The sequence below is a fragment of the Pseudomonas sp. G5(2012) genome (assembly GCF_000408945.1).
In the GTDB taxonomy this organism is placed as follows: domain Bacteria; phylum Pseudomonadota; class Gammaproteobacteria; order Pseudomonadales; family Pseudomonadaceae; genus Aquipseudomonas; species Aquipseudomonas umsongensis.
Map to the genome: position 1 here is coordinate 1 of NZ_APIO01000082.1, position 42330 is coordinate 42330.

Annotated in this window: 37 protein-coding genes; 28 read left to right on the forward strand and 9 right to left on the reverse strand. The window is 60.3% G+C overall.

Translation table 11 applies throughout. From position 1 onward, the window contains the following. Positions 1-28: 28 nt before the first annotated feature. The 6 genes from cysG to PG5_RS22955 form a co-directional block, all read right to left on the reverse strand. Positions 29-1423: a siroheme synthase CysG gene (gene cysG, locus PG5_RS22930; RefSeq protein WP_020799519.1), complete on the reverse strand. Its 1395-nt coding sequence runs from the start codon at positions 1421-1423 to the stop codon at positions 29-31. Then, positions 1424-2704 carry a serine--tRNA ligase gene (gene serS, locus PG5_RS22935; RefSeq protein WP_020799520.1) on the reverse strand — a complete coding sequence of 427 codons (1281 nt, stop codon included), beginning with the start codon at positions 2702-2704 and terminating at the stop codon, positions 1424-1426. It lies immediately after the preceding gene. Between the two features lie 15 nt (positions 2705-2719). After that, a complete protein-coding gene (gene crcB / locus PG5_RS22940; RefSeq protein ID WP_020799521.1) occupies positions 2720-3094 on the reverse strand; it encodes a fluoride efflux transporter CrcB in 375 nt (124 codons plus the stop codon). Further along, the gene (locus PG5_RS22945) at positions 3094-4416 is read right to left on the reverse strand and encodes a replication-associated recombination protein A (protein WP_020799522.1); all 1323 of its coding nucleotides are present in this window, start codon (positions 4414-4416) and stop codon (positions 3094-3096) included. Before PG5_RS22945 ends, crcB begins: the two co-directional genes overlap by 1 nt. A 150-nt stretch (positions 4417-4566) precedes the next feature. Next, positions 4567-5190 carry an outer membrane lipoprotein chaperone LolA gene (gene lolA / locus PG5_RS22950; protein WP_008062032.1) on the reverse strand — a complete coding sequence of 208 codons (624 nt, stop codon included), beginning with the start codon at positions 5188-5190 and terminating at the stop codon, positions 4567-4569. Between the two features lie 68 nt (positions 5191-5258). Further along, positions 5259-7667, reverse strand: coding sequence for a DNA translocase FtsK (locus tag PG5_RS22955; RefSeq protein ID WP_033044215.1), 2409 nt, complete (start codon positions 7665-7667; stop codon positions 5259-5261). A gap of 305 nt (positions 7668-7972) precedes the next feature. Here PG5_RS22955 and trxB point away from each other — a divergent pair, with 305 nt between their 5' ends. From trxB to infA, 4 genes are all read left to right on the forward strand, one after another. Next, on the forward strand, positions 7973-8932 hold the full coding sequence (gene trxB, locus PG5_RS22960) for a thioredoxin-disulfide reductase (protein ID WP_020799525.1): 960 nt from the start codon (positions 7973-7975) through the stop codon (positions 8930-8932). A gap of 62 nt (positions 8933-8994) precedes the next feature. Further along, the gene (gene aat / locus PG5_RS22965) at positions 8995-9675 is read left to right on the forward strand and encodes a leucyl/phenylalanyl-tRNA--protein transferase (RefSeq protein ID WP_020799526.1); all 681 of its coding nucleotides are present in this window, start codon (positions 8995-8997) and stop codon (positions 9673-9675) included. Positions 9676-9729: 54 nt separating this feature from the next. Beyond that, a complete protein-coding gene (locus tag PG5_RS22970; RefSeq protein ID WP_020799527.1) occupies positions 9730-10437 on the forward strand; it encodes an arginyltransferase in 708 nt (235 codons plus the stop codon). Positions 10438-10548: 111 nt separating this feature from the next. Next, positions 10549-10767, forward strand: coding sequence for a translation initiation factor IF-1 (infA, locus tag PG5_RS22975; protein WP_002553999.1), 219 nt, complete (start codon positions 10549-10551; stop codon positions 10765-10767). A gap of 223 nt (positions 10768-10990) precedes the next feature. Here infA and clpA read toward each other — a convergent pair whose 3' ends face one another. Beyond that, entirely contained in the window at positions 10991-13261 is a 2271-nt protein-coding gene (gene clpA, locus PG5_RS22980; RefSeq protein ID WP_020799528.1) for an ATP-dependent Clp protease ATP-binding subunit ClpA, read from the reverse strand. Positions 13262-13291: 30 nt separating this feature from the next. Then, entirely contained in the window at positions 13292-13675 is a 384-nt protein-coding gene (gene clpS, locus PG5_RS22985) for an ATP-dependent Clp protease adapter ClpS (RefSeq protein ID WP_020799529.1), read from the reverse strand. Positions 13676-13899: 224 nt separating this feature from the next. On the opposite strand from clpS, the gene cspD reads away from it, so the two are divergent. Beyond that, complete coding sequence (gene cspD, locus PG5_RS22990) at positions 13900-14166, forward strand: cold shock domain-containing protein CspD (RefSeq protein WP_020799530.1); 267 nt, start codon at positions 13900-13902, stop codon at positions 14164-14166. An 80-nt stretch (positions 14167-14246) separates the two neighbouring features. On the opposite strand, the gene icd is transcribed toward cspD, so the two are convergent. Beyond that, positions 14247-15503 carry an NADP-dependent isocitrate dehydrogenase gene (gene icd, locus PG5_RS22995; protein ID WP_007951441.1) on the reverse strand — a complete coding sequence of 419 codons (1257 nt, stop codon included), beginning with the start codon at positions 15501-15503 and terminating at the stop codon, positions 14247-14249. Between icd and PG5_RS34475 the strand changes: the two genes are divergently transcribed. From PG5_RS34475 to nuoN, 23 genes are all read left to right on the forward strand, one after another. Continuing rightward, positions 15502-15669, forward strand: a complete 168-nt coding sequence (locus PG5_RS34475) for a hypothetical protein (RefSeq protein ID WP_020799531.1) — start codon at positions 15502-15504, stop codon at positions 15667-15669. The genes icd and PG5_RS34475 overlap by 2 nt on opposite strands. A gap of 328 nt (positions 15670-15997) precedes the next feature. Next, a complete protein-coding gene (locus tag PG5_RS23000) occupies positions 15998-18223 on the forward strand; it encodes an NADP-dependent isocitrate dehydrogenase (protein ID WP_020799532.1) in 2226 nt (741 codons plus the stop codon). 208 nt (positions 18224-18431) lie between these two features. After that, a complete protein-coding gene (locus PG5_RS23005; protein WP_020799534.1) occupies positions 18432-18878 on the forward strand; it encodes an NUDIX hydrolase in 447 nt (148 codons plus the stop codon). A 59-nt stretch (positions 18879-18937) separates the two neighbouring features. Next, positions 18938-20083, forward strand: coding sequence for a tRNA 2-thiouridine(34) synthase MnmA (gene mnmA / locus PG5_RS23010; protein ID WP_020799535.1), 1146 nt, complete (start codon positions 18938-18940; stop codon positions 20081-20083). Beyond that, a complete protein-coding gene (hflD, locus tag PG5_RS23015; protein WP_020799536.1) occupies positions 20080-20703 on the forward strand; it encodes a high frequency lysogenization protein HflD in 624 nt (207 codons plus the stop codon). The genes mnmA and hflD overlap by 4 nt, the downstream gene beginning before the upstream one ends. A 124-nt stretch (positions 20704-20827) precedes the next feature. Next, the gene (gene purB, locus PG5_RS23020) at positions 20828-22198 is read left to right on the forward strand and encodes an adenylosuccinate lyase (protein WP_020799537.1); all 1371 of its coding nucleotides are present in this window, start codon (positions 20828-20830) and stop codon (positions 22196-22198) included. A gap of 86 nt (positions 22199-22284) precedes the next feature. Further along, a complete protein-coding gene (locus tag PG5_RS23025) occupies positions 22285-23454 on the forward strand; it encodes a cupin domain-containing protein (protein ID WP_020799538.1) in 1170 nt (389 codons plus the stop codon). Then, positions 23447-23872, forward strand: a complete 426-nt coding sequence (locus tag PG5_RS23030; RefSeq protein ID WP_033042527.1) for a GNAT family N-acetyltransferase — start codon at positions 23447-23449, stop codon at positions 23870-23872. The genes PG5_RS23025 and PG5_RS23030 overlap by 8 nt, the downstream gene beginning before the upstream one ends. 349 nt (positions 23873-24221) lie before the next feature. Next, positions 24222-24998 (forward strand): secretin N-terminal domain-containing protein, encoded by a 777-nt coding sequence (locus PG5_RS23035; protein ID WP_020799540.1) that lies wholly within the window; start codon positions 24222-24224, stop codon positions 24996-24998. 458 nt (positions 24999-25456) lie between these two features. Continuing rightward, entirely contained in the window at positions 25457-26782 is a 1326-nt protein-coding gene (gene aceA, locus PG5_RS23040; RefSeq protein WP_020799541.1) for an isocitrate lyase, read from the forward strand. A gap of 559 nt (positions 26783-27341) precedes the next feature. Continuing rightward, entirely contained in the window at positions 27342-27755 is a 414-nt protein-coding gene (locus PG5_RS23045) for an NADH-quinone oxidoreductase subunit A (protein WP_003223812.1), read from the forward strand. A gap of 10 nt (positions 27756-27765) precedes the next feature. Next, positions 27766-28440: an NADH-quinone oxidoreductase subunit B family protein gene (locus tag PG5_RS23050; RefSeq protein WP_008061991.1), complete on the forward strand. Its 675-nt coding sequence runs from the start codon at positions 27766-27768 to the stop codon at positions 28438-28440. Positions 28441-28513: 73 nt separating this feature from the next. Then, positions 28514-30298: an NADH-quinone oxidoreductase subunit C/D gene (nuoC, locus tag PG5_RS23055; RefSeq protein ID WP_020799542.1), complete on the forward strand. Its 1785-nt coding sequence runs from the start codon at positions 28514-28516 to the stop codon at positions 30296-30298. Positions 30299-30300: 2 nt separating this feature from the next. Beyond that, positions 30301-30798, forward strand: coding sequence for an NADH-quinone oxidoreductase subunit NuoE (gene nuoE / locus PG5_RS23060; protein ID WP_008053447.1), 498 nt, complete (start codon positions 30301-30303; stop codon positions 30796-30798). Further along, positions 30795-32150 (forward strand): NADH-quinone oxidoreductase subunit NuoF, encoded by a 1356-nt coding sequence (nuoF, locus tag PG5_RS23065; RefSeq protein ID WP_020799543.1) that lies wholly within the window; start codon positions 30795-30797, stop codon positions 32148-32150. Before nuoE ends, nuoF begins: the two co-directional genes overlap by 4 nt. Positions 32151-32287: 137 nt before the next feature. Then, on the forward strand, positions 32288-35002 hold the full coding sequence (gene nuoG / locus PG5_RS23070; protein WP_020799544.1) for an NADH-quinone oxidoreductase subunit NuoG: 2715 nt from the start codon (positions 32288-32290) through the stop codon (positions 35000-35002). Beyond that, positions 34999-36006 carry an NADH-quinone oxidoreductase subunit NuoH gene (gene nuoH / locus PG5_RS23075; RefSeq protein ID WP_020799545.1) on the forward strand — a complete coding sequence of 336 codons (1008 nt, stop codon included), beginning with the start codon at positions 34999-35001 and terminating at the stop codon, positions 36004-36006. Before nuoG ends, nuoH begins: the two co-directional genes overlap by 4 nt. 12 nt (positions 36007-36018) lie before the next feature. Then, positions 36019-36564 (forward strand): NADH-quinone oxidoreductase subunit NuoI, encoded by a 546-nt coding sequence (gene nuoI, locus PG5_RS23080; RefSeq protein WP_007970449.1) that lies wholly within the window; start codon positions 36019-36021, stop codon positions 36562-36564. 9 nt (positions 36565-36573) lie between these two features. Continuing rightward, positions 36574-37077 carry an NADH-quinone oxidoreductase subunit J gene (nuoJ, locus tag PG5_RS23085; protein WP_020799546.1) on the forward strand — a complete coding sequence of 168 codons (504 nt, stop codon included), beginning with the start codon at positions 36574-36576 and terminating at the stop codon, positions 37075-37077. 2 nt (positions 37078-37079) lie between these two features. After that, positions 37080-37388, forward strand: a complete 309-nt coding sequence (gene nuoK / locus PG5_RS23090; protein ID WP_007946416.1) for an NADH-quinone oxidoreductase subunit NuoK — start codon at positions 37080-37082, stop codon at positions 37386-37388. Then, entirely contained in the window at positions 37385-39238 is a 1854-nt protein-coding gene (nuoL, locus tag PG5_RS23095; protein WP_020799547.1) for an NADH-quinone oxidoreductase subunit L, read from the forward strand. Before nuoK ends, nuoL begins: the two co-directional genes overlap by 4 nt. A 39-nt stretch (positions 39239-39277) precedes the next feature. Continuing rightward, positions 39278-40810, forward strand: a complete 1533-nt coding sequence (gene nuoM / locus PG5_RS23100) for an NADH-quinone oxidoreductase subunit M (RefSeq protein WP_020799548.1) — start codon at positions 39278-39280, stop codon at positions 40808-40810. Between the two features lie 7 nt (positions 40811-40817). Beyond that, positions 40818-42281 (forward strand): NADH-quinone oxidoreductase subunit NuoN, encoded by a 1464-nt coding sequence (gene nuoN, locus PG5_RS23105; protein WP_020799549.1) that lies wholly within the window; start codon positions 40818-40820, stop codon positions 42279-42281. Positions 42282-42330 lie beyond the last annotated feature (49 nt).

The following is a 42330-nucleotide window of genomic DNA, read 5'->3' on the forward strand; positions in this document are numbered from 1 at the left end:
GAGCGTGGGAACGATCGGTTGCAGAGATTCAGACTTGCGCCTGAGCCCCTTCAAACCACGCCAGTTTCTCGCGCAGTTGCACCACTTCTCCCACGATCACCAGCGTCGGCGCATGCACTTCATGCTCCGCCACCAGCCGTGGCAGGTCCGCCAGAGTGCCGGTAAACACCCGCTGATTGACCGTAGTGCCCTGCTGGATCAACGCCGCCGGGGTATCCGCCCCGCGACCGTGCTTGATCAACTGCTCACAGATGCTCGGCAAGCCCACCAGTCCCATGTAGAACACCAGTGTTTGCGCTGGCGCGACCAAGTCGGCCCACGGCAGATCGGTGGAGCCGTCCTTCAGGTGACCGGTAATGAACCGCACCGACTGCGCGTAATCGCGGTGTGTCAGCGGAATCCCGGCATAAGCAGCACAACCGCTGGCCGCCGTGATGCCCGGTACGACCTGGAACGGGATGCCATGGGCCGCCAATTCTTCGATCTCTTCACCGCCACGCCCGAAGATGAACGGATCGCCGCCCTTCAACCGCACCACACGCTTGCCTTGCTTCGCCAGGTCGACCAGTTGCTGGTTGATCTGGTCCTGCGGCACGGCGTGATCGGCGCGGCGCTTGCCGACATACACGCGCTCGGCATCACGACGGCACAACTCGATAATCGCTGGTGCCACCAAGCGGTCGTACAACACCACGTCGGCTTGCTGCATCAGGCGCAAGGCGCGGAACGTCAGCAGGTCCGGATCACCGGGACCGGCGCCCACCAGATACACCTCACCGGTGGCTACCGGCGCCTCTCCAGCAATCTTCGCCTGCAGCAATCGCTCGGCTTCCCCGCCCTGCCCGGCCAGTTGCCGGTCGGCAATCGGACCCTGGAACACGTCTTCCCAGAACGCACGACGTTGCTGCACGTCCGGGAACAGTTTTTTCACCTGGTGACGGAAACGTGCCGCCAGACCAGCCAGTTGACCATAGGTCGAAGGAATCCAGGTTTCGATCTTGGCGCGGATCAATCGCGCCAGCACCGGCGCGTCGCCACCGCTGGACACGGCAATGATCAGCGGCGAACGGTCGACAATGGCCGGGAAGATCACGCTGCACAAGGCCGGCGCGTCCACCACATTGACCGGCACGCAACGCCGATGGGCATCGGCAGACACCTGTGCATTGAGCGTTTCGTCGTCGGTGGCCGCAATGATCAGCGCACAACCGTCCAGGTCCGACTCGAGGTAACCGCGCGTCAGGCACTCGCCAGCGCTGGCGCTGACCAGCTCGCGCAACTGGGTTTCGATTTCAGGTGCGACCACCCGCAGCAGCGCACCGGCATCGGCCAGCAGGCGGGATTTGCGCAAGGCAATTTCCCCCCCGCCGACGACCAACACACGACTGCCGCGAAGGTTATGGAACAGCGGCAGATAGTTCATTTAGCCGATGACCTCAAGGCCACCCATGTACGGCTTGAGCACCTCAGGCACACGGATCGAACCGTCGGCCTGCTGGTAGTTTTCCAGCACCGCCACCAGGGTACGACCGACCGCCAGGCCGGAACCGTTCAGAGTGTGTACCAGTTCCGGCTTGCCGGTTTCCGGGTTACGGAAACGCGCTTGCATACGACGGGCCTGGAAATCGCCGCAGTTGGAGCACGACGAGATTTCACGGTATTTGTCCTGGCTCGGAATCCACACTTCCAGGTCGTAGGTCTTGACCGCGCTGAAGCCCATGTCGCCGGTGCACAGCGCGATGGTGCGGTAAGGCAACTCCAGCAGTTGCAGGACTTTCTCGGCGTTGGCGGTCAGGCCCTCAAGCGCTTCCATCGAAGTCGACGGTTCGACGATCTGGACCATCTCGACCTTGTCGAACTGATGCTGGCGGATCATGCCGCGGGTATCGCGACCCGACGCACCGGCTTCACTGCGGAAGCACGGCGTGTGGGCAACGAACTTGATCGGCAGCAGTTTCGAATCGACGATTTCGCCGGCGACAATGTTGGTCAGCGACACTTCGGCGGTCGGGATCAGGTACAGGTCGGCTTCGCCTTCGCGCGCGATCTTGAACAGATCTTCTTCGAACTTCGGCAGTTGACCAGTGCCCTGCAGCGCCGGAGCCTGGACCAGATAAGGCGTGTAGGCCTCTTCGTAGCCGTGCTCGGTAACGTGCAGGTTGATCATGAACTGCGCCAGGGCGCGGTGCAGGCGCGCGATCGGGCCGCGCAGCAGGGCGAAACGAGCGCCGGACAGCTTGGCAGCGGTCTCGAAGTCGAGCCAGCCGAATTTTTCGCCCAGGGCGACGTGGTCCTGTACCGGGAAATCGAACGCGGTCGGCGTGCCCCAGCGGCGCACTTCGACGTTGCCGTCTTCGTCGTCGCCAATCGGCACCGATTCGTGTGGCAAGTTGGGAATGCCGAGCACGATCGAGTCCAGCTCGGTCTGGATCGAGTCCAGTTCGGATTTACCGGCACTCAACTCGCCCGCCATGCGCTCGACGTCGGCCATCAACGGGGCGATGTCTTCGCCGCGCTGCTTGGCCTGACCGATGGATTTGGAGCGCGCGTTACGTTCAGCCTGCAGTGCTTCGGTGCGGGTCTGGACGGTCTTGCGCTGTTCTTCCAGCGCTTCGATGCGCGCGACATCCAGGGTAAAGCCACGGGATGCCAGGCGGTCCGCTACGTCCTGAAGGTTGCTACGTAACAGTTTGGAATCGAGCATGTCGGTCTCTCGTTATCAAAGTTTGGTCAAGGACAGGCCAGCCCAGGTGGCGAGCAGCCCGCCGAATACGCTGATGGCAGCATAGCCCAGGGCTAGCGGCACCTGCCCGCTTTCCAGCAGGCGCACCGTATCCAGTGAAAAGGATGAAAAAGTCGTCAGCCCCCCGAGGAAGCCGATGATCAACCCGGCACGCACCTCGATGGGCACCTCCGGGCGTAGCAAAAACAGACCGTATAAAACGCCGATCAGCAAACAGCCGACGATATTAACGGCCAGCGTCGCGGTATAGAAGTGCCGCGGCCAATTAGCGTTGATCCAGTTGCCCGTGGCAAAGCGTAACAAGGTGCCGGCTACACCGCCGGCGGAAACCGCAAGGATCAAGGGGAGCACTATTTTCTCCGCTGCCGGGGGCTTAATCGGTCTAGTTTCGCCAGGTGATTGAGCTTTTCGCCAATCTTCAGCTCCAGGCCACGGGGCACTGGCTGGTAAAACGGGATCGGGTCAAGTTCTTCCGGGAAATAGTCTTCTCCGGCGGCGTAGGCATCAGGTTCGTCGTGGGCATAACGGTATTCGTCGCCATAACCGAGCTGCTTCATCAGCTTGGTCGGCGCATTGCGCAGGTGCAGCGGCACTTCCAGCGAGCCATGCTCGGCGGCGGCACGTAGCGCGGTCTTGAAGCCCATGTACACCGCGTTGCTTTTCGGCGCGCACGCCAGATAAGTAATGGCCTGCGCGACCGCCAGCTCGCCTTCGGGGCTACCGAGGCGCTCCTGCACTTCCCACGCCGCCAGGCACAGGCTAAGCGCACGCGGGTCGGCATTGCCGATATCTTCGCTGGCCATGCGCACCACGCGCCGGGCCAGGTACAACGGATCGCAACCGCCATCGATCATGCGCGCGAACCAGTACAACGCGCCGTCGGGGTTGGAACCACGCACGGATTTGTGCAGCGCGGAGATCTGGTCGTAGAACGCTTCGCCACCCTTGTCGAAGCGCCGGCGGGTATCACCGAGCAGGCTTTGCAGCAGATCGATGCCGATCTCGCTGTTGTCTTCGGCCAGGTCCGAGGCGTTTTCCAGCAGATTGAGCAAGCGCCGGCCATCGCCATCGGCGGCCGACAACAGCATCTGGAAGCCCTCATCGCTGAGGGTCAGGTTGCGCTTGCCCAGGCCACGCTCTTCGGTCAGCGCGCGGTGCACCAGTTTGCGCAAGGCGGCTTCGTCGAGGCTCTTGAGCACATAGACTCGTGCGCGCGACAGCAAGGCGTTGTTGAGTTCGAACGAGGGGTTTTCCGTGGTCGCGCCGATAAAAATTAGGGTGCCGTCTTCAACATACGGCAGGAACGCATCCTGCTGGGACTTGTTGAAGCGGTGCACTTCGTCGACGAACAGGATCGTGCGTCGGCCGTACTGCGCGGCCTGCTGCTTGGCGATTTCCACCGCCTGGCGAATCTCCTTCACGCCGGCGAGCACTGCCGACACCGTTTCGAAATGCGCCTCCGATACTTCCGCGAGCAATCGCGCCAGGGTGGTCTTGCCTACGCCTGGCGGTCCCCAGAAAATCATCGAATGCAGGGCACCCTGCTCCAACGCTTCGCGCAAGGGCTTGCCGCGAGCGAGCACGTGTTCCTGACCGACGTACTCGTCCAGGTTGGTCGCGCGCAAGCGGGCGGCCAAGGGTTGGGCGATCGGGGTGCTGCGAAACAGGTCCATCACTATTTCCGAAACCTCAATTGAACACCGTCCCCACTGTAGGAGCGAGCATGCTCGCGATGGTCGTCAACGATAACGCTGGCAACCTGACACCCAACGGTGTCCTTGAGTTCATCGCGAGCATGCTCGCTCCTACAGGGGTTTCGCGTTTTATTCCTGGATTACATCGGCACCCTTGGGAATGTCGAACTTGAACTTCGATGCCGGGATCGGCTCGTTAGCCTTCACCCCGGTGAACAGGATATTGGTGCGCTGGCCGACACTGTCGATCAGTTGCATGTCATTGACCAGGCCATTGCGGAACGACAGGCGCAGGCTGTCGAACAGGGTGTCCTTGGTCTTGGGCTTCAAGGTGAAGTCGATCACGCCACCGGCTTCCTTGGCGCTGATATCGAAGCTCTGGCTGATCTTCGACACGTCACCGGACAGCAGCAGCGCTGGCGTCTGGGTCAGGCGTTGATCGAGATTCTTGATGGTGGCCTGTTCCAGGTCCGGGTCCCACAGGGTGACCTTTTTACCGTCGGAGACCATGGTCTGCTCGGCAGGCGCATTGGTGTGCCAATAGAACAGGCCAGGGCGCTGCAGCGACATCTCGCCGGCAGTTTCCTGCAATTGGGTACCGGTGCCATCCAGGGTCAGTTGGGAGAAGCGCGCGGTCAGGGTCTGGGATTTTTCCAGCAATTGGGTCAGGCGTGCCACGTCCTTGTCATCGGCGTGGGCCGAGAGCGTGCTCAAAGCCAGTACCGGCAGCAACAGCATGCGGATCAGACGCATGGGAGTCCTCATAACATTCGTGGGAGTGCGGGCAGCGCCTTGGGGCGCCACCCCTTTTCAGTATCGGGTCAGTCGCGTACCGGGCCAGGGGCCAGGACTTCACGCGAACCGTTGGTGTTCATGGACGTCACGACCCCGGCCATTTCCATGGCTTCGATCATGCGCGCGGCGCGGTTGTAGCCGATCTTCAGCTTACGCTGTACCGCGGAGATGGACGCGCGACGGCTTTCCAGGACGAACTGCACTGCTTCGTCATACAGCGCGTCGGCCTCGGGATCATCGCCGTCGCCGCCACCGCTGCTGCCTTCAAAGCCGCTGCCGGCCTCTTCGACACCGTTGAGGATGTCGTCGTTGTATTCCGGCGCGCCGCGCAGTTTCCAGGCCTCGACCACGCGGTGAACCTCATCGTCGGAAACGAACGCACCGTGAACCCGGATCGGCAGGCTGGTACCCGGTGGCATGTACAACATGTCACCGTGACCCAGCAATTGCTCGGCGCCGCCCTGGTCGATGATGGTCCGCGAGTCGATCTTGCTCGACACCTGGAACGCCATGCGCGTGGGGATGTTGGCCTTGATCAGGCCGGTGATCACGTCCACCGACGGACGCTGGGTCGCAAGGATCAAGTGGATACCTGCCGCCCGCGCCTTTTGGGCGATACGCGCGATCAGTTCTTCGACCTTCTTGCCGACGATCATCATCATGTCGGCGAATTCGTCGACCACCACGACGATGGTCGGCAGTTTCTGCAACAGCGGCGCTTCGTCGTGGATGCTTTCGCGCTTGTACAACGGGTCGCTCAATGGCTCGCCGGCGTCCTGCGCCTCCTTGACCTTGGCGTTGAAGCCGGACAGGTTACGCACGCCCATCTTCGCCATCAGCTTGTAGCGCCGTTCCATCTCGGCGACGCTCCAGCGCAAGGCGTTGGCGGCGTCCTTCATGTCGGTAACCACCGGGCACAGCAGGTGCGGAATGCCTTCGTAGATCGACAGTTCGAGCATTTTCGGGTCGATCATGATCAGCTTGGCGTCTTCCGGGCCAGACTTGAACAGGATCGACAGGATCATCGCGTTCACCCCCACCGACTTACCGGAACCGGTCGTACCGGCCACCAACAGGTGCGGCATCTTCGCCAGGTCGGTGATCACCGGCTTGCCGCCGATGTCATGGCCCAGGGCCAGGGTGACCGGGGACTTGAAGTTGTCGTACTCGGGGGTCGACAGCACTTCAGAGAAGCGCACGATCTGCCGGTCTTCGTTGGGAATCTCGATACCGACCGTGGTCTTGCCCGGAATCACTTCCACCACACGCACGCTGGTCACGGCCAGGGAACGCGCCAGGTCTTTCGCCAGGTTGGAGATACGGCTGACCTTGACCCCGGCCGCTGGCTGGATCTCGTAACGGGTAATCACCGGACCCGGGTGGATCGAATCCACGTTGACTTCGACGCCGAATTCCTTGAGCTTGATTTCCAGCAGGTGGCCGACGGCCGCCAGGGACTCGGGCGAGTAATTGAGTTGTTTCTTTTCCGCCGGGTCGAGAATCGAGATCGGCGGCAAGGTGCCCTCCACGGCGCTGTCGACGAACAACGGCGCCTGCTTTTCTTTTTCGACGCGCTTGCTCGGCGCTGGCGGCTTGGGTGGCGCGGGGGCAATCACCGGTGGCACCTGCTTCTCGCGCTCGGACATGTGCTTGCTCAGGGCCTGCTCGCGCTCGATCAGGCGTTCCTTGACCTTGGCCTGTTCGCGCTTGTCGGTGACGGTTGGCGCGACCACGTCGTGCACGCGCTCATCGACTTCACGCAGCTGCGCCACCAGTTGCTTGCGCTCGGTACGGGCTGCCCACCAGCGATTGGCGGCACCCTGGAACAGCTCGAACAGGTCGAGGGTGATCTTGCCGGTAACGTCCATCACCTTGAACCATGACAGGTCGGTGAATACCGTGAGACCGAACAGGAACAAGGCGATGAACAGCAGCGTGCTGCCCTGGATGTTCAGCGCGTTCTTCGCCAGGTCGCCAAGGCTCTCGCCCAGCGCTCCCCCAGCGCCAGCCGGCAGACCGGTCGCGGCATGGAAATGAATATGCGCCAGCGCGGCACCGGACAGCACCAGGAACACCAGGCCGATCAGGCGCCAGGAGAACAGCCAGCCGCTCCACTCCCATGGCTCGTGGCGTTGGCGGAAGATCTGATAGGCCTTGATCGCCAGCAATAACGGGAAGATATAGGCAAAGTAACCCAGCACCATGAACAGGATATCGGCGCTGTAGGAACCCGCCGGGCCGCCGAAGTTTTGAACGTCCTCGATCTTGCTGTTGTGGCTCCAGCCCGGATCGTCCTTGCCATAGGTCAGCAAGGCCATCATCAGGAACAGGCACAACGCACCGATGGCGATCAATGCACCTTCCTTGAGGCGGTAGTGCAGGTGCTGACGCCAGAGTGGAACAACTGTTTTGGGTGCTGCGGTGGATTTCTTCAAAACCTGTTTTTCCTGCGCCAACGGCGCGTCCATCTGTTGAATGACTATAAAACTGCCCAATCCAGGCAGGTAAAAAAGTTAACAGGCGTAACCGGGACTACTTTTAACACTGCGCATCGGTTTTCATAAACACGAAATGCGATGCCGATTTTGTTACAAACACTGTTATAGCCAGGCATTGTACGGGTTTGTACGTCCGATGCCATGCTGGCAACTCTTGGGTGTAGCATAGTCAACAGCACATTACGTGCGACTCAATTTGAGCACGCATTCTCTTTTGTGACAAAGGCTTATGAGGTGTTTTTATGAGCGTAGCGAAGCATTCCCGCCTGATCATCCTGGGATCCGGCCCCGCGGGTTACAGCGCAGCCGTGTATGCCGCTCGCGCCAACCTCAAGCCCGTTGTGATTACCGGCATACAGGCAGGTGGCCAGCTCACTACCACCGTGGAAGTCGATAACTGGCCAGGCGATGTCGAAGGCCTGACTGGCCCGGTCTTGATGGAGCGCATGCAAAAACACGCCGAGCGCTTTGCCACCGAGATCGTTTACGACCACATCCATACCGCCAAGTTGCAGCAGCGCCCCTTCGAACTTATCGGTGACAGCGGCACTTATACCTGCGACGCACTGATTATCGCCACGGGAGCCTCGGCCCAGTATCTGGGCTTGCCTTCGGAAGAGACATTTGCCGGCAAAGGGGTTTCAGCCTGCGCCACCTGCGACGGCTTCTTCTATCGCAACCAGGTGGTCGCGGTGGTGGGCGGCGGTAATACCGCCGTTGAAGAAGCGCTTTATCTGTCGAACATTGCCCGGGAAGTCCATCTGATTCACCGTCGCGACAAGTTGCGCTCGGAAAAAATTCTTCAGGACAAACTCTTTGAAAAAGCCGCCAAGGGCAATATTCGCCTGCACTGGAACCAGAATCTGGACGAAGTGCTGGGCGACGCCAGCGGCGTGACCGGTGCGCGCCTGCGCGACAGTCATACCGGCGCAATCACTGAGCTGCCCCTGACCGGCGTGTTCATCGCCATCGGCCACAAGCCCAATACCGACCTGTTCGCCGGCCAGCTGGAAATGCGTGACGGCTATCTGCTGGTCAACGGTGGCAGCGAAGGCAATGCGACGGCAACCGCCATCGAAGGGGTGTTTGCCGCGGGTGACGTCGCCGATCACGTCTATCGCCAGGCCGTCACCTCTGCGGGCGCCGGCTGCATGGCCGCCCTGGACGCAGAAAAATACCTCGACGACATTCCCACTGTTTGACGGCAAACTTCACGGCGGGCTTACGCCCGCCATCGCCCTCCCCTTCTGTAAGCCCTGATGCCATGCTGACCTGGTTACAACGCAACACCCTGACGTTCCCGGCCCTGGAAAAGGCCATGCGCGATCCCAATGGATTGCTGGCGGCCGGTGGCGACCTGTCCGCCGATCGACTGATCCAGGCCTACCGCCATGGCTGCTTCCCCTGGTTTTCCGAAGGCCAGCCGATCCTCTGGTGGTCGCCGGACCCTCGCACCGTGCTGTTTCCCGATGAACTGCACGTGTCCCGCAGCCTGAACAAACTGCTGCGCCAACAACGCTACCAAGTGACCTTCGACCAGGATTTTGCCGCGGTCATACGCGCCTGCGCCGCCCCCCGGGAATATGCGGACGGCACCTGGATCACCGAAGCCATGCAGGACGCCTACATCGAACTGCACAAACGCGGCCATGCGCATTCGGTGGAGGTCTGGGACCAGGATCAACTGGTGGGCGGGCTATATGGACTGGCGATGGGCCAGCTGTTTTTCGGCGAATCCATGTTCAGCCTGGCCGACAACGCGTCGAAATTTGGCTTTGCCACACTGGTACGACATCTGAAAGACTCGGGTTTCGTGCTCATCGATTGCCAGATGCCCACCGATCATTTGCATAGCCTGGGTGCGCGAGCGATTCCGCGCCGGGTGTTTGCCGATTACCTGGCGCGGCACCTGGATCAGCCCAATCGTGCAACCTGGGTTTGCTGAGCGACTTTGGCCCGCGTGGCTTACACTTATCCAAAAGCTTTCCGAGGGTTGATCATGACCGAGTTGGCGCGTTTGAAGTTTTATGCCACTCAACCCCACTCCTGCAGCTATCTGCCCGAGGAGCAGGCCACCACCCTGTTTCTCGACCCTAGCCAGCCCATGGATGTGCACGTGTATGCAGATCTTTCCGAGATGGGTTTTCGGCGCAGTGGCGACCACCTGTATCGCCCCCATTGCCAGAATTGCAATGCGTGCGTACCGGCACGCATTCCGGTAGGGCAATTCACGCCCAATCGTCAGCAAAAACGCATTTTCAAACGCAACGCCGACTTGCAGGTCCGCCCCGCCAAGCCAGGTTTCAGCGAAGAATATTTCGATCTTTATCAGCGCTACATCGAAGAACGCCATGCCGATGGCGACATGTACCCGCCCAGCCGCGATCAGTTCTCGACCTTTCTGGTTCGCGACCTGCCTTTTTCGCGGTTCTACGAATTTCGCCTCCAGGGTCGTCTACTGGCCATCGCCGTCACCGACCTTCTGCCGAACGGTCTGTCGGCGGTCTACACCTTCTATGAGCCCGGCGAAGAGCGCCGCAGCCTGGGGCGCTACGCGATACTGTGGCAAATCGCCGAAGCCCGGCGCCTGGGGCTGGACGCAGTTTACCTGGGCTACTGGATCAAGAACTGCAAAAAAATGAGCTACAAGACCCAGTATCGCCCCATCGAACTGCTGATAAACCAGCGCTGGGTCGTTCTGAACTAGAGCAAGCCCTAAACCCCTTGGCTTAAACACCATTTTTCGGGCACAATGCACGCCGCTTTTGCCTGGCGCAGTTGCACCGGGCCATTCATTGGACACCGAGGGCTTTACTGCATGTCGAAAGAAGACAGCTTCGAAATGGAAGGCACTGTCGTCGACACCCTGCCCAACACCATGTTTCGTGTGGAGTTGGAAAATGGGCACGTCGTAACCGCGCATATCTCCGGCAAGATGCGCAAGAACTACATTCGTATTCTTACCGGTGACAAAGTGCGCGTCGAGCTGACGCCCTATGACTTGAGCAAAGGGCGCATCACTTACCGCGCTCGCTAATCAGGTCAATACAAGACGCCCGGCTTATGCCGGGCGTTTTTGTTTGCCTGGGATGCTGATCGTTCCCACGCTCTGCGTGGGAATTCCTCAACGGACGCTCCGCGTTCGGCTTTTGATTTGGGACGCGGAGCGTCCCGGGCTGCATTCCCACGCAGAGCGTGATCATCATCAGCAGACAGCAAAAAGGCGCCTCTCGGCGCCTTTTTGTTTTTGCTTCTGAACGTCAGGCCATTTCGGCCGTGGTCTCGAAGTCGAAGGTCAGCTCGCCGTCCTTCAGATCGATATGAACCACGCCACCATGGTCGGCCAGTTCGCCAAACAGAATCTCTTCCGCCAGCGGACGCTTGATCTTGTCCTGGATCAAACGCGCCATCGGGCGAGCACCCATTGCCGTGTCGTAGCCGCTTGCCGCCAGCCAGCCTCGTGCAGCGTCGGTCACTTCCAGCTGTACGCGCTTGTCTTCCAGCTGCGCCTGAAGTTCGGTAAGGAACTTGTCCACCACGCTCTTGATAACCTCATGACTGAGGCGACCAAACTGGATGATGGTGTCCAGGCGGTTGCGGAACTCTGGCGTGAAGCTCTTCTTGATCACTTCCATCGCATCGGACGAGTGGTCCTGATGGGTGAAACCGATCGAAGCGCGGGCTGCAGTTTCGGCACCGGCGTTGGTCGTCATGATGACGATCACGTTACGGAAATCCGCCTTGCGCCCGTTGTTATCGGTCAGCGTTCCGTGATCCATGACCTGCAGCAGCAGGTTGAAGACTTCCGGATGCGCCTTCTCGATTTCATCGAGCAACAACACGCAATGGGGTTGCTTGGTGATGGCTTCGGTCAGCAGACCGCCCTGATCGAACCCGACATAGCCTGGAGGTGCACCGATCAGGCGCGATACGGTGTGGCGCTCCATGTACTCGGACATGTCGAAACGAATCAGCTCGACCCCCAGCGCCTTGGCCAACTGCCGTGCCGCTTCGGTTTTACCGACACCGGTAGGCCCTGCGAACAGGAACGAACCGACGGGTTTGTCAGGCGACTTGAGGCCGGCACGGGACAGCTTGATCGCGGTCGCCAGCGAATCGATCGCCGCATCCTGGCCAAACACCGTCAGCTTCAGGTCACGCTCAAGGTTACGCAGCAGCTCTTTATCGGAACTGGTGACGTGTTTTGGTGGAATCCGCGCGATTTTCGCGACGATGTCCTCGACTTGAGGCACTTCGATGCGTTTCACCCGTTTTTCCACCGGCTGCAGGCGCTGGAAGGCACCCGCCTCGTCGATGACGTCGATGGCCTTGTCCGGCATGTGCCGGTCATTGATGTAGCGCGAAGCCAGTTCGGCAGCGGCGCGCAGGGCCTCATCACTGTATTCGATATTGTGATGGGTCTCGAAACGCCCTTTCAGGCCGCGCAGGATACCGATGGTGTCTTCCACCGAAGGCTCCGACACGTCAACCTTCTGGAAGCGCCGAGCCAGTGCACGATCCTTCTCGAAGATGCCGCGGAATTCCTGGAACGTGGTCGAACCGATGCACCGGATATCACCGGACGACAGCAGCGGCTTGAGCAGGTTCGAGGCATCCATGACGCCACCGGACGCAGCACCCGCACCGATGATGGTGTGGATTTCGTCGATGAACAGGATCGCCTGCGGACGTTTTTTCAGCTCATTGAGCAACGCCTTGAAGCGCTTCTCGAAATCGCCGCGGTATTTGGTCCCGGCCAGCAATGCGCCCAGGTCCAGGGAGTAAACTACGCTGTTGGCCAACAGGTCCGGCACCTGGTTGTCGACAATGCGCTTGGCCAGGCCTTCGGCAATCGCGGTCTTACCCACGCCTGCCTCGCCCACCAGCAACGGATTGTTCTTGCGACGACGCGCCAGGATCTGGGCGACGCGCTCGACTTCCAGCTCACGGCCTACCAATGGATCGATTCGACCCTGGCGCGCGAGTTCATTAAGGTTGCTGGCATAAGCATCCAGTGGATTGCCTGAAGATGAAGACTCACCGCCCTCGTCGTCCTGCATATCTTGCTCACCCTCAGAGTGATCGCCATGCCCTGGCACCTTGGAGATACCGTGGGCGATGTAGTTGACGACATCGATACGGGCAACGCTCTGCTGTTTCAGCAGGAACACTGCCTGACTCTCTTGCTCACTGAAGATCGCGACCAGCACGTTGGCGCCAGTCACTTCGCGTTTGCCCGAGCTCTGTACGTGAAACACAGCACGTTGCAGTACACGCTGGAAGCCCAGGGTTGGCTGGGTTTCACGATCCTCGTCATGCACGGGGATCAATGGCGTGGTGGAGTCGATGAACTCCTGCAGGTCATGCTTGAGTTTGTCGAGGTTCGCGCCGCACGCACGCAAAACGGTGGCGGCAGCCTCATTGTCCAATAGGGCCAGCAGGAGATGTTCGACGGTCATGAATTCATGACGCTTCGAACGAGCCTCCTTGAAGGCAAGATTGAGGGTGACTTCGAGCTCGCGGTTTAACATAGCTTCACCTCATACCCAAGTGGTCGGCGATTAACCGTCCTTCTCGATTTCACAGAGTAGCGGATGCTGGCTTTCCCTGGCGTACTGGTTGACCTGCATGGCCTTTGTCTCGGCGATGTCGCGGGTAAACACTCCACATACTGCCCGCCCTTCTGTATGGACGGCCAGCATGACCTTGGTCGCCAGCTCGCGATTCAGGTTAAAAAACACCTCGAGCACTTCGACGACGAAATCCATCGGTGTGTAGTCATCATTAAACAAAACCACCTTGTACATCGGCGGCGCCTGTAACGCAGGCTTGGCCTCCTGAACAGCAATGCCTGCGGAATCGTCGTCGTGTTCCTCCGGGCGATCTTTCTGGAGAGTCGGGCGATCCTGATTGAATGTTAGTCGAATCTGGCTGATTGCATGCATGGAAAGAAAGGTTCGTCAGTTGTGCAAATACAGTGGTGGGGGCGGTCTTGGGCGATTTCAACTCCGACTGCCTGGTCACCTTGACTATCGGCAAAACGGTGTTACAACCAATAGAGCCCACAGTGGGTAAAAAAGGTCCGCGGAGTCAACTTTTTTCCTAAAAAGTGACTGCGGATGTACTGGATGATACTCCAGTGATGGAGTCTGTTGCAGAGGGAGTTGGTATGTCAGGTGTCAAGGTCAGCGGCAAGGTGAAATGGTTCAACAACGCCAAGGGTTACGGCTTCATCAACGAGGACGGCAAGACAGAAGACTTGTTCGCTCACTACTCGGCTATCCAAATGGATGGTTATAAAACCCTGAAGGCCGGCCAGGCTGTCGTATTCGAAATCATCCAGGGCCCCAAAGGTCTGCATGCCGTGAACATCGGCAACCCTGTAGATGCTTCGAAAACCTCAACCCCTGCCACGCAACAGACCGTGACGGTTTAACGCCGCACCGTCATCCAGTCATAAAAAACCGCCCGACTCAATCAATTGAATCGGGCGGTTTTTGTATGCCTGTCGTTTGCTTACATGTGCTTGATCAGCGCTTCACCGAACCCGGAAGACGAAACCAGCGTCGCACCTTCCATCAGGCGCTCGAAGTCATAGGTCACGGTCTTGGCCTTGATCGCACCGTTGGTGCCCTTGATGATCAGGTCCGCCGCCTCGGTCCAGCCCAGGTGACGCAGCATCATTTCGGCCGAAAGGATCACCGAACCCGGGTTGACCTGGTCCTTGCCGGCATATTTCGGCGCGGTACCGTGGGTGGCTTCGAACATGGCCACGGTATCGGACAGGTTCGCGCCTGGCGCGATACCGATACCGCCCACTTCCGCCGCCAGGGCGTCGGAGAGGTAGTCACCGTTGAGGTTCAGCGTGGCAATCACATCGTATTCGGCTGGACGCAGCAGGATCTGCTGGAGCATGGCGTCGGCAATGGCGTCCTTGACCACGACTTCGCGGCCGGTTTTCGGGTTCTTGAATTTCATCCACGGGCCGCCATCGAGCAGCTCGGCGCCGAATTCTTCCTTCGCCACCTCATAGCCCCAGTCCTTGAAGGCGCCTTCGGTGAATTTCATGATGTTGCCCTTGTGCACGATGGTCAGCGACTTGCGGTCGTTGTCCACCACATACTGCAGGGCCTTGCGCACCAGGCGCTTGGTGCCTTCCTTGGACACCGGCTTGATGCCGATGCCGCAGTCCTGGTCGAAACGGATCTTGGTGACGCCCATTTCTTCTTTCAGGAACTTGATGACCTTGGTGGCTTCGGGCGAGCCGGCCTTCCACTCGATACCGGCGTAGATGTCTTCGGAGTTCTCGCGGAAGATCACCATGTCGACGTCGCCAGGTTTTTTCACCGGGCTTGGCACACCTTCGAACCACACCACTGGCCGCAGGCACACATACAGGTCCAGCTGCTGGCGCAGGGCAACGTTGAGGGAGCGGATACCCCCACCGACCGGCGTGGTCAGCGGGCCCTTGATGGAAACGACGTAGTCTTTCACGGCGTCCAGGGTTTCCTGGGGCAGCCAGGTGTCCTGGTCGTAGACCTGTGTAGCCTTTTCGCCAGCATAGACTTCCATCCAGGAAATCTTGCGCTTGCCCCCGTAGGCCTTTTCCACGGCAGCATCGACAACCTTGATCATGACGGGGCTGACGTCAACGCCAATGCCGTCGCCTTCAATGAACGGGATGATCGGATTATCAGGAACATTGAGAGAATGGTCTGCATTGACGGTGATTTTGTCGCCGACGGCTGGAACCTGAATCTTCTTGTAACCCATGCTGAACTCCATTGATTGGATTGAACATCTGGCTTGGTTCGAGCGTAACCCAGTTAAATCGGCGCGCAAACCCTATGTTCCATTCATCTGCCGCAAAGCCGCTCAACGCGCGACCTACAAGCCTGAAAGCAAAGGGAAAAACGCCAATCTCAAGCACGAAGAATGACCATACGCCCTGCTCGTCCCTGCGACCTTTAGACCAATGGACGACAACAGATGTGTATGAACCATCGGCAGATTGCCAGCTACCTATGTATAATGCGGCCGCTGACTAAAGGGTCACATCAGGCTGAACAGCTCTACGACGAGTGTTTGCGCCCGATGAGACGGCCTGCTACCGCAGCCCGCCTGCTTGACGCCCTACTGATGCACCCAACATCACAGCAACGAAATCTCGATATTCGGCTCATGGATGACTTTGAACGAACGCGCTTACCCGGCGCCCCTCGAGTTTCTGCGCACGCTTTAGCAAAGAAGAGAGAGTTAATCCGAATATGCCCACCCGCTCGAAGATCATCTATACCTTCACCGACGAAGCTCCCGCCCTCGCCACCTATTCACTGTTGCCTATCGTAGAGGCGTTCACCGCCTCGGCTGATATCGCCGTTGAAACCCGCGATATCTCTCTTGCAGGGCGCATCCTGGCCAGCTTCCCCGAGCAATTGGGCGACAAAGCCGTAGCCGACCACCTCGCCGAGCTGGGCGCGCTGGCCGTTACGCCTGAAGCCAACATCATCAAGCTGCCGAACATCAGCGCCTCGGTTCCGCAACTGCAAGCCGCGATCAAGGAGCTGCAAGCCCAGGGCTACGCCCTGCCGGACTATCCGGAAACCGTGACCTGCGACGCCGACAAAGAAGCCAAGGCGCGCTACGACAAGGTCAAGGGCAGCGCCGTGAACCCGGTTCTGCGCGAAGGCAACTCCGACCGCCGCGCTCCACTGTCGGTGAAGAACTACGCACGCAAGCACCCGCACAAAATGGGCGCCTGGGCCGCAGACTCCAAGTCCCACGTCGCGCACATGAGCAGCGGTGATTTCTACGGTAGCGAAAAAGCTGCCCTGATCGACGCCCCTGGCGCGGTCAAGATCGAACTGATCGCTCAAGACGGCACCACCACCGTCCTGAAAGAAAAAACCAGCGTCCAGGCTGGCGAGATCCTCGACTGCGCCGTGATGAGCAAAAACGCCCTGCGCGCTTTCATCGCCGCTGAAATCGAAAGCGCCAAGGCACAAGGCGTGCTGCTGTCGGTTCACCTCAAAGCCACCATGATGAAGGTCTCCGACCCGATCATGTTCGGCCAGATCGTTGCCGAGTTCTACAAAGACGCCCTGGCCAAGCACGCTGACGTGCTGGCGCAGATCGGCTTCAACCTGAACAACGGCATCGGCGACCTGTACTCGCGCATCAAGGCCTTGCCTGCCGAGCAGCAAGCCGCCATCGAAGCGGACATCCAGGCGGTCTACGCCGTTCGTCCGTCGTTGGCCATGGTCAACTCCGACAAAGGCATCACCAACCTGCACGTGCCGAGCGACGTCATCGTCGACGCCTCGATGCCAGCCATGATCCGTGACTCCGGCAAGATGTGGGGCACCGACGGCCAGCTGCACGACACCAAGGCGGTGATCCCGGATCGCTGCTACGCCACCATCTACCAGGCAGTGATTGAAGACTGCAAGGCCAATGGCGCGTTCGATCCAACCACCATGGGCAGCGTGCCGAACGTTGGCCTGATGGCGAAAAAAGCCGAAGAGTACGGCTCGCACGACAAGACTTTCCAGATCAAGACCAACGGCGTTGTCCGCGTGACCGACACCAATGGCACCCTGCTGCTGGAACAGTCGGTTGAAGCCGGCGACATCTTCCGCATGTGCCAGACCAAAGACGCGCCGATCCAGGACTGGGTCAAGCTGGCCGTCAACCGTGCCCGCGCAAGCAGCACGCCAGCGATCTTCTGGCTGGACCCGATGCGCGCCCACGACGGCGTGGTGATCGAGAAAGTCCAGGCTTACCTGAAGGATCACGACACTGCCGGCCTGGACATCCAGATCATGGCACCTGTCGACGCGATGAAGTTCACCCTGCAACGCACTCGCGCAGGCAAAGACACCATCTCGGTAACCGGCAACGTATTGCGCGACTACCTGACTGACCTGTTCCCGATCATGGAACTGGGCACCAGCGCCAAGATGCTGTCGATCGTTCCGCTGATGAATGGCGGCGGCCTGTTCGAAACCGGCGCCGGCGGTTCGGCTCCGAAGCACGTGCAACAACTGCTGGAAGAAAACTTCCTGCGCTGGGATTCCCTGGGCGAGTTCCTGGCCCTGGCCGCTTCCCTTGAGCACCTGGGCGTGACCTACAACAACCCCAAGGCGCTGGTTCTGGCCAAGACCCTGGATCAGGCCACTGGCCAGTTCCTGGACAACAACAAGTCGCCATCGCGCAAAGTCGGCAACATCGACAACCGCGGCAGCCACTTCTACCTGGCGCTGTACTGGGCTCAAGCCCTGGCCGCCCAGACCGAAGACACTGCACTGCAAGCGCAGTTTGCGACCCTGGCCAAGACCCTGACCGAGAACGAAGCAACCATCGTTGCCGAGCTCAACGCCGTACAGGGCAAGCCAGTGGACATCGGCGGTTACTACCACGCCGATGCCGAGCTGATCAGCAAGGCCATGCGCCCGAGCGCAACCTTCAACGCAGCGGTTGCAGCGTTGGTTTAAGGTTGTAAGGGAACATCACAAACCCCGGCCATGCGCCGGGGTTTGTGTTTTCAGCCATCACACCAATTTATCTGTCGAAACCGGACCCTGTGGGAGCGAGCCTGCTCGCGAAAGCGGTTTATCATTCAACATCAATGCTGGCTGACCCACAGCCTTCGCGAGCAGGCTCGCTCCCACAGGGACAGCATTTCAACATCAAGGGAAATTCATGGACTGGCAACCCCACATCACCGTCGCCACCATCGTCGAAGACAACGACCGCTTCCTGATGGTCGAAGAACTCAAGCACGGACGCGTGGTGCTCAACCAACCCGCCGGCCACCTGGACCCGAACGAAACCCTGACCGAGGCCGCCGTGCGCGAAACCCTCGAGGAAACCGGCTGGGACGTCGAACCCACCGGTGTACTGGGAATCTATCTCTATACCGCCCCGAGCAACGGCGTGACCTACCAGCGGGTCTGCTTCATCGCCAAACCGCTGAAACATCACCCCGAGTATCAACTGGATGAGGGCATCGTCGGTGCCAAGTGGTTGACCCGCGAGGAATTAATCGGCCGGCGCGACAACTGGCGCAGCGAGCTGATCATGCGTTGCATCGACGATTATCTGGACGGCAAACACTTCGGCCTCGAATTGATCCGCCCTTCTCTTTAGCCTTGCGGGCTGGAGCCTGTTAGAATCGCGTCCTTTTTCAAGACACTCATTGAATCCCTATGCGTGATCCAGCCCCTTCTGACACACAAAAGAAGCGCGTCATTGTCGGCATGTCCGGCGGCGTGGACTCTTCCGTTTCCGCCCTCCTGCTGATCGAGCAGGGCTATGAGGTGGAAGGCCTGTTCATGAAGAACTGGGAAGAAGACGACGGAACCGAATACTGCACCGCCATGGATGACCTGGCGGACGCCCAGGCCGTGTGCGACAAGATTGGCATCAAGCTGCACACCGCCAACTTCGCCGCCGAGTACTGGGACAACGTGTTCGAGCACTTCCTGGCCGAATACAAGGCCGGTCGTACGCCAAACCCGGACATCCTGTGCAACCGCGAGATCAAGTTCAAGGCGTTCCTCGACTACGCCATGATGCTCGGCGCCGATCTGATCGCCACCGGTCACTACGTGCGCCGCCGCGACATCGACGGCCGCACCGAACTGCTCAAGGGCCTGGACCCGAACAAGGACCAGAGCTACTTCCTGCACGCCGTTGGCGGCGAGCAGATCGCCAAGACCCTGTTCCCGGTCGGCGAACTGGAAAAACCCCAGGTTCGCGCGATTGCCGAGAAATACGAGCTGGCGACCGCGAAAAAGAAGGATTCCACCGGGATCTGCTTTATCGGCGAACGCCGCTTCAGCGACTTCCTCAAGCAATACCTGCCGGCACAACCGGGCGAGATCAAGACCACCGAAGGTGAAGTCATCGGCCGCCACCATGGCTTGATGTACCACACCATCGGCCAACGCCAGGGCCTGGGCATCGGCGGGCTGAAAGACGCCAGCGACGAGCCGTGGTACGTGCTGATCAAGGACCTGGAACACAACGAGCTGATCGTTGGCCAGGGTAACGATCACCCGTGGCTGTTTTCCCGCGCCCTGCTCGCTTCGGATATCTATTGGGTCAACCCGATCGACCTGAGCCAGCCGCGCAGGCTGACCGCCAAGGTTCGTTATCGCCAGGGCGACCAGCCCTGCACCCTGGAGAAAACCGCTACCGGCTATCGCGCGACCTTCGATGACCCGCAACGCGCGGTGACTCCAGGCCAATCCGTGGTGTTCTACGACGGCGAGATCTGCCTTGGCGGCGGTGTGATCGAAGTTGCAGAACCCTGGACAAGCAAGAGCACCAGTAAAGGCCAGGCCCAATGAGTCCCACCCAGGAGCAACTGACGGCGCTGGGCGGCGTATTCCTCGCCGCGGTGCTGGTGGACAAGATCGCCAAGACCGGCCAGACCAACGAGGCCGGCCTGACCTGCATGCTCGGCAGCCTGCTGATTCGCGACCCCAAGGACACCCTGGAAGTCTATGGCGGCGACGATATCAACCTGCGTGAAGGCTATCGCGCATTGATCGGCGCCCTCGAACGCGACCCGAGTGCCCTGCAACGCGAACCGCTGCGCTACGCCTTGGCCATGCTGGGCCTGGAGCGTCAACTGGCCAAGCGCGAAGACATGCTGGAGATCATCGGCAAGCGCCTGCCGCAGATCCAGTCCCAGGTCGAGCACTTCGGTCCGGCCCACGAAAACGTGATCGCCGCATGTGGCGCACTGTATCAGGACACCCTGAGCACCCTGCGCCAACGCATCCAGGTGCACGGTGACATGCGCAACCTGCAGCAACCGAGCAACGCCTCGAAAATTCGCGCCCTGCTGCTGGCCGGTATCCGCTCGGCACGCCTGTGGCGACAATTGGGCGGTCATCGCTGGCAGCTGGTGATTAGCCGCAAAAAATTGCTCAAAGAGCTTTACCCATTGATGCGTAACGAATAACCCGCATCGACAGCACCGAACTTAGCAATACGCGTAATACGCCGGTCAGTTGGCGACGGACCGGCGGATTTTTTCATGTATGATACGCGCCCCATTTCGTTGCCCGACTGTCCGAGAACACCCCATGCAGCTCTCTTCGCTCACTGCGGTTTCCCCTGTTGACGGCCGCTACGCCGGCAAAACCCAGGCCCTGCGCCCAATTTTCAGCGAGTACGGCCTGATCCGTGCCCGCGTCCTGGTTGAAGTGCGCTGGCTCCAGCGCCTGGCCGCTCACCCTGCCATCAGCGAAGTGCCGGCGTTCTCCGCCGAAGCCAACGCGGTATTGAACACCCTGGCGGAAAACTTCTCCCTGGAGCACGCCGAGCGTGTCAAAGAGATCGAGCGCACCACCAACCACGACGTAAAAGCCATCGAATACCTGCTCAAGGAGCAGGCCGCCAAGCTGCCGGAATTGGCCGCTGTCAGCGAGTTCATCCACTTCGCCTGCACCAGCGAGGACATCAACAACCTGTCCCACGCCCTGATGCTGCGCGAAGGCCGTGATGACGTGATGCTGCCGCTGATGCGCCAGACCGCCGAAGCCATCCGCGAACTGGCCATCCGCTTCGCCGACGTGCCGATGCTGTCGCGCACCCACGGCCAACCGGCGTCGCCAACCACCCTGGGCAAAGAACTGGCGAACGTGGTTTACCGCCTGGAGCGCCAGATCGCCCAGGTCGCTGCCGTTCCGCTGCTGGGCAAGATCAACGGCGCTGTCGGCAACTACAACGCTCACCTGTCGGCCTACCCTGAGATCGACTGGGAAGCCAATGCCCGCGCCTTCATCGAAGACGAGCTGGGCCTGGGCTTCAACCCGTACACCACGCAGATCGAACCGCACGACTACATCGCCGAGTTGTTCGACGCAATCGCGCGCTTCAACACCATCCTGATCGACTTCGACCGTGATATCTGGGGCTACATCTCCCTGGGTTATTTCAAGCAGCGCACCATCGCTGGCGAAATCGGCTCGTCGACCATGCCGCACAAGGTCAACCCGATCGACTTCGAAAACTCCGAAGGCAACCTGGGTATCGCCAACGCACTGTTCCAGCACCTGGCGAGCAAACTGCCAATCTCCCGCTGGCAGCGCGACCTGACTGACTCCACCGTACTGCGCAACCTCGGTGTCGGCTTCGCCCACAGCGTGATCGCATACGAAGCCAGCCTCAAGGGCATCAGCAAGCTGGAGCTCAACGAGCAGAAGATTGCCGCTGACCTGGACGCTTGCTGGGAAGTATTGGCCGAGCCAATCCAGACCGTCATGCGTCGCTACAACATCGAAAACCCGTACGAAAAGCTGAAAGAATTGACCCGCGGCAAGGGCATCAGCCCTGAGGCGCTGCAAACTTTCATCGACGGCCTGGACATGCCAGCCGCCGCCAAGGCCGAGCTGAAACTGCTCACCCCGGCGAACTACATCGGCAACGCTGTAGCGCAAGCCAAACGCATCTGATCGACCGCTGGACCCTTTTAAGACGCCCGGCCGCGCCGGGCGTTTTTATTCCCGTATGAAAAGTGCTTTTTTTCAATAGGTTACACATGAATCCTGACATTCCTCTTCAACTTCTGGGCGGCATCACGGCACGCGAGTTCCTGCGCGACTACTGGCAGAAAAAACCGCTGTTGATCCGTCAGGCGATTCCTGATTTCGAAAGCCCGATCGATGCCGACGAACTGGCCGGCCTGGCGCTGGAAGAAGAAGTCGAATCGCGCCTGATCATCGAGAACGGCGAGCGCCCATGGGAATTGCGTCGCGGCCCCTTTGCCGAAGACGAGTTCAGCAAGTTGCCGGAGCGCGATTGGACCCTGCTGGTGCAGGCCGTCGACCAGTTCGTGCCGGAAGTCAGCGAACTGCTGGAAAACTTCCGCTTCCTGCCGAGCTGGCGCATCGATGACGTGATGATCAGCTTCGCCGCCCCCGGTGGCAGCGTCGGCCCGCACTTCGACAACTACGACGTGTTCCTGCTGCAAGGCCACGGCAAGCGCAACTGGAAAATCGGCCAGATGTGCAACGCCGAAAGCCCGCTGCTGCAACACGCGGACCTGCGCATCCTCGCCGACTTCGAGGCCACCGATGAATGGGTGCTGGAACCGGGCGACATGCTCTACCTGCCGCCACGCCTGGCCCACTGTGGCGTGGCTGTCGATGACTGCCTGACCTATTCCGTAGGTTTCCGCGCACCGAGCGCCGCTGAAGTGCTGACCCACTTCACCGACTTCCTCAGCCAGTTCCTGTCGGACGAAGAGCGCTACACCGACGCCGACGCCGTGCCGGCGGTCGATCCGCACCAGATCCAGCATGACGCCCTCGACCGCCTGAAAAGCCTGCTGGCCGAACACATGAGCGACGAGCGCCTGCTGCTGACCTGGTTCGGCCAGTTCATGACCGAACCCCGCTACCCGGAACTGGTGGTCGGCCCTGAAGACCTCGAGGAAGAAGACGTTCTCGGCGCGCTGGAGCAAGGCGCCGTACTGATCCGCAACCCTAGCGCGCGCCTGGCGTGGTCGGAAGTCGATGACGACCTGTTGCTGTTTGCCAGCGGCCAGAGCCGCTACCTGCCGGGCAAACTGCGCGAACTGCTGAAGATGATCTGCGCCGCCGACGCGCTGCACGTCGACAACCTGGGTGACTGGTTGACCGACGAAGATGGCCGCGGCCTGCTGTGCGAACTGGTCAAGCAAGGAAGCCTGGGGTTTGCCGATGAATAAGATTCACGTACGTGTCGCAGACTGGCAAAAGGACAACGCCGAGATCCGGCGCATTCGTGAAGCGGTGTTCGTCGCCGAGCAATCCGTACCACCCGAGCTGGAATGGGATGCCGACGATGTCACGGCCGTGCACTTTCTTGCCCTCGAAGGCGACTTTCCGGTCGGCACCGCCCGCCTGCTGCCTGACGGTCACGTCGGCCGGGTGTCGGTACTCAAGGACTGGCGCGGCCTGAAGGTCGGCGATGCGCTGATGCATGCGGTGATCGACGAAGCCGAAGAGCGCGGGCTGAAGCAGCAAATGCTCAGCGCCCAGGTGCAGGCCACGGCGTTCTACGAGCGCCTGGGCTTTCACATGGTCAGCGAGGAGTTCCTGGAAGCAGGGATTCCGCATGTGGACATGGTTCGTCACTCGGGCTGATACCGAGTCGCGGCCTTCGCGAGCAGGCTCGCTCCCACAAGGATCGCGCAAGACCTGTGGGAGCGGGCTTGCCCGCGATGGGGCCTTGAAGCCCACCACAAAACGCCCTGGCATCATACGATGCCGGGGCGTTTTGCTGTCTACGATTCAACTTGCCCCCTCCCAGGCCGACAAACCGGTAATACCAACACGCTGTAGGAGCGAGCATGCTCGCGATGGACTTGAGAACGCCGCGGGGTGTCAGGCTTCACGCTTTATCGTTCACGACCATCGCGAGCATGCTCGCCCCTACACACCCCGGGCCGACAAACTGGCAATATCAAGACCTTTGATTGCGGAGATAACGGATATGTCCCTACGCACCCTGCTCACCACACTGCTGGTGACCTGCAGTTTTTCACTCATGGCCGCCACCGAAATCGTGCCGCTGAACTACCACAGCAGTGCCGACATGTTGCCGGTTGCGCAGGATTTCATCGGCAAGGATGGCCAAGTCAGCGCTTACGGCAATCAACTCATCGTCAAAGCCGATCAGCGCAAGATCGACGAACTTAAAGCTTTATTGAGCCAACTCGATACGGCACCCAAACGCTTGCTGATCACAGTCGATACGAACGAAAACAACTTTCAGGGCGATCAGGGCTACTCGGTGAACGGCGCCAAGCCGGGCCAAACCCGGATCATCAGCCATAGCACCGCCAGTCGCGAGGGTGGCATCCAGCAAATCCAGGCCACCGACGGCATGCCGGCGCTGATCCAGGTCGGCCAGAGCGTGCCATTGACCAGCACCCAGGTCGATTCCTACGGCGACCTGCGCAGCCAGACCGAATACCGCAACGTCACCCAGGGCTTTTACGTCACCGCCAACGTCACCGGCGAGATCGTTCACCTTTCGATCAGTACCAACCGTGACCGCATGAGCCAGGAACGTCCCGATGTAGTGAATGTGCAAAGCACCGACACAACCGTCACCGGCCGCCTGGGGGAATGGATCCTGCTGGCCGGCGTGAATCGCCAGACACAGGCCGACAAACAGGGTATGGCCCGCAGCTACGGGACCCAGGGACGCGATGACATGACCCTGCGGGTGAAAGTCGATACTTTGGACCAAGACACCAAAAACTGACTGGCAGGTCGTATTAGACCAAAGATGTAGTGCCTGAAAAAAAGCACTACAAAACGTTTGACGAGTCAAAAAAGCAAAGGCATGATGGCCTCGCTCCCGCTAATCAGGGGCCCTGGCAAGGGCCTTCGAGGCGATGTTCGCACCTACCCCGCGAACCGCTTCGTGTCTGTACCGCCCACAAGGTGTGTTTGACGAGGTTGCCGACTGGAACGAAGTTGTCCCGAGGGACGGAAGCGTAATTAGGTAATCCGGCACCACACTGATGTTCGTACCAAGGCCCACGACGCCCGAATGCGCCCGCAGTTCGCCTTTACCTGCTCACTTCCCCTCGAGCCATCGTTCATCCCGTCGCCACCCCCGCCGAACCCGACTTGACCACCTAAGCTTCTGGTCAGCGAGCGCAGGAATTTTCCACCGCAGAACAACTTTTCATAAAGACGCGACGAGGTTTATCTCCCATGGCACTGACACGCGAACAGCAAATTGCAGCCCTCGAAAAAGACTGGGCTGAAAACCCGCGCTGGAAAGGCGTGACACGCACTTACTCCGCTGCTGACGTCGTCCGCCTGCGTGGCTCGGTTCAACCTGAGCACACCTTTGCAAAAATGGGCGCCGAGAAGCTGTGGAACCTGGTTACCCAGGGTGCCAAGCCAGCCTTCCGTCCTGAGAAAGATTTCGTCAACTGCATGGGCGCCCTGACCGGCGGCCAGGCTGTACAACAAGTCAAAGCCGGTATCCAGGCGATCTACCTGTCGGGCTGGCAAGTGGCTGCGGACAACAACTCCGCCGAATCGATGTACCCTGACCAGTCGCTGTACCCGGTGGACTCGGTTCCAACCGTGGTCAAGCGCATCAACAACTCGTTCCGTCGTGCCGACCAGATCCAGTGGAAAGCCGGCAAGAACCCGGGCGACGAAGGCTACATCGACTACTTCGCGCCAATCGTGGCTGACGCCGAAGCCGGTTTCGGCGGCGTACTGAACGCCTACGAGCTGATGAAGAGCATGATCGAGGCAGGCGCCGCCGGCGTTCACTTCGAAGACCAGCTGGCTTCCGTGAAGAAATGCGGCCACATGGGCGGCAAGGTACTGGTTCCTACCCAGGAAGCGGTACAGAAGCTGACCGCTGCCCGTCTGGCAGCCGACGTTGCCGGTACTCCGACCATCATCCTGGCCCGTACCGACGCTAACGCCGCCGACCTGCTGACTTCCGACTGCGACCCGTACGACCAGCCGTTCGTAACTGGCGAACGTACCCAGGAAGGCTTCTACAAAGTGCGCGCCGGCCTGGACCAGGCAATCGCTCGCGGCCTGGCCTATGCACCGTACGCCGACCTGATCTGGTGCGAAACCGCCAAGCCAGACCTGGAAGAGGCTCGTCGCTTCGCTGAAGCGATCAAGAAGGAATACCCGGACCAACTGCTGTCGTACAACTGCTCGCCTTCCTTCAACTGGAAGAAAAACCTGGACGACGCGACCATCGCCAAGTTCCAGCGCGAACTGTCCGCCATGGGTTACAAGCACCAGTTCATCACCCTGGCCGGCATTCACAACATGTGGCACAGCATGTTCAACCTGGCGCACGACTACGCCCGCAACGACATGACTGCCTACGTGAAGCTGCAGGAGCAGGAATTCGCCGACGCCGCCAAGGGCTACACCTTCGTGGCTCACCAGCAGGAAGTGGGCACCGGTTACTTCGACGACATGACCACCGTGATCCAGGGTGGCTCGTCGTCGGTCACCGCTCTGACCGGTTCGACTGAAGAAGAACAGTTCCACTGATCTGCTTCGATTGAGACATCAGCCGCTGCGGGCCCTATAGAAAGCTAACCGCAGCGCTGCACACCTGACGCCCCGACTGGTTCGGGGCGTTTTTTTTGCGCGCAGCACCACAAACCCCCGTAACCCTGTAGGAGCTGACGAGTGAAACGAGGCTGCGATCTTTTGATTTTGCCGATAAACAAGATCAAAAGATCGCAGCCTCGTTTCACTCGTCAGCTCCTACAGTTACGTGCATGTAAGGCAACTTCCCAACCATAAACCTGATAAACAGTTTAAAAACCCACTCAAACAATATTGATTATCATTTAGCCAAAACTATGTTCGTTACATTCCCTACAAAACATATTTCCCAAAATGCCGGCTAATGCCCGCAACGCAAGGGCTACGGCGCTTTTGCCGCTCGCTATGTCCTTATTCCTATAAATAATTTCGCTATAGGAATTTTACTTGCTGGGTGTTTAGCCATAAAATCAGCGGGATTGATTGCTGCGACATATCGTCACTGCGTTGTTACCTTTTCAAGCTCAGAGACCTTTGCTCTCTGTTAAGGATTACCAGCATGCCCGAAGCGACAGGACTCATGGCCCACAACTGGGGCTTTGCCATTTTCCTTCTAGGCGTCGTCGGCCTCTGTGCCTTCATGCTGGGCGTCTCCAGCCTCCTTGGGTCAAAAGCCTGGGGCCGCAGCAAAAACGAACCGTTCGAGTCCGGCATGCTACCTACAGGTGGCGCCCGCTTGCGGCTCTCAGCCAAATTCTATCTGGTCGCGATGCTGTTCGTGATCTTCGATATCGAAGCCCTCTTTCTCTTTGCATGGTCTGTGTCCGTCCGCGAAAGCGGCTGGACCGGATTCGTCGAAGCTCTCGTTTTCATAGCAATTCTGTTGGCAGGTCTTGTCTACCTATTCCGAGTGGGCGCCCTTGACTGGGCTCCGGAAGCTCGGCGCAAGCGGCAAGCGAAGCTGAAACAATGAGGCTTTGGCAATGCAATACAATCTCACCAGGATCGACCCCGATGCTCCTAACGAGCAGTATCCGATCGGCCAGCGGGAAACCGTTTCCGATCCGTTAGAAGATCAAGTCCACAAAAACATTTTCATGGGCAAGCTCGAAGACGTGCTTAACGGCACGATCAACTGGGGGCGCAAGAACTCCCTGTGGCCGTATAACTTCGGTCTTTCGTGCTGCTACGTGGAAATGACCACCGCCTTCACGGCGCCCCACGACATCGCGCGCTTCGGCGCCGAGGTTATCCGGGCATCGCCGCGCCAGGCGGATTTCATGGTTATCGCCGGTACCTGCTTCATCAAGATGGCGCCGATCATTCAGCGTCTCTACGAGCAAATGCTCGAACCTAAATGGGTCATCTCCATGGGTTCGTGCGCCAACTCCGGTGGCATGTACGACATCTACTCCGTCGTTCAAGGGGTGGACAAGTTCCTGCCCGTGGACGTCTACGTGCCTGGCTGCCCGCCCCGCCCTGAAGCTTTCCTGCAAGGCTTGATGCTGCTGCAGGAGTCGATTGGACAGGAGCGTCGTCCGCTTTCCTGGGTCGTTGGCGATCAAGGCGTATATCGCGCCGAGATGCCTTCCGAAAAGGACAAGCGCCGCGAACAGCGAATCGCAGTCACCAACCTGCGCAGCCCCGACGAAGTCTGATCCAGCTCTGCTTCTTCAATAGAACGAGACACTGGCTTCATTCTTTACGTTGACCGAAAGCGATTAAATAACCATGACTACAGGCAGTGCTCTGTACATCCCGCCTTACAAGGCAGACGACCAGGATGTGGTCGTCGAACTGAACAACCGTTTTGGCCCGGAGGCGTTCACCGCCCAGCCTACCCGCACCGGCATGCCGGTGCTTTGGGTTGCCCGCGCCAAACTCGTCGAAGTCCTGACGTTCCTGCGCAACCTGCCCAAGCCGTACGTCATGCTCTATGACCTGCATGGCGTGGACGAGCGTCTGCGCACCAAGCGTCAAGGGCTGCCGAACGGCGTCGACTTCTCCGTGTTCTACCACCTGATGTCGATCGAACGTAATAGTGACGTCATGATCAAGGTCGCCTTGTCCGAGAGCGACCTCAGCCTGCCAACCGTCACCAGCATCTGGCCAAATGCCAACTGGTACGAGCGTGAAGTCTGGGACATGTACGGCATCGACTTCAAAGGTCACCCGCACCTGTCGCGCATCATGATGCCGCCGACCTGGGAAGGTCACCCGCTGCGCAAGGACTTCCCGGCCCGTGCCACCGAGTTCGACCCGTACAGCCTGACCCTGGCCAAGCAACAGCTCGAGGAAGAAGCCGCACGCTTCAAGCCTGAAGACTGGGGCATGAAGCGTTCCGGCCCGAACGAGGACTACATGTTCCTCAACCTGGGTCCCAACCACCCTTCGGCGCACGGTGCGTTCCGCATCATCCTGCAGCTGGACGGTGAAGAGATCGTCGACTGCGTCCCGGACATCGGCTACCACCACCGTGGCGCCGAGAAGATGGCCGAGCGTCAGTCCTGGCACAGCTTCATCCCGTACACCGACCGTATCGACTACCTCGGCGGCGTGATGAACAACCTGCCGTACGTGCTCTCGGTCGAGAAGCTGGCCGGCATCAAGGTGCCTGAGAAGGTAGACGTCATCCGCATCATGATGGCCGAGTTCTTCCGGATCACCAGCCACCTGCTGTTCCTGGGTACCTACATCCAGGACGTTGGCGCCATGACCCCGGTGTTCTTCACCTTCACCGACCGCCAGAAGGCGTACACGGTGATCGAAGCCATCACCGGTTTCCGCCTGCACCCGGCCTGGTACCGCATCGGTGGCGTCGCCCACGACCTGCCGCGCGGCTGGGAAAAACTGGTCAAGGATTTCGTCGAGTGGATGCCCAAGCGCCTGGACGAATACCAGAAAGCCGCACTGGACAACAGCATCCTGCGTGGCCGGACCATCGGCGTCGCCGACTACAACACCAAGCAAGCCCTGGAATGGGGCGTCACCGGTGCCGGCCTGCGTGCCACCGGTTGCGACTTCGACCTGCGTAAGGCGCGCCCGTACTCGGGCTACGAGAACTTCGAGTTCGAAGTGCCGCTGGCGGCCAATGGCGATGCCTACGACCGTTGCATCGTGCGCGTGGAAGAAATGCGCCAGAGCATCAAGATCATCGACCAGTGCCTGCGCAACATGCCGGAAGGCCCGTACAAGGCGGATCACCCGCTGACCACGCCGCCACCGAAAGAGCGCACGCTGCAGCACATCGAGACCTTGATCACGCACTTCCTGCAAGTTTCGTGGGGCCCGGTCATGCCGGCCAACGAATCCTTCCAGATGATCGAAGCGACCAAGGGCATCAACAGTTATTACCTGACGAGCGATGGCGGCACCATGAGCTACCGCACCCGGATTCGTACCCCAAGCTTCCCGCACCTGCAGCAGATCCCTTCGGTGATCAAAGGCAGCATGGTCGCGGACTTGATCGCGTACCTGGGTAGTATCGATTTCGTTATGGCCGACGTGGACCGCTAAGCATGAACAGCACGCTTATCCAGACAGACCGTTTCACCTTGAGTGAAACCGAGCGCTCGGCCATCGAGCACGAGTTGCATCACTACGAAGACCCGCGCGCGGCGTCGATCGAAGCCCTGAAGATCGTCCAGAAGGAACGTGGCTGGGTGCCGGACGGCGCCTTGTACGCCATCGGCGAGATCCTCGGCATCCCGGCCAGCGACGTTGAAGGCGTGGCGACGTTCTACAGCCAGATCTTCCGTCAGCCAGTGGGCCGTCACATCATTCGCGTCTGCGACAGCATGGTCTGCTACATCGGCGGCCACGAGTCGGTGGTCAGCGAAATCCAGAGCAAACTCGGCATCGGCCTGGGTCAAACCACCACCGACGGTCGTTTCACCCTGCTGCCGGTCTGCTGCCTCGGCAACTGCGACAAGGCGCCGGCGTTGATGATCGACGACGACACGTTCGGTGATGTGCAGCCAGCTGGCGTTGCCAAATTGCTCGAGGGCTACGTATGACCCTGACTTCCTTCGGTCCGGCCAACCGCATCAAGCGTTCGGCCGAGACTCACCCGCTCACCTGGCGCCTGCGTGACGACGGCGAAGCCGTATGGCTCGACGAATACCAGGCCAAGAACGGTTACGCCGCGGCGCGCAAGGCCTTCGCCGACATGGCCCAGGACGATATCGTCCAGACCGTGAAAGACTCCGGCCTTAAAGGCCGCGGCGGTGCAGGCTTCCCCACTGGCGTGAAGTGGGGCCTGATGCCAAAAGACGAATCCATCAACATCCGCTACCTGCTGTGCAACGCGGATGAAATGGAGCCCAACACCTGGAAAGACCGCATGCTGATGGAGCAACTGCCCCATCTGCTGATCGAAGGCATGCTGATCAGTGCCCGCGCACTGAAAACCTACCGTGGCTACATCTTCCTGCGCGGCGAGTACACCACCGCCGCCAAGCACCTGAACCGTGCCGTGGAAGAAGCCAAGGCAGCCGGTCTTTTGGGCAAGAACATCCTGGGCAGCGGCTTTGATTTCGAGCTGTTCGTCCACACCGGTGCCGGGCGTTACATCTGCGGTGAAGAAACCGCACTGATCAACTCCCTCGAAGGCCGCCGCGCCAACCCGCGCTCCAAGCCGCCCTTCCCTGCCGCCGTTGGCGTATGGGGCAAGCCGACCTGCGTGAACAACGTCGAGACCCTGTGCAACGTGCCGGCGATCATCGCCGACGGCGTGGACTGGTACAAATCGTTGGCTCGCGAAGGCAGCGAAGACATGGGCACCAAGCTCATGGGCTTCTCCGGCAAGGTCAAGAACCCTGGCCTGTGGGAGCTGCCGTTTGGCGTCACCGCTCGCGAGCTGTTCGAAGACTATGCTGGCGGCATGCGCGACGGTTACAAGCTCAAGGCCTGGCAGCCTGGCGGTGCCGGTACCGGCTTCCTGTTGCCGGAACACCTGGACGCACAAATGTACGCCGGCGGCATCGCCAAGGTGGGCACCCGTATGGGTACCGGCCTGGCCATGGCGGTGGACGACAGCGTCAACATGGTGTCCCTGCTGCGCAACATGGAGCAGTTCTTCGCCCGCGAATCCTGCGGCTTCTGCACCCCTTGCCGCGATGGCCTGCCATGGAGCGTCAAGCTGCTGATGGCCATCGAGAACGGTGAAGGGCAAGCCGGCGACATCGAGACCCTGCTGGGTCTGGTCGGCTTCCTTGGCCCAGGCAAGACCTTCTGTGCTCACGCACCGGGCGCCGTGGAGCCGTTGGGCAGTGCCATCAAATACTTCCGCCACGAGTTCGAAGCCGGCATCGCGCCTACCCGCGCCGCCGTCCCGCCTCTGGCAAGGCCGATCGTAGTCGGCGCGTAAATGCTTAAAAAAGGCGAAGGGTCCGTGCCCTTCGCTTTTCGCGCGATGACGCCTTCACCGGCTGTGTTGATTCGCGCGGATAACAAGATTCCATTAGCCACGCCCGCTGACACCGGGCCAACGAAGAACTTTGAACCATGGCCACTATCCACGTAGACGGCAAAGCGCTCGAAGTCGATGGGGCAGACAACCTGTTACAGGCATGTCTGTCTCTGGGCCTCGATATTCCGTATTTCTGCTGGCACCCTGCCCTCGGCAGCGTTGGCGCTTGCCGCCAGTGCGCGGTCAAGCAGTACACCGACGAGAACGACACCCGTGGTCGTATCGTCATGTCCTGCATGACCCCTGCCACCGATGGCACCTGGATCTCCATCGACGATGAAGAGTCCAAGGCATTTCGCGCCAGCGTTGTTGAATGGCTGATGACCAACCACCCTCACGACTGCCCGGTCTGTGAGGAAGGCGGTCACTGCCACCTGCAAGACATGACGGTAATGACCGGCCACAACGAGCGCCGTTACCGCTTCACCAAGCGTACCCACCAGAACCAGCAACTGGGCCCGTTCATTTCCCACGAGATGAACCGCTGCATCGCTTGCTACCGCTGCGTGCGCTTCTATAAAGACTACGCTGGCGGCACCGACCTCGGCGTATTCGGCGCCCACGACAACGTGTACTTCGGTCGCGTTGAAGACGGCGTGCTGGAAAGCGAGTTCTCCGGCAACCTGACCGAGGTCTGCCCGACCGGTGTGTTCACCGACAAGACTCACTCCGAGCGCTACAACCGTAAGTGGGACATGCAGTTCTCGCCGAGTATCTGCCATGGCTGCTCCAGCGGTTGCAACATCTCCCCGGGCGAGCGCTACGGTGAACTGCGTCGTATCGAAAACCGCTACAACGGTTCGGTGAACCAGTACTTTCTGTGCGACCGTGGCCGTTTCGGCTATGGCTACGTCAACCGCGAAGACCGCCCACGTCAGCCCCTGCTGGCCAATGGCGCCAAGCTGAGCCTCGACGAAGCCCTGGATAAAGCCGCCGACCTGCTGCGCGGTCGCAACATCGTCGGTATCGGTTCGCCCCGCGCCAGCCTCGAAAGCAACTACGCGTTGCGCGAACTGGTCGGTGCCGAGCACTTCTACTCCGGTATCGAAGCTGCCGAGCTGGAACGCATCCGTCTGGTCCTGCAGGTGCTCAAAGACAGCCCGCTGCCTGTGCCGAACATGCGCGACATCGAAGACCACGACGCCGTGTTCGTCCTCGGTGAAGACCTGACCCAGACTGCTGCTCGTATGGCCCTGTCCCTGCGTCAATCGGTCAAGGGCAAGGCCGAAGACATGGCTGACGCCATGCGCGTCCAGCCTTGGCTCGACGCTGCGGTGAAGAACATCGGCCAGCACGCGCTGAACCCGCTGTTCATTGCAAGCCTGGCTGAAACCAAGCTCGACGACATCGCCGAAGAGTGCGTTCACGCCGCTCCCGACGACCTGGCCCGCATCGGTTTCGCCGTGGCTCACGCCCTCGACGCCAGCGCTCCGGCCGTCGAAGGCCTGGACGCCGAAGCCCTCGAGCTGGCCAAGCGCATTGCCGACGCCCTGCTCGCGGCCAAGCGCCCACTGATCATCGCCGGCACTTCCCTGGGCTCCAAAGCCCTGATCGAAGCTGCCGCGAACATCGCCAAGGCCCTGAAGCTGCGCGAGAAGAACGGTTCCATCAGCCTGATCGTGCCTGAGGCCAACAGCCTCGGCCTGGCCATGCTCGGTGGCGAATCGGTCGATGCAGCCCTGCAAGCGGTGATCGACGGTAAAGCCGACGCCATCGTCGTGCTGGAAAACGATCTGTACACCCGCACTGACAAGGCCAAGGTCGACGCAGCCCTGAACGCCACCAAAGTGCTGATCGTGGCCGACCACCAGAAGACCGCTACCAGCGATCGCGCACACCTGGTCCTGCCAGCCGCCAGCTTCGCTGAAGGCGACGGTACCCTGGTTAGCCAGGAAGGTCGCGCCCAGCGCTTCTTCCAGGTGTTCGATCCGAAGTACATGGACGCGAGCATCCTGGTTCACGAAGGCTGGCGCTGGCTGCATGCCCTGCGTGCGACCCTGCTGAACCAGCCGATCGACTGGACCCAACTGGACCACGTCACCGCTGCCGTGGCTGCAAGCACGCCGCAATTGAACCGCATCGTCGATGCCGCTCCGTCCGCCGCGTTCCGCATCAAGGGCATGAAACTGGCCCGTGAACCGTTGCGTTACTCCGGTCGTACCGCCATGCGCGCCGACATCAGCGTGCACGAACCGCGTACCCCGCAGGACAAGGACACCGCGTTCGCCTTCTCGATGGAAGGTTACTCGGGCTCGGCCGAACCGCGCCAGCAAGTGCCATTCGCCTGGTCTCCGGGCTGGAACTCGCCGCAAGCCTGGAACAAGTTCCAGGACGAAGTCGGTGGTCACATCCGCGCTGGCGACCCGGGCACCCGCCTGATCGAAAGCACAGGTGATTCGCTGAACTGGTTCGCCAGTGTTCCGCGCGCGTTCAACCCGGCCCCGGGCACCTGGCAGGTCGTGCCGTTCTTCCACCTGTTCGGCAGCGAAGAGAACTCTTCGAAAGCCGCGCCGGTCCAGGAACGTATTCCGGCCGCCTACGTCGCCTTGGCCAAATCCGAAGCCGACCGCCTGGGTGTCAACGACGGCGCCATGCTGAGCTTGAACGTTGCCGGCCAGACCCTGCGTCTGCCGCTGCGCATCAACGAAGAGCTGGGCGCAGGCCTGGTGGCCTTGCCTGCGGGCATCGCCGGCATTCCGCCAGCGATCTTTGGTAAATCCGTTGACGGTCTGCAGGAGGCAGCTCAATGACCTTGTTCACTCCTGAAGTGATCGACGTGATCATCGCGGTCCTCAAGGCCGTGGTGATCCTGCTCGCCGTGGTGGTTTGCGGCGCCCTGCTCAGCTGGGTGGAGCGTCGCCTGCTCGCCCTCTGGCAGGACCGTTACGGTCCGAACCGCGTCGGCCCGTTCGGCGCGTTCCAGATCGCCGCCGACATGATCAAGATGTTCTTCAAGGAAGACTGGACGCCTCCATTCGCCGACAAGATGATCTTCACCCTGGCACCGGTCGTGGCCATGAGCGCCCTGCTGATTGCCTTCGCGATCATCCCGATCACCCCGACCTGGGGCGTGGCGGATATCAACATCGGCATCCTGTTCTTCTTCGCCATGGCCGGCCTGTCGGTCTACGCGGTGCTGTTCGCCGGCTGGTCGAGCAACAACAAGTTCGCCCTGCTGGGCAGCTTGCGGGCCTCGGCACAGACCGTGTCGTACGAAGTGTTCATGGGCCTGTCGCTGATGGGCATCGTGATCCAGGTCGGCTCGTTCAACATGCGCGACATCGTTGAATACCAAGCGCAGAACATGTGGTTCATCATTCCGCAGATCTTCGGCTTCCTGACCTTCTTCATCGCTGGCGTCGCCGTGACTCACCGTCACCCGTTCGACCAGCCGGAAGCGGAGCAGGAACTGGCCGACGGTTACCACATTGAATACGCCGGCATGAAATGGGGCATGTTCTTCGTCGGCGAGTACATCGGCATCGTGCTGATTTCGGCACTGCTGGTGACCTTGTTCTTCGGTGGCTGGCACGGTCCGTTCGGCATCCTGCCGCAGATCCCGTTCATCTGGTTCGCACTGAAAACCGCGTTCTTCATCATGATGTTCATCCTGCTGCGCGCCTCGATTCCGCGCCCACGGTATGACCAGGTGATGGATTTCAGCTGGAAGTTCTGCCTGCCGCTGACCCTCGTCAACATGCTGGTGACCGCTGCGATCGTGTTGCTCAACACGCCCGCCGTCGCGGCTCAGTGAGGAGAGAGAATCATGAAGTACATATTTGACATCGTGCATGGCTTCTACACCCAGCTTCGCAGCCTGGTGATGATTTTCGGCCACGCCTTCCGCAAGCGCGACACGCTGCAGTACCCGGAAGAACCGGTCTACCTGCCGCCGCGCTACCGTGGCCGTATCGTCCTGACCCGCGACCCCGACGGCGAAGAGCGTTGTGTAGCCTGCAACCTGTGCGCCGTGGCGTGCCCGGTCGGTTGCATCTCGCTGCAGAAAGCTGAAACCGAAGACGGTCGCTGGTATCCGGACTTCTTCCGCATCAACTTCTCGCGCTGCATCTTTTGCGGCCTCTGCGAGGAAGCCTGCCCGACCACCGCGATCCAGCTCACGCCGGATTTCGAAATGGCCGAGTTCAAACGTCAGGACCTGGTTTACGAGAAAGAAGATCTGCTGATCTCCGGCCCCGGCAAAAACCCTGATTACAACTTCTATCGTGTTGCAGGTATGGCGATTGCCGGTAAGCCGAAGGGCTCCGCGCAGAATGAAGCCGAACCGATCAACGTGAAGAGCTTGCTGCCTTAAGGAAGAAAGATGGAATTCGCTTTCTATTTCGCATCGGGTATCGCTGTGGTGTCCACGCTTCGCGTGATCACCAACACCAACCCTGTGCACGCCCTGCTCTACCTGATCATTTCGCTGATTGCCGTGGCGATGACGTTTTTCGCCCTCGGCGCGCCGTTTGCCGGTGTCCTGGAAGTGATCGCCTACGCTGGCGCCATCATGGTGCTGTTCGTGTTCGTGGTGATGATGCTGAACCTTGGCCCGGCCTCGGTTCAGCAAGAGCGCGTCTGGCTCAAGCCCGGTATTTGGGCCGGCCCGGTCGCCCTGGCTGCGCTGCTGCTGGTGGAACTGCTGTATGTGCTGTTCTCCCACCAGACCGGTGAGGCCGTTGGCCACACCACCGTAGACGCCAAGGCCGTGGGCATCAGCCTGTTCGGTCCGTACCTGCTGGTGGTCGAACTCGCCTCGATGCTGCTGCTCGCCGCAGCCGTGACGGCGTTCCACTTGGGCCGCAACGAAGCCAAGGAGCAATGACGATGCCTGCTATCCCTATGGAGCATGGTCTGGCGGTCGCCGGCATCCTGTTCTGCCTCGGTCTGGTCGGCCTGATGGTCCGCCGCAACATTCTTTTCGTGCTGATGAGCCTGGAGGTCATGATGAATGCCTCCGCCTTGGCTTTCATCGTTGCCGGTAGCCGTTGGGCGCAGCCGGATGGACAGATCATGTTCATCCTGGTGATCAGCCTGGCAGCCGCCGAGGCCAGTATCGGCCTGGCGATTCTGTTGCAGCTGTACCGCCGCTTCCACACTCTCGATATCGACGCTGCCAGCGAGATGCGCGGATGAATCTTCTCTATCTGACTTTCGTATTCCCTCTCATTGGTTTCCTGCTGCTGTCGTTCTCCCGTGGACGCCTCTCGGAAAACCTCTCGGCGCTGATCGGCGTCGGTTCCGTCGGCTTGTCGGCCATCGTCACGGCTTACGTGATCTGGCAATTCAACGTCGCCCCACCGGAAGACGGCCACTACACCCAGGTGTTGTGGCAGTGGATGGCGGTGGAAGGCTTCACGCCGAACTTCGCGCTGTACCTCGATGGTCTGTCCCTGACCATGCTCGGTGTGGTGGTTGGCGTGGGTTTCCTGATCCACCTGTTCGCGTCCTGGTACATGCGCGGTGAAGCCGGTTACTCGCGCTTCTTCGCCTACACCAACCTGTTTATCGCCAGCATGCTGTTCCTGGTGCTGGGCGATAACCTGTTGTTCCTGTACTTCGGCTGGGAAGGCGTGGGCCTGTGCTCGTACCTGTTGATCGGTTTCTACTACAGCAACCGCAACAACGGTAACGCCGCGCTCAAGGCCTTCATCGTGACCCGTATCGGCGACGTGTTCATGGCTATCGGCCTGTTCATCCTGTTCGCCCAACTGGGTACGCTGAACGTCCAGGAACTGCTGGTGCTGGCACCGCAGAAATTCCAGGCCGGTGACTTCTGGATGGTCATGGCCACCCTGATGCTGCTGGGCGGCGCTGTCGGTAAATCCGCGCAACTGCCGCTGCAAACCTGGCTGGCGGACGCGATGGCCGGTCCTACCCCGGTTTCGGCACTGATCCACGCCGCAACCATGGTAACCGCGGGCGTCTACCTGATCGCCCGTACCCACGGCCTGTTCACCCTGGCGCCGGAAATCCTGCACCTGGTCGGCATCGTCGGCGGTGTGACCCTGGTGCTGGCAGGTTTTGCCGCCCTGGTTCAAACCGACATCAAGCGTATCCTCGCCTACTCGACCATGAGCCAGATCGGCTACATGTTCCTGGCCCTGGGCGTTGGCGCCTGGGACGGCGCGATCTTCCACCTGATGACCCACGCCTTCTTCAAGGCGCTGTTGTTCCTTGCCTCCGGTGCGGTGATCGTTGCCTGCCACCACGAGCAGGACATCTTCAAGATGGGCGGCCTGTGGAAGAAACTGCCTCTGGCCTACGCCAGCTTCATCGTTGGCGGTGCGGCCCTGGCGGCCCTGCCACTGGTGACCGCAGGTTTCTACTCCAAGGACGAAATCCTCTGGGAAGCGTTCGCCAGCGGCAACCAGGGTCTGCTCTACGCAGGTCTGGTCGGCGCGTTCATGACCTCGCTGTACACCTTCCGCCTGATCTTCATCGCGTTCCACGGTGAAGCGAAGACCGAAGCCCACGCCGGTCACGGCATCGCTCACTGGCTGCCGCTGTCGGTGCTGATCGTATTGTCCACCGCCATTGGCGCGATGATCGTTCCACCCCTGCACGGCGTACTGCCGCAAAGCGTCGGCCATGCCGGCGGCGAAGCCAAGCACAGCCTGGAAATCGCCTCGGGCGCCATCGCCCTGTCCGGTATCCTGCTGGCTGCGCTGCTGTTCCTCGGCAAGCGTCGCTTCGTCACCGCCATCGCCAACAGCGGCATCGGCCGTTTCCTCTCGGCCTGGTGGTTCGCTGCCTGGGGCTTCGACTGGATCTACGACAAACTGTTCGTCAAGCCATACCTGGCGATCAGCCACATCCTGCGCAAAGACCCACTGGACCAGACCATCGGCCTGATCCCGCGCATGGCCAAAGGCGGTCACACCGCCCTGAGCCGTACCGAGACGGGTCAACTGCGTTGGTATGCCGCCTCGATGGCTGCTGGTGCCGTGCTGGTAATCGGCGCCGTCGTGCTGGTAGCGGTCTGATATGAACCTTGCGAACTTGCGAAAGGAATTGAGCCCGTCATGATTCTGCCTTGGCTAATCCTGATCCCCTTCATCGGCGGCCTGCTGTGCTGGCTGGGTGAGCGCTTCGGCGCCACCCTCCCCCGCTGGATTGCGCTGATCACCATGTCCCTGTTGCTCGCCCTCGGCCTCTGGCTGTGGGCTAACGGCGACTATTCGTTTGCCCCGGCGCCTGGCGCCGATCCGACCTGGGCGCTTGAGTTCAAGCACGTCTGGATCCAGCGCTTCGGCATCAACGTGCACCTGGCCCTCGACGGCCTGTCGCTGTTGATGATCATGCTGACCGGCCTGCTGGGTGTCCTCTCGGTACTCTGCTCGTGGAAAGAGATCCAGCGTCACGTGGGCTTCTTCCACTTGAACCTGATGTGGATCCTGGGCGGTGTCGTCGGCGTGTTCCTGGCCCTCGACCTGTTCATGTTCTTCTTCTTCTGGGAAATGATGCTGGTGCCGATGTACTTCCTCATCGCGCTCTGGGGTCACAGTTCTTCGGACGGCAAGAAAACCCGGATCTACGCGGCGACCAAGTTCTTCATCTTCACTCAGGCTTCCGGCCTGATCATGCTGGTGGCGATCCTGGGCCTGGTACTGGTCAACTTCAACGACACCGGCGTGATTACGTTCAACTACGCCGACCTGTTGAAAACCAAGATGTCGACGACCACCGAGTACATCCTGATGCTCGGCTTCTTCATCGCCTTCGCGGTGAAGCTGCCAGTCGTACCGTTCCACTCCTGGTTGCCTGACGCTCACGCCCAGGCGCCGACCGCAGGTTCCGTGGACCTGGCCGGTATCTTGCTGAAGACTGCTGCCTACGGCTTGCTGCGTTTCGCCCTGCCGCTGTTCCCGAATGCCTCGGCCGAGTTCGCGCCGTTCGCCATGACCCTGGGTCTGATCGGGATCTTCTACGGCGCGTTCCTGGCGTTCGCGCAAACCGACATCAAGCGTCTGATTGCCTTCTCGTCCGTTTCCCACATGGGCTTCGTACTGATCGGCATCTATTCCGGCAGCCAACTGGCGCTGCAGGGCGCGGTGATGCAGATGCTCGCGCACGGCCTGTCGGCGGCGGCACTCTTTATCCTCAGTGGCCAGCTGTACGAGCGTACCCACACTCGCGACATGCGCGAAATGGGCGGCCTGTGGTCGAAGATCGCCTACCTGCCAGCCCTCAGCCTGTTCTTTGCAGCGGCGTCCCTGGGCCTGCCGGGTACCGGTAACTTCGTCGGTGAGTTCCTGATCCTGATCGGCACCTTCCCGATCGCGCCATGGGTCACCATCATCGCGACGTCCGGCCTGGTGTTCGGTTCGGTCTACTCGCTGATCATGATCCACCGTGCGTACTTCGGTCCGGCCAAGTCGGATGCGGTCCTGCATGGCATGGACGGTCGCGAAATGATCATGGTGGTCGGCCTGGCTGCGCTGCTGATCTACATCGGCGTCTACCCGCAACCGTTCCTCGATACCTCTGCCGCGACGATGCATGGCGTGCAGCAGTGGCTCGGCACCGCCTTCACTCAACTCGCTTCGGCCCGGTAAGAGCGCTATGGAATTCACGACTCAACACTTTATCGCGCTAGCGCCGTTGTTGATCACCAGCGCCACGATCATCGTGGTGATGCTGGCGATTGCCTGGCGCCGCAACCACTCCCAGACCTTCCTGCTGTCGGTGGCGGGTCTGAACCTGGCTTTGCTGTCGATCCTGCCAGCCCTGAAAGTCGCGCCCCTGGCCGTGACGCCATTGCTGCAGATCGACACCTTTGCCTGCCTGTACATGGCGCTGATCCTGGTCGCCACCCTCGCTTGCGTGACCCTCGCCCATGCCTACCTCGGCGATGGCGGTTCGGGTTACCCGGGCAACCGTGAAGAACTGTACCTGCTGATCCTGATGGCCGCCGCCGGTGGCCTGGTGCTGGTCAGCGCGCAGCACCTGGCTGGCTTGTTCATTGGCCTGGAACTGCTCTCGGTACCGGTCTACGGCCTGGTCGCCTATGCCTTCTTCAACAAGCGTTCGCTGGAAGCCGGCATCAAGTACATGGTGCTGTCGGCTGCCGGTTCCGCGTTCCTGTTGTTCGGCATGGCGTTGCTGTATGCCGACTCCGGCTCCCTGAGCTTCGTCGGTATCGGCCAGGCTCTGGCCGCCACCGGCCTGCCAAGCTCGCTGGCACAACTGGGCCTGGGCATGATGCTGATCGGCCTGGCGTTCAAACTGTCGCTGGTACCGTTCCACCTCTGGACCCCGGACGTCTACGAAGGTGCTCCGGCGCCGGTTGCAGCGTTCCTGGCCACGGCCTCCAAAGTCGCGGTGTTCGCGGTGATGGTGCGTCTGTTCCAGATCTCGCCAGCGGCGAGCAGCGGTGTACTGAGCGACGTGCTGACCATCATCGCCATCGCGTCGATCCTGTTCGGTAACCTGCTGGCGCTAACCCAGAGCAACCTCAAGCGTCTGCTGGGTTACTCGTCCATTGCTCACTTCGGTTACCTGCTGATCGCCCTGGTGGCGAGCAAGGGCCTGGCCGTGGAAGCCATCGGCGTGTACCTGGTCACCTACGTGATCACCAGCCTCGGCGCCTTCGGCGTGATCACCCTGATGTCGTCGCCGTACAACGGCCGTGACGCCGATGCCCTGTACGAATACCGCGGCCTGTTCTGGCGCCGTCCGTACCTGACTGCCGTACTGACCGTGATGATGCTGTCCCTGGCTGGTATCCCTCTGACCGCGGGCTTCATCGGCAAGTTCTACATCATCGCCACCGGTGTCCAGTCGCAACAATGGTGGCTGGTCGGCTCCCTGGTACTGGGCAGCGCCATCGGCGTGTTCTACTACCTGCGTGTCATGGTCACCCTGTACCTGATCGAACCAAACCTGCGTCGCCACGATGCCCAACTGCACTGGGAACAACGTGCAGGCGGCGTGATGCTGCTGGCCATCGCGGTACTGGCGTTCTTCCTCGGCCTGTATCCACAGCCGCTGTTGAACCTGGTACAGCAATCGGGTCTGGCGGGTTGATCGCTTAAGCGACACTCCGTAGTAAACAGAAACGGCACCTTCGGGTGCC

Coding starts and splice junctions, on each gene's coding strand:
- cysG (WP_020799519.1), bottom strand. CDS start 1,423: ATGAACTATCTGCCGCTGTTCCATAACCTTCGCGGCAGTCGTGTGTTG.
- serS (WP_020799520.1), bottom strand. CDS start 2,704: ATGCTCGATTCCAAACTGTTACGTAGCAACCTTCAGGACGTAGCGGAC.
- PG5_RS22945 (WP_020799522.1), bottom strand. CDS start 4,416: ATGGACCTGTTTCGCAGCACCCCGATCGCCCAACCCTTGGCCGCCCGC.
- lolA (WP_008062032.1), bottom strand. CDS start 5,190: ATGCGTCTGATCCGCATGCTGTTGCTGCCGGTACTGGCTTTGAGCACG.
- trxB (WP_020799525.1), top strand. CDS start 7,973: ATGAGCGTAGCGAAGCATTCCCGCCTGATCATCCTGGGATCCGGCCCC.
- aat (WP_020799526.1), top strand. CDS start 8,995: ATGCTGACCTGGTTACAACGCAACACCCTGACGTTCCCGGCCCTGGAA.
- PG5_RS22970 (WP_020799527.1), top strand. CDS start 9,730: ATGACCGAGTTGGCGCGTTTGAAGTTTTATGCCACTCAACCCCACTCC.
- infA (WP_002553999.1), top strand. CDS start 10,549: ATGTCGAAAGAAGACAGCTTCGAAATGGAAGGCACTGTCGTCGACACC.
- clpA (WP_020799528.1), bottom strand. CDS start 13,261: ATGTTAAACCGCGAGCTCGAAGTCACCCTCAATCTTGCCTTCAAGGAG.
- clpS (WP_020799529.1), bottom strand. CDS start 13,675: ATGCATGCAATCAGCCAGATTCGACTAACATTCAATCAGGATCGCCCG.
- cspD (WP_020799530.1), top strand. CDS start 13,900: ATGTCAGGTGTCAAGGTCAGCGGCAAGGTGAAATGGTTCAACAACGCC.
- PG5_RS34475 (WP_020799531.1), top strand. CDS start 15,502: ATGCTGAACTCCATTGATTGGATTGAACATCTGGCTTGGTTCGAGCGT.
- icd (WP_007951441.1), bottom strand. CDS start 15,503: ATGGGTTACAAGAAGATTCAGGTTCCAGCCGTCGGCGACAAAATCACC.
- PG5_RS23000 (WP_020799532.1), top strand. CDS start 15,998: ATGCCCACCCGCTCGAAGATCATCTATACCTTCACCGACGAAGCTCCC.
- PG5_RS23005 (WP_020799534.1), top strand. CDS start 18,432: ATGGACTGGCAACCCCACATCACCGTCGCCACCATCGTCGAAGACAAC.
- mnmA (WP_020799535.1), top strand. CDS start 18,938: ATGCGTGATCCAGCCCCTTCTGACACACAAAAGAAGCGCGTCATTGTC.
- hflD (WP_020799536.1), top strand. CDS start 20,080: ATGAGTCCCACCCAGGAGCAACTGACGGCGCTGGGCGGCGTATTCCTC.
- purB (WP_020799537.1), top strand. CDS start 20,828: ATGCAGCTCTCTTCGCTCACTGCGGTTTCCCCTGTTGACGGCCGCTAC.
- PG5_RS23025 (WP_020799538.1), top strand. CDS start 22,285: ATGAATCCTGACATTCCTCTTCAACTTCTGGGCGGCATCACGGCACGC.
- PG5_RS23030 (WP_033042527.1), top strand. CDS start 23,447: ATGAATAAGATTCACGTACGTGTCGCAGACTGGCAAAAGGACAACGCC.
- PG5_RS23035 (WP_020799540.1), top strand. CDS start 24,222: ATGTCCCTACGCACCCTGCTCACCACACTGCTGGTGACCTGCAGTTTT.
- aceA (WP_020799541.1), top strand. CDS start 25,457: ATGGCACTGACACGCGAACAGCAAATTGCAGCCCTCGAAAAAGACTGG.
- PG5_RS23045 (WP_003223812.1), top strand. CDS start 27,342: ATGCCCGAAGCGACAGGACTCATGGCCCACAACTGGGGCTTTGCCATT.
- PG5_RS23050 (WP_008061991.1), top strand. CDS start 27,766: ATGCAATACAATCTCACCAGGATCGACCCCGATGCTCCTAACGAGCAG.
- nuoC (WP_020799542.1), top strand. CDS start 28,514: ATGACTACAGGCAGTGCTCTGTACATCCCGCCTTACAAGGCAGACGAC.
- nuoE (WP_008053447.1), top strand. CDS start 30,301: ATGAACAGCACGCTTATCCAGACAGACCGTTTCACCTTGAGTGAAACC.
- nuoF (WP_020799543.1), top strand. CDS start 30,795: ATGACCCTGACTTCCTTCGGTCCGGCCAACCGCATCAAGCGTTCGGCC.
- nuoG (WP_020799544.1), top strand. CDS start 32,288: ATGGCCACTATCCACGTAGACGGCAAAGCGCTCGAAGTCGATGGGGCA.
- nuoH (WP_020799545.1), top strand. CDS start 34,999: ATGACCTTGTTCACTCCTGAAGTGATCGACGTGATCATCGCGGTCCTC.
- nuoI (WP_007970449.1), top strand. CDS start 36,019: ATGAAGTACATATTTGACATCGTGCATGGCTTCTACACCCAGCTTCGC.
- nuoJ (WP_020799546.1), top strand. CDS start 36,574: ATGGAATTCGCTTTCTATTTCGCATCGGGTATCGCTGTGGTGTCCACG.
- nuoK (WP_007946416.1), top strand. CDS start 37,080: ATGCCTGCTATCCCTATGGAGCATGGTCTGGCGGTCGCCGGCATCCTG.
- nuoL (WP_020799547.1), top strand. CDS start 37,385: ATGAATCTTCTCTATCTGACTTTCGTATTCCCTCTCATTGGTTTCCTG.
- nuoM (WP_020799548.1), top strand. CDS start 39,278: ATGATTCTGCCTTGGCTAATCCTGATCCCCTTCATCGGCGGCCTGCTG.
- nuoN (WP_020799549.1), top strand. CDS start 40,818: ATGGAATTCACGACTCAACACTTTATCGCGCTAGCGCCGTTGTTGATC.